This is a genomic window from Shinella sp. CPCC 101442 (genome assembly GCF_024704725.1).
In the GTDB taxonomy this organism is placed as follows: Bacteria; Pseudomonadota; Alphaproteobacteria; order Rhizobiales; family Rhizobiaceae; genus Shinella.
In genome coordinates this window covers 56,512-114,182 of sequence record NZ_JALIQS010000010.1, presented here as the reverse complement: position 1 = coordinate 114,182, position 57,671 = coordinate 56,512, and the positions used below count along the sequence as shown (strand labels likewise).

General features: G+C 60.3%; 50 protein-coding genes and 1 pseudogene (2 of these 51 only partly in view). 30 read left to right on the top strand and 21 right to left on the bottom strand.

Features of this window, described 5'->3' with window-relative positions:
• The 6 genes and pseudogenes from MUO32_RS25805 to purU form a co-directional block, all read left to right on the top strand.
• Positions 1 to 279 carry the 3' end of a DUF3726 domain-containing protein gene (locus MUO32_RS25805; RefSeq protein WP_257951241.1) on the top strand. Its footprint begins 303 nt before the window's first position, so the window shows 279 of its 582 coding nt (coding positions 304–582); its start codon lies off the left edge, out of view; its stop codon occupies positions 277 to 279.
• Between the two features lie 10 nt (positions 280 to 289).
• The gene (locus MUO32_RS25800; protein WP_257951240.1) at positions 290 to 1,294 is read left to right on the top strand and encodes an Ldh family oxidoreductase; all 1,005 of its coding nucleotides are present in this window, start codon (positions 290 to 292) and stop codon (positions 1,292 to 1,294) included.
• 102 nt (positions 1,295 to 1,396) lie between these two features.
• Positions 1,397 to 2,401: a glycine betaine ABC transporter substrate-binding protein gene (locus MUO32_RS25795; protein ID WP_257951239.1), complete on the top strand. Its 1,005-nt coding sequence runs from the start codon at positions 1,397 to 1,399 to the stop codon at positions 2,399 to 2,401.
• 118 nt (positions 2,402 to 2,519) lie between these two features.
• On the top strand, positions 2,520 to 3,392 hold the full coding sequence (locus MUO32_RS25790) for an ABC transporter permease (protein ID WP_374708724.1): 873 nt from the start codon (positions 2,520 to 2,522) through the stop codon (positions 3,390 to 3,392).
• Positions 3,393 to 3,396: 4 nt separating this feature from the next.
• On the top strand, positions 3,397 to 4,542 hold the full coding sequence (locus MUO32_RS25785) for a glycine betaine/L-proline ABC transporter ATP-binding protein (RefSeq protein WP_257951238.1): 1,146 nt from the start codon (positions 3,397 to 3,399) through the stop codon (positions 4,540 to 4,542).
• Between the two features lie 29 nt (positions 4,543 to 4,571).
• Positions 4,572 to 5,455: pseudogene (gene purU, locus MUO32_RS25780) on the top strand (formyltetrahydrofolate deformylase).
• Positions 5,456 to 5,673: 218 nt separating this feature from the next.
• Here purU and MUO32_RS25775 read toward each other — a convergent pair.
• The 5 genes from MUO32_RS25775 to MUO32_RS25755 all read right to left on the bottom strand — a co-directional run bounded on the left by MUO32_RS25775 (position 5,674) and on the right by MUO32_RS25755 (position 10,477).
• Positions 5,674 to 6,117, bottom strand: coding sequence for an Lrp/AsnC family transcriptional regulator (locus MUO32_RS25775; RefSeq protein ID WP_257951237.1), 444 nt, complete (start codon positions 6,115 to 6,117; stop codon positions 5,674 to 5,676).
• Between the two features lie 20 nt (positions 6,118 to 6,137).
• Positions 6,138 to 6,923 carry a homoserine kinase gene (locus tag MUO32_RS25770; RefSeq protein WP_257951236.1) on the bottom strand — a complete coding sequence of 262 codons (786 nt, stop codon included), beginning with the start codon at positions 6,921 to 6,923 and terminating at the stop codon, positions 6,138 to 6,140.
• Positions 6,924 to 7,101: 178 nt separating this feature from the next.
• Positions 7,102 to 7,980 (bottom strand): 4-hydroxy-tetrahydrodipicolinate synthase, encoded by an 879-nt coding sequence (dapA, locus tag MUO32_RS25765; RefSeq protein WP_257951235.1) that lies wholly within the window; start codon positions 7,978 to 7,980, stop codon positions 7,102 to 7,104.
• A gap of 26 nt (positions 7,981 to 8,006) precedes the next feature.
• Entirely contained in the window at positions 8,007 to 9,416 is a 1,410-nt protein-coding gene (locus tag MUO32_RS25760; protein ID WP_257951234.1) for an aldehyde dehydrogenase family protein, read from the bottom strand.
• The gene (locus MUO32_RS25755) at positions 9,416 to 10,477 is read right to left on the bottom strand and encodes a homoserine dehydrogenase (protein WP_257951233.1); all 1,062 of its coding nucleotides are present in this window, start codon (positions 10,475 to 10,477) and stop codon (positions 9,416 to 9,418) included. Before MUO32_RS25755 ends, MUO32_RS25760 begins: the two co-directional genes overlap by 1 nt.
• A 397-nt stretch (positions 10,478 to 10,874) precedes the next feature.
• Here MUO32_RS25755 and MUO32_RS25750 point away from each other — a divergent pair, with 397 nt between their 5' ends.
• A complete protein-coding gene (locus MUO32_RS25750; protein ID WP_257951232.1) occupies positions 10,875 to 12,515 on the top strand; it encodes an ABC transporter ATP-binding protein in 1,641 nt (546 codons plus the stop codon).
• 860 nt (positions 12,516 to 13,375) lie between these two features.
• The gene (locus MUO32_RS25745) at positions 13,376 to 15,937 is read left to right on the top strand and encodes a calcium-binding protein (RefSeq protein WP_257951231.1); all 2,562 of its coding nucleotides are present in this window, start codon (positions 13,376 to 13,378) and stop codon (positions 15,935 to 15,937) included.
• 127 nt (positions 15,938 to 16,064) lie between these two features.
• On the opposite strand, the gene MUO32_RS25740 is transcribed toward MUO32_RS25745, so the two are convergent.
• A complete protein-coding gene (locus MUO32_RS25740; RefSeq protein ID WP_257951230.1) occupies positions 16,065 to 16,790 on the bottom strand; it encodes a response regulator transcription factor in 726 nt (241 codons plus the stop codon).
• A 344-nt stretch (positions 16,791 to 17,134) separates the two neighbouring features.
• Here MUO32_RS25740 and MUO32_RS25735 point away from each other — a divergent pair, with 344 nt between their 5' ends.
• The gene (locus tag MUO32_RS25735; RefSeq protein ID WP_257951229.1) at positions 17,135 to 18,442 is read left to right on the top strand and encodes a polysaccharide biosynthesis/export family protein; all 1,308 of its coding nucleotides are present in this window, start codon (positions 17,135 to 17,137) and stop codon (positions 18,440 to 18,442) included.
• Positions 18,439 to 19,953 carry an O-antigen translocase gene (locus MUO32_RS25730; protein ID WP_257951228.1) on the top strand — a complete coding sequence of 505 codons (1,515 nt, stop codon included), beginning with the start codon at positions 18,439 to 18,441 and terminating at the stop codon, positions 19,951 to 19,953. The genes MUO32_RS25735 and MUO32_RS25730 overlap by 4 nt, the downstream gene beginning before the upstream one ends.
• Positions 19,954 to 19,984: 31 nt before the next feature.
• Here the strand turns inward: MUO32_RS25730 and MUO32_RS25725 are convergent, their stop codons facing one another.
• The 6 genes from MUO32_RS25725 to MUO32_RS25700 are packed head-to-tail and all read right to left on the bottom strand — an operon-like array spanning position 19,985 to position 25,494.
• Complete coding sequence (locus tag MUO32_RS25725; protein WP_257951227.1) at positions 19,985 to 21,181, bottom strand: DegT/DnrJ/EryC1/StrS aminotransferase family protein; 1,197 nt, start codon at positions 21,179 to 21,181, stop codon at positions 19,985 to 19,987.
• The gene (locus MUO32_RS25720) at positions 21,178 to 22,149 is read right to left on the bottom strand and encodes an NAD-dependent epimerase/dehydratase family protein (RefSeq protein WP_257951226.1); all 972 of its coding nucleotides are present in this window, start codon (positions 22,147 to 22,149) and stop codon (positions 21,178 to 21,180) included. Before MUO32_RS25720 ends, MUO32_RS25725 begins: the two co-directional genes overlap by 4 nt.
• Position 22,150: 1 nt before the next feature.
• On the bottom strand, positions 22,151 to 22,861 hold the full coding sequence (locus tag MUO32_RS25715) for a DapH/DapD/GlmU-related protein (protein ID WP_257951225.1): 711 nt from the start codon (positions 22,859 to 22,861) through the stop codon (positions 22,151 to 22,153).
• Positions 22,851 to 23,957: a DegT/DnrJ/EryC1/StrS aminotransferase family protein gene (locus MUO32_RS25710; RefSeq protein WP_257951224.1), complete on the bottom strand. Its 1,107-nt coding sequence runs from the start codon at positions 23,955 to 23,957 to the stop codon at positions 22,851 to 22,853. Before MUO32_RS25710 ends, MUO32_RS25715 begins: the two co-directional genes overlap by 11 nt.
• Positions 23,954 to 24,991 (bottom strand): Gfo/Idh/MocA family protein, encoded by a 1,038-nt coding sequence (locus tag MUO32_RS25705; RefSeq protein WP_257951223.1) that lies wholly within the window; start codon positions 24,989 to 24,991, stop codon positions 23,954 to 23,956. Before MUO32_RS25705 ends, MUO32_RS25710 begins: the two co-directional genes overlap by 4 nt.
• Positions 24,988 to 25,494 carry an acyltransferase gene (locus MUO32_RS25700; protein WP_257951222.1) on the bottom strand — a complete coding sequence of 169 codons (507 nt, stop codon included), beginning with the start codon at positions 25,492 to 25,494 and terminating at the stop codon, positions 24,988 to 24,990. The genes MUO32_RS25705 and MUO32_RS25700 overlap by 4 nt, the downstream gene beginning before the upstream one ends.
• A gap of 288 nt (positions 25,495 to 25,782) precedes the next feature.
• Here MUO32_RS25700 and MUO32_RS25695 point away from each other — a divergent pair, with 288 nt between their 5' ends.
• Positions 25,783 to 27,036, top strand: coding sequence for a glycosyltransferase (locus MUO32_RS25695; RefSeq protein WP_257951221.1), 1,254 nt, complete (start codon positions 25,783 to 25,785; stop codon positions 27,034 to 27,036).
• Here the strand turns inward: MUO32_RS25695 and MUO32_RS25690 are convergent.
• The 3 genes from MUO32_RS25690 to MUO32_RS25680 all read right to left on the bottom strand — a co-directional run bounded on the left by MUO32_RS25690 (position 26,974) and on the right by MUO32_RS25680 (position 30,635).
• The gene (locus MUO32_RS25690) at positions 26,974 to 28,437 is read right to left on the bottom strand and encodes an O-antigen ligase (RefSeq protein ID WP_257951220.1); all 1,464 of its coding nucleotides are present in this window, start codon (positions 28,435 to 28,437) and stop codon (positions 26,974 to 26,976) included. The genes MUO32_RS25695 and MUO32_RS25690 overlap by 63 nt on opposite strands.
• 130 nt (positions 28,438 to 28,567) lie before the next feature.
• Positions 28,568 to 29,341, bottom strand: a complete 774-nt coding sequence (locus tag MUO32_RS25685; RefSeq protein WP_257951219.1) for a right-handed parallel beta-helix repeat-containing protein — start codon at positions 29,339 to 29,341, stop codon at positions 28,568 to 28,570.
• Position 29,342: 1 nt separating this feature from the next.
• A complete protein-coding gene (locus tag MUO32_RS25680; RefSeq protein ID WP_257951218.1) occupies positions 29,343 to 30,635 on the bottom strand; it encodes a glycosyltransferase family 2 protein in 1,293 nt (430 codons plus the stop codon).
• A 9-nt stretch (positions 30,636 to 30,644) separates the two neighbouring features.
• Between MUO32_RS25680 and MUO32_RS25675 the strand changes: the two genes are divergently transcribed.
• Complete coding sequence (locus tag MUO32_RS25675; RefSeq protein WP_257951217.1) at positions 30,645 to 31,742, top strand: glycosyltransferase family 4 protein; 1,098 nt, start codon at positions 30,645 to 30,647, stop codon at positions 31,740 to 31,742.
• Here MUO32_RS25675 and MUO32_RS25670 read toward each other — a convergent pair.
• Positions 31,733 to 32,686: a glycosyltransferase family 2 protein gene (locus tag MUO32_RS25670; protein ID WP_308311338.1), complete on the bottom strand. Its 954-nt coding sequence runs from the start codon at positions 32,684 to 32,686 to the stop codon at positions 31,733 to 31,735. The two genes, MUO32_RS25675 and MUO32_RS25670, sit on opposite strands and share 10 nt — an antisense overlap.
• Before the next feature lie 341 nt (positions 32,687 to 33,027).
• Here MUO32_RS25670 and MUO32_RS25665 point away from each other — a divergent pair, with 341 nt between their 5' ends.
• The 3 genes from MUO32_RS25665 to wecC are packed head-to-tail and all read left to right on the top strand — an operon-like array spanning position 33,028 to position 36,386.
• Complete coding sequence (locus MUO32_RS25665) at positions 33,028 to 34,293, top strand: hypothetical protein (RefSeq protein ID WP_257951216.1); 1,266 nt, start codon at positions 33,028 to 33,030, stop codon at positions 34,291 to 34,293.
• Positions 34,294 to 34,311: 18 nt separating this feature from the next.
• A complete protein-coding gene (locus tag MUO32_RS25660) occupies positions 34,312 to 35,133 on the top strand; it encodes a WecB/TagA/CpsF family glycosyltransferase (RefSeq protein ID WP_257951215.1) in 822 nt (273 codons plus the stop codon).
• The gene (wecC, locus tag MUO32_RS25655; RefSeq protein ID WP_257951214.1) at positions 35,130 to 36,386 is read left to right on the top strand and encodes a UDP-N-acetyl-D-mannosamine dehydrogenase; all 1,257 of its coding nucleotides are present in this window, start codon (positions 35,130 to 35,132) and stop codon (positions 36,384 to 36,386) included. Before MUO32_RS25660 ends, wecC begins: the two co-directional genes overlap by 4 nt.
• A gap of 190 nt (positions 36,387 to 36,576) precedes the next feature.
• On the opposite strand, the gene wecB is transcribed toward wecC, so the two are convergent.
• Genes wecB through MUO32_RS25640 form a run of 3 tightly spaced genes read right to left on the bottom strand, consistent with a single transcriptional unit; the run spans position 36,577 to position 40,209 of the window.
• The gene (gene wecB / locus MUO32_RS25650) at positions 36,577 to 37,827 is read right to left on the bottom strand and encodes a non-hydrolyzing UDP-N-acetylglucosamine 2-epimerase (RefSeq protein ID WP_257951213.1); all 1,251 of its coding nucleotides are present in this window, start codon (positions 37,825 to 37,827) and stop codon (positions 36,577 to 36,579) included.
• A 58-nt stretch (positions 37,828 to 37,885) separates the two neighbouring features.
• A complete protein-coding gene (locus MUO32_RS25645) occupies positions 37,886 to 38,671 on the bottom strand; it encodes a CpsD/CapB family tyrosine-protein kinase (protein WP_257951212.1) in 786 nt (261 codons plus the stop codon).
• Between the two features lie 14 nt (positions 38,672 to 38,685).
• Entirely contained in the window at positions 38,686 to 40,209 is a 1,524-nt protein-coding gene (locus tag MUO32_RS25640; protein WP_257951211.1) for a Wzz/FepE/Etk N-terminal domain-containing protein, read from the bottom strand.
• A 455-nt stretch (positions 40,210 to 40,664) separates the two neighbouring features.
• Between MUO32_RS25640 and MUO32_RS25635 the strand changes: the two genes are divergently transcribed.
• Positions 40,665 to 41,585 carry a glycosyltransferase family 2 protein gene (locus tag MUO32_RS25635; RefSeq protein WP_257951210.1) on the top strand — a complete coding sequence of 307 codons (921 nt, stop codon included), beginning with the start codon at positions 40,665 to 40,667 and terminating at the stop codon, positions 41,583 to 41,585.
• Between the two features lie 188 nt (positions 41,586 to 41,773).
• Positions 41,774 to 42,442, top strand: a complete 669-nt coding sequence (locus MUO32_RS25630; RefSeq protein WP_257951209.1) for a sugar transferase — start codon at positions 41,774 to 41,776, stop codon at positions 42,440 to 42,442.
• Between the two features lie 437 nt (positions 42,443 to 42,879).
• On the opposite strand, the gene MUO32_RS25625 is transcribed toward MUO32_RS25630, so the two are convergent.
• Positions 42,880 to 43,638, bottom strand: coding sequence for a response regulator transcription factor (locus tag MUO32_RS25625; RefSeq protein WP_257951208.1), 759 nt, complete (start codon positions 43,636 to 43,638; stop codon positions 42,880 to 42,882).
• A gap of 884 nt (positions 43,639 to 44,522) precedes the next feature.
• Between MUO32_RS25625 and rfbC the strand changes: the two genes are divergently transcribed.
• Genes rfbC through rfbA form a run of 4 tightly spaced genes read left to right on the top strand, consistent with a single transcriptional unit; the run spans position 44,523 to position 48,014 of the window.
• Complete coding sequence (rfbC, locus tag MUO32_RS25620; RefSeq protein WP_257951207.1) at positions 44,523 to 45,104, top strand: dTDP-4-dehydrorhamnose 3,5-epimerase; 582 nt, start codon at positions 44,523 to 44,525, stop codon at positions 45,102 to 45,104.
• 2 nt (positions 45,105 to 45,106) lie between these two features.
• Complete coding sequence (gene rfbB / locus MUO32_RS25615; protein WP_257951206.1) at positions 45,107 to 46,165, top strand: dTDP-glucose 4,6-dehydratase; 1,059 nt, start codon at positions 45,107 to 45,109, stop codon at positions 46,163 to 46,165.
• A 5-nt stretch (positions 46,166 to 46,170) separates the two neighbouring features.
• A complete protein-coding gene (gene rfbD / locus MUO32_RS25610) occupies positions 46,171 to 47,094 on the top strand; it encodes a dTDP-4-dehydrorhamnose reductase (RefSeq protein ID WP_257951267.1) in 924 nt (307 codons plus the stop codon).
• A complete protein-coding gene (gene rfbA / locus MUO32_RS25605) occupies positions 47,091 to 48,014 on the top strand; it encodes a glucose-1-phosphate thymidylyltransferase RfbA (RefSeq protein ID WP_257951205.1) in 924 nt (307 codons plus the stop codon). The genes rfbD and rfbA overlap by 4 nt, the downstream gene beginning before the upstream one ends.
• A 63-nt stretch (positions 48,015 to 48,077) precedes the next feature.
• Here rfbA and MUO32_RS25600 read toward each other — a convergent pair whose 3' ends face one another.
• The gene (locus MUO32_RS25600; RefSeq protein WP_257951204.1) at positions 48,078 to 48,494 is read right to left on the bottom strand and encodes a MarR family winged helix-turn-helix transcriptional regulator; all 417 of its coding nucleotides are present in this window, start codon (positions 48,492 to 48,494) and stop codon (positions 48,078 to 48,080) included.
• A 154-nt stretch (positions 48,495 to 48,648) separates the two neighbouring features.
• On the opposite strand from MUO32_RS25600, the gene MUO32_RS25595 reads away from it, so the two are divergent.
• The 9 genes from MUO32_RS25595 to MUO32_RS25555 all read left to right on the top strand — a co-directional run.
• Positions 48,649 to 49,845: a substrate-binding domain-containing protein gene (locus MUO32_RS25595; protein ID WP_257951203.1), complete on the top strand. Its 1,197-nt coding sequence runs from the start codon at positions 48,649 to 48,651 to the stop codon at positions 49,843 to 49,845.
• Positions 49,846 to 50,154: 309 nt separating this feature from the next.
• Complete coding sequence (locus tag MUO32_RS25590; RefSeq protein ID WP_257951202.1) at positions 50,155 to 51,372, top strand: ABC transporter substrate-binding protein; 1,218 nt, start codon at positions 50,155 to 50,157, stop codon at positions 51,370 to 51,372.
• A gap of 66 nt (positions 51,373 to 51,438) precedes the next feature.
• Entirely contained in the window at positions 51,439 to 52,305 is an 867-nt protein-coding gene (locus MUO32_RS25585) for a branched-chain amino acid ABC transporter permease (RefSeq protein ID WP_257951201.1), read from the top strand.
• Positions 52,302 to 53,333, top strand: a complete 1,032-nt coding sequence (locus tag MUO32_RS25580; protein ID WP_257951200.1) for a branched-chain amino acid ABC transporter permease — start codon at positions 52,302 to 52,304, stop codon at positions 53,331 to 53,333. Before MUO32_RS25585 ends, MUO32_RS25580 begins: the two co-directional genes overlap by 4 nt.
• The gene (locus tag MUO32_RS25575) at positions 53,330 to 54,052 is read left to right on the top strand and encodes an ABC transporter ATP-binding protein (RefSeq protein ID WP_257951199.1); all 723 of its coding nucleotides are present in this window, start codon (positions 53,330 to 53,332) and stop codon (positions 54,050 to 54,052) included. The genes MUO32_RS25580 and MUO32_RS25575 overlap by 4 nt, the downstream gene beginning before the upstream one ends.
• Entirely contained in the window at positions 54,042 to 54,755 is a 714-nt protein-coding gene (locus MUO32_RS25570; RefSeq protein WP_257951198.1) for an ABC transporter ATP-binding protein, read from the top strand. Before MUO32_RS25575 ends, MUO32_RS25570 begins: the two co-directional genes overlap by 11 nt.
• Before the next feature lie 30 nt (positions 54,756 to 54,785).
• On the top strand, positions 54,786 to 55,085 hold the full coding sequence (locus MUO32_RS25565) for a putative quinol monooxygenase (protein WP_257951197.1): 300 nt from the start codon (positions 54,786 to 54,788) through the stop codon (positions 55,083 to 55,085).
• A 25-nt stretch (positions 55,086 to 55,110) separates the two neighbouring features.
• On the top strand, positions 55,111 to 56,610 hold the full coding sequence (locus tag MUO32_RS25560; RefSeq protein ID WP_257951196.1) for an aldehyde dehydrogenase family protein: 1,500 nt from the start codon (positions 55,111 to 55,113) through the stop codon (positions 56,608 to 56,610).
• 68 nt (positions 56,611 to 56,678) lie between these two features.
• Positions 56,679 to 57,671: the 5' portion of a M20 family metallo-hydrolase gene (locus MUO32_RS25555; protein ID WP_257951195.1), read on the top strand. 261 nt of this gene lie beyond the right edge of the window; the window shows 993 of its 1,254 coding nt (coding positions 1–993); its start codon is at positions 56,679 to 56,681; its stop codon lies beyond the right edge, outside the window.

Below are 57,671 nucleotides of genomic sequence, written 5' to 3'. Positions count from 1 at the left end.
CTGGATATGGGGCTCGGTATTGCCCTGGATCGGGGAGACGGTGATGTCGTTCCGCTTGCGCGGCTGAGCGATGCCACTGGCCCGATACCCTCGGTGGCGGTCCTGCGTCGCCTGCCGGGCGAGGACGCTGCGACTGAGTTTCTTGGCGCACCACGCCCGGCGGCGACCGACGCCAAGGCCTATGCGGCAGCGCTGGCGCTGGCGGCAAGGACCTATGTGCCGGCCTCCGAACTGTCGCGCACCCAAGGCGCCGGCGCCGGTACCACCGATAACGATTGAGGATATTCCCATGACGGAACGGATGATGACGCTCGCCGCGGTCGAGCACCTGTGCCTGCGTGCCCTGATGGCTGCAGGAGCCAGCGAGGCCAACGCTGCCGCCGTCGCGCGCTCGACGATGCTGGCGGAGCGCGACGGCATTCGCAGTCATGGCCTGCTCTACGTGCCGATCTATGCGGAGCATGTGCGCTGCGGCAAGGTCGATGGCGTGGCGCGGCCGTTGGTATCTGAGCCGCGCCCCGGCGCCGTCACCGTCGATGCGGCGACAGGCTTTGCGCATCCGGCAATCGATGCCGGCTGGGATCGTTTCATCGCCGCCGCGCGAAAAAACGGTGTCGCCGCGATGACGGTGTTCAACTCCTATAATTGCGGCGTGCTCGGCCATCACGCCGGGCGCATCGCCGAGGCCGGTCTGCTCGGCCTTTGCACCACCCATGCGCCGGCCTCCATCGCTCCGCCCGGAGGCCGCGTGCCGGTCATCGGCACCAATCCGTTCGCTTTGGGCGTTCCGGACGGGGAGGGCGAGGCAGCGCTCGTGCTCGATCAGTCGGCAAGCGTGGTGGCAAAATCGGAAATCCTGTTGCGTTCGCGCGAGGGGCGCGCCATCGAACCCGGCTGGGCGCTCGACGCGGCGGGCAAGCCGACGCTCGATCCCGCCGAGGCGCTGAAAGGATCCATGCTGCCGGCTGGCGGCCACAAGGGGTTCGGCGCCGGCCTCCTCGTCGAAATCCTCGCGTCCTGCCTGTCCGGGGCGGTTCTCAGCAAGGATGCGAGCCCGTTCTCCGGCTCGGCCGGCGGGCCGCCGAAGACCGGCCAATGCTTCATCGCCCTCGACCCATCGGCCTTTTCGGGAGGCTTCCCGCATCAGGTCGCGGCCCTCATCGATGCCATTGCGGCGCAGGACGGCGCCCGCCTTCCCGGTGGCCGCCGGCAGGCTGCGCGGCAGCGTACGGAGCGGGAGGGCGTGACCGTCGATGCCGCGTTGATCGAACGGATCGAAGCCTTCTTGCACTAAAGTTTTTCTGAAATCCGGATCAGTTATTTCGGTTTGATAAAAGTGACCGCTTTCGACATCGTAATCGTCAAGACTGTCACAACCACAACAAAGGGAACGGACATGAAGATCAAGACATCCATTCTTGCGGGGGCTTGCCTTTCCTGCATGGTTCTCGGCGGCACCGCGGCCCAGGCAGCGGAATGCGGCACGACCGACCCGATCACCGTCGCCGAAATGACCTGGCTTTCCGCCGGCACACTCGCCTATGTCACCAAGGCGATCCTCGTCGAAGGCTATGGCTGCACTGTCCAGATCGTGCCCGGCGACACGGTGCCGACTGCATCCTCCATGCTGGCCAAGGGCGAGCCGGACATCGCGCCGGAACTGTGGGTTTCCACCGTCAAATCGACCTGGGACCAGATGCTGGCGAAAGGCACCGTCTACAAGGCGGGCGATATTTTCGCGAGCGGCGGGCAGGAAGGCTGGTGGATTCCGGACTATGTCGCCGAAGCGCACCCCGAAATTCGCTCCGTCAGCGACCTCAAGGACAACTGGAAGGTGTTCGAGGACGAGTCGAACGCCGGCAAGGGCCGCTTCTATGCCTGCCCACCCGGCTGGGGCTGCGAGATCATCACCAACAACCTCGTCAAGGCGCTCGGCCTCGAAGAGACCTACGAGATCTACCCGACCGGTTCCGGCGCCAACCTGAAGGCCACCATTGCCCGTCAGGTATCGCGCAAGAAACCCTTCATCGGCTGGTACTGGGGGCCGACAGAAGTGATCGGCAAGTACAAGCTGAAGGTGCTCGAGATGCCGGCCTATGACGCGGCCAAGTTCACCTGCCTCACCGATGCCAAATGCGAGAAGCCGGAACTGACCGGCTGGGCAGTCGGTGAAGTCGCCGTCGCAGCGACGACAAGCCTCAAGGAAAAGGCCCCCGCCGTTGCCGAGTTCCTGTCGAAGATGCAGGTGCCGAATGCCGAGATCAGCGACGTGCTGGCCTGGGGCGACGACAACAAGGCCTCGCCGGAAGAGGTCGCGACGCATTTCTTCAAGAACTACGAGGCGATCTGGACCAAGTGGGTCCCGGCCGATGTCGCCGAGAAGGTCAAGGCTTCGCTCTGAGGCCCACCTTGTGGGGACGGCGCAATCCCCCCGGTTGCGCCGTCCTTGCAAACTTCCTTTGCCGATGGTTCGCGCCGCGTCGTGGCCGGCAAGAGATGTATCCTGAAAGGCGTGTGCCGTGGCAGACAATTTCCCAGAATTCTTCGATACCCGCGGTCTCCGCTTCGCCATCGACGACGGTTTCAGCTGGGTCGTGGCGAACTACGGCGATATGTTCGAACGGCTGCTGATGCCGCTGCTCAAGCTGCTCAGCGGCATGGAAACCTTCCTGCAATGGCTGCCCTGGTACGTCACCATTGCCGCCATTGCCGCCTTGACCTATTCCGCGTCCCGCAGCCTGAAGGCGACTGCAGGCGCTGCGATCATGCTCGTCTTCATCGGTGCGCTGGGCCTGTGGAACGACGCCATGGCGACCGTCGCGCTCATGCTGGCCGCGACCGTGGTGGCCGTCGTGGTGGGCATTCCGCTCGGCATCGCAATGGCGCGCTGGGACGGGCTGCGCTCGATGGCGCTGCCGCTGCTCGACATCATGCAGACACTGCCGATCTTCGTCTATCTCATCCCCTTCGTCATGCTGTTCGGCCCTGGAAAGATCCCGGCTATCCTCGCCACCGTGTTCTTCGCCATTCCGCCGGTCATCCGGCTCACCGATCTCGGTATCCGCCAGGTCGATAGCGAAGTGGTCGAGGCGATCACCGCCTTTGGCGCGACGCCCCGGCAAAAGCTCTTCAAGGTGCAGATCCCGCTCGCCTTGCCGACCATCATGGCCGGCATCAACCAGACGACGATGATGGCGCTCTCCATGGTGGTCATCGCCTCGATGATCGGCGCTGGCGGCCTCGGCTATCAGGTGTTGCAGGGCATCCAGCGGCTGGAAGTCAGCCGTGGCCTCATCGCCGGCATCGCCATCGTCTTCCTCGCCGTGATCTTCGACCGCATCGCCCAATCCTATGGACGGCGCGCCCAGAAACATCTTGCCAGCGGAGAGTGAGGCCGTGACCGCTTCCGACGTGAAAATCCAGGTCGACAAGGTCTACAAGATTTTTGGCGACCGCCCGGACGATGCGATCGCCGAGCTGCGCGCCGGGGCGCAGAAGACCGAGGTGCTGCAGAAGACCGGTTGTGTCGTCGGTCTCAAGGACATCGACTTCTCGATCCACAATGGCGAGACCTTCGTCATCATGGGGCTGTCGGGGTCGGGGAAATCGACCCTGATCCGCCACTTCAACCGGCTGATCGAGCCCACCGCCGGCCGCATCCTGATCGATGGCCGCAACATCATGGAGATGAATGCCGGAGAGCTTCTGGCTTTCCGGCGCAACGGTATTTCCATGGTGTTCCAGCGTTTCGGCCTGCTGCCGCACCAGACGGTGCTGGAAAACACCATCTGCGGGCCGATCCTGCAGGGCATGAACCGCCGCGAAGCGGTAGCACTCGGCATGGAACAGCTGGAACTCGTCGGGCTCAAGGGCTTCGAGAACCGCTTCCCGCGACAGCTTTCAGGCGGCATGCAGCAGCGCGTCGGCCTCGCCCGGGCGCTTGCCACCAAGGCGGACGTGCTCTTGATGGACGAGGCCTTCAGCGCGCTCGACCCGCTGATCAAGAGCGACATGCAGGAACAGCTGAAGGACATCCAGGCACGCCTGAAGAAGACGATCATCTTCATCACCCACGACCTCGATGAGGCGCTGCATCTCGGCGACCGCATCGCAATCCTGAAGGACGGCGAGTTGCGCCAGGTCGGTACGGGCGAGGAGATCCTGTTCCGTCCGGCCGACGATTATGTCGAGCGCTTCGTGCGCAAGGTCGATCTGTCGCGGGCGATGTATGCCCATGAGGCCTTCACGAAGGTTCCGGTCCTGACGAGTACTGAGGCGACCCCGGAACGGTCGGCTGCGCTGTTGCGGGAGCATCCGGGCGTCGTCGTCACCAATGGTGTCGGACCACGCCTTCTCGCGCGCGGAGCGACGGGCGAGGCGATCTCGGTGGCCTCCGTCGATGCCGGTGCCGCCATCGGCCAGTGTTTCCCGCTGCTCGCCGCGCATGACGCAATCGTGGTGACGGAGGGCGGCGCGGCGACGGGCATGCTGACGCGTGAAATGGCCTTCAAGGCGCTGGCGCGCTCGGTACGCAAGGCCTGAGGATAAGACATCCAAGAGATAAAGAACCGATGAAAAGCCACGTCCTGACCGTATCCTGCCAATCAACCCGCGGCATCGTCGCCGCGATCACCGGCTACCTCGCCGAAAAGGGGTGTTACATCTCGGATTCGTCGCAGTTCGACGATCTCGAAACCGGCCTGTTCTTCATGCGTCTCACCTTTCTCAGCCAGGAAGGCGTATCGGAGGAGGACATCAAGGTCGGCTTCGCCCCGGTCGCGAAAAGTTTGCCATGACCCACCGCTTCAACGACAGCGATGAGCGCATGAAGGTGCTGCTGATGGTGTCGCGCTTCGGTCATTGCCTGAACGACCTGCTCTACCGCTGGAAGATCGGCGCGCTGCCGATCGACATCGTCGGCGTCGTGTCGAACCACTTCGACTACCAGAAGGTCATCGTCAACCACGACATCCCCTTCCACCACATCAAGGTGACGAAGGAGAACAAGCCGCAGGCCGAAGCGCGCCTGATGGAGGTGGTGGAACAGTCCGGCGCCGAACTGATCGTGCTCGCCCGCTACATGCAGGTTCTGTCGGATGCGGTGTGCAAGAAGATGTCGGGGCGGATCATCAACATCCACCACTCGTTCCTGCCGTCGTTCAAGGGGGCCAACCCGTACAAGCAGGCGTTCGAGCGCGGCGTGAAGCTGATCGGGGCGACGGCGCACTATGTGACGGAGGACCTCGACGAGGGTCCGATCATCGAGCAGGACGTTGCGCGCATCACGCATGCGCAATCGGCGGAGGACTATGTATCGATCGGCCGGGACGTGGAGAGCCAGGTTCTGGCGCGCGCCGTGCATGCCCACATCCACCACCGCACCTTCATGAACGGCAACAAGACGATCGTCTTCCCGCCGAGCCCGGGCTCGTATGCTTCCGAGCGCATGGGGTGAGTTATGATGGCGACTGCGGTTTTAGAAAAGGCGCCGGTTTCAAGCCCCGACTTGTAGTCCTCATCGCCGGCACGGACCCGGCGGGCAATACCAATGTCTCAGCGAAAAGCCGCATGGCCAGGAATGCGGTTTCAACTCCACACAGCACAGGCTGAACGCACAAGGCGCCCCGCAGGGCGCCTTTTCAGTTTCCATCATGGCCGAGCCGCCAAGCTCGTCTATTTCCGGATGACCGATGAGAGCGCAAAGGCCGTGAGCGTATCGCGCACGCCGGGCATTTCGGCGATCTGCTGCCATATCTGGCGAATACGGTCGGCTTCGGAGGATTCGACGCGCACCAGAAGGTCGAAATCTCCCGTCATCACGTCGCACGCAACCACTTCCGGGATTTTTCGCAGCGCCTGAATGACGTCGCTGCCGCGCATACGGTCATGCCGATAGACGAACATCAAAGCCACGGTGACGTGCTGCTTGCTGCCGCCTTCGCCGGTAACGATCGTATAGCCCTTGATAAAGCCTTCTCGCTCCAAGCGCTCGATGCGAACGCGGACTGCATTTCTCGACAGGTTGACCTTCGCGGAAAGCTCGGCATGCGAAATGCGCGCATTGGATTTCAGTTCGCTGAGTATCTGTTCGTCGGTTCGGTCAAGAAGATATTTCATGGATGGGGTTTAGCTGCCAATCAGTCGAGAATGTCGGGGGTCACTGACGAAAACGTAAGCATGGCGATTGTCGGCAGGCAAGCCTTCTCCGCCCTGTTTGCATAGCGCCGGGCGGCGGACGCCATCACAAAACCGGGAAGCGCTGCCCTTTCGGCACCCGTCAACGCCCTGACGCTCTGATATCCTTTCAGCATCGATCGCGCTTTGGTCCGATCCAGTTCGCCATTGGCGCGGATCGTCCAGTCGACGAGAGCCTCGGCAATTTCCGAAACCAGCGCATCGTCGTGGCGGAGGCGAAAATTGATAACGCCGCTCACCATGTCACCAACGAAGAAAACGTTCGACGGGACGAGTGCGCCGTGAACCGCGCCGGTGGGCAAGATGTCTGGTCGTCCGTGAAGGCCTCTCCGGAGCACCGTGTGGATCTGGGCCATGACACGCCCCAGGCTCTCGCACTTTGCCGCAGTGGGATCGCCGGTCGACGAGCCGCTTACGAAACTGACAACCGCTACAAGGCGTCCCGCAGCCTTGAAGGTAGCCTGCCCCTCTATTGTTCGTACAGGCCTCGGGCAGGGAACACCCCTGTCCTGGAGCAACTCCATGGTCTTGAACGCACGTTCGAGATCCAATGGCTCGGCGCCGTTTTCAAACAGGGTGACGATGAACTCGCCTTGTCCGGTGCGGAAAAGATAGGTCGTTTCCGTATCGCCGTCGGCAATACCGATGACGGACGACAACGAATGCATCTCGTAGGCGGCCGCGATGGCATCACGATCTTCATCGTGCAGTTCGGTGAAAACAGCCACGCCGTTTCCCTTTCTTGCGGAAGGTTGCGAGATGCCCTTGAACAGCTACCGTCGCGGATCTCGGCCGCCGGCCGGTAAACTCATCGCGCCGTGGGAGAGGAATGGAAGACACCCACGGCGCGCAGCGGACTTTGCAGGCCCGACACGATGACGATCCAAGCGCACCCGATCTCCCCGCTCAGGCGAGAATGCCGGCATGCTGCATGGCACGGTCGATTTCGCCCTGAACCTCAGGGCTTACCGAAACGAGCGGCAATCGCAGGTCACCTTGAATACGGCCGAGCCGCTGCAAGGCATATTTCGGCCCCGCCGGATTGGTTTCCAGAAACAGGGCGCGGTGCAGCGGCATGAGCCTGTCCTGCAGCTCGAGCGCAGTGCCGAAATCGCGCTCAAGGCACGCACGCTGGAAATCGGCGCAAAGCTTCGGAGCCACGTTGGCGGTAACCGAAATACAGCCGTGGCCGCCATGCGCCATGTAGCCCAGTGCCGTGCCGTCCTCGCCGGTCAACAGATTGAAAGCCTTGCCGCAGGCCATGCGTTCCAGCGATGGGCGGAGCAGATTGCCGGTTGCATCCTTGACGCCGACGACATGCTTGCAGTCCCGGTAGATACGCGCGAGCGTTTCGACCTGGATGTCGATGACGCTTCGGCCGGGAATATTGTAGACGATGATCGGAAGGGAGGCCGCGGCGTCGATCGCCTTGAAGTGCTGATAGATGCCCTCTTGCGTCGGCTTGTTGTAATAAGGTGCGACGATCAGCAGGCCGTCGGCACCAGCACTTTGCGCATGGCGCACGAAGTCAATGGCCTCGTCCGTGCTGTTGGAGCCTGCACCCGCAATCACCGGAATACGCCCCTTTGCCGCCTCTACAGTGATTTCGATAACCTGCTTGTGCTCGGCATGGGTGAGGGTAGGGCTTTCACCCGTGGTTCCGCAGGCGACGAGACCTGTGGAACCCTCTTCTATCTGCCAGTCGATGATCGCGCGTAATGCCGCTTCGTCAACGCCGCCATTTGCGAATGGTGTCACCAGAGCGGTGATCGAACCCTTGAACATTCATTTCTCCTGACGACGCGGGACCGTTATCGCGTGCGGTTGATGCAGACGACCTTCGGCTGGGTCATGTCTTCATAGGCAAAGCGAATGCCTTCGCGGCCCATGCTGCCGTATTTGAAACCGCCGAAGGGCATCGCGTCGAACCGGTAATCCGAGGAATCGTTGATCATGACGCCGCCCGCATCGATCCTGCCGGCCGCTTGGAGCGCATCGCTGAGATCGTTCGTAAATATTCCGGCATGCAGACTGTAGTCCGGGCTGTTCGCCAGCGTAATGGCATCATCCAGCGTATCGAAAGGCTGCAGCATCACGATGGGCGCGAACACTTCGTCGTTCCATGCGTCGCAGGAGGTCGGGACACCTTCGAGTACGGTCGGCGGGTAGAGGCTCCGGTCAGGTGTATGGCCGTAGAGGAGCGTAGCGCCCGCGGCAATCGCCCTTTCCACCATGGCTACGGCGCGCAGAACGGCGCGGTCCGATATCATCGGGCCGACATCGGTATCCCCATCAAGGGGATTGCCAGTCTTCAGTGCTTTCGTTGCGGTAACGAACGCCGTCTTGAAGCGTTGGTAGACCGAACGCTGGACGAGAATGCGCTGGGTGCCGATGCAGTTCTGGCCCGCCGCCCAGTAGGCGCCCGAGACGCAGCCTTCGACAGCCGCATCGAAGTCGCAATTCGCCATCACGATCACCGGGGCATTGCCGCCGAGATCCATGGCCAGCTTCTTCAGCCCGGCGCCTTTTGCGATGGCTTCGCCGGTGGCAAAGCCGCCCGTGAAGGAAACCATCCGAATGTCGCGCGCCGCGACGATCGCCTTGCCAAGATCGGCGCCGCCGATCGCAACGGTCACGACCTCTTCGGGCAGGCCGCTTTCGACCAGTGTTTCGACGAGCTTGATCGCCGAAAGCGGCGTCAGTTCGGAGGGCTTCAGAAGGACGGCATTGCCGCCGGCAATTGCCGGGCCGAGCTTGTGCGCGACGAGGTTGAGAGGATCGTTGTAAGGCGTGATGGCGGCGATGATGCCGAGCGGTTCGCGCGTATACCACCCCTGGCGAGCTTCCGAGCCGGCATAGGCGTCGAAAGGAATGATCTCGCCCGCATTGCGCTTGGCCTCCTCGGCGGAAAGCTTGAGCGTGTTGACACAACGGGTCGCTTCCTTGCGAGCCTGCACGATGGTCTTGCCCGCTTCCTTGACGATGAGGAGCGCGAAATCTTCGAGTGCTGCGGCGATTTTGGCCGCGGCGACTTCAAGGATCGCGGATCGCTGGTGGCGCGGCAGCGCGCGAGCGATCTGTGCGCCACGCCGTGCGCGCTCCAGCAGCGGGCCTATTTCCGCCGCGCTCGTTTCAGGAACCGTTCCGATCGTCGAGCCGTCGAAGGGGTTGCTGACGATGATCGCCGCGCCAGCCGTTGTCGTGTTCAGCGCGACGAGCATCAAGCAGCATCCTTCACAGTGCCGGCCGGCCGGGAGGCGTGGATGGCGATGATATCGGAGAGAAGCGCATAGGCGGTTTCGATGCGGCCTGCACCGGGACCGACAACGGTCACGGGACCGAGCAGTTCCGTCTTGAACGACACCGCATTGGTTGCGCCGTTGACGCCAGCAAGCGGATGCTGAAGGCTCAGCCGGACCGGTGCGACGCTGCCCGAGACGCTGCCGTCCGCGTTGCGAACGGCGGAACCGATGAGCTTCCAACGAGCGTTGGCGCCCGAGGCTTCCTGGATATCAGCCGGCGAAAGATTGGAAATGCCCTGGCAGGTTACGTCATCCGGCGTGAGGTTTGCCCCCAGCAGTTCGTTTGCGAGGATCACGACCTTCAGGCACACGTCATGACCTTCGACGTCGGCGGTCGGATCGGCTTCGGCATAACCGAGCGCCTGTGCTTCCTTGACGGCCGACCCGAAGTCCAGGCCAGCCTCCATCTTGCCGAGCACAAAGTTGGACGTGCCGTTCAGGATGCCCTCGAAGCCGTTGACCTCGGAGCCGGCAAGGGTCCGTTCCGCCATGCGGATGACCGGCGTTCCGCTCATGACGGAGCCTTCGTATTCGAAGCGAACGCCGTTCGCCTCGGCAAGCTCCTTCAGCTCCCGGGCAGCAATTGCAACAGGGCCCTTGTTGGTCGTGACGACATGCTTGCCAGACGCGAGAGCCCACCGGCAATGAGATACAGCCGGCTCTCCGTCCCGCGGATTGGTGAAGGTCGCCTCGACCACGATGTCTGCCGGCGCGGACTTGATGACAGCTTCGTTGTCCGCTTCCGCGCTTCCGCCAGAAAGCTGGCCGAAGCCGCCCTTCTCGAAATTGGCTTCGACGAGCGTGCGCGCATCGAGACCGTTCGGGGACACGACCGAGCCGAGATGGAGATCGCTGACCGCCACGATGTTGAGGCCGAAGCCCAGCTCACGCTGCCAGAGCTGGTTCTTGGTGGCAATGAGTTCAGCCAGCGCGCGATTGACGCCGCCGAATCCGACAAGGGCGATATTGTAGACGGTCATGAGGGTTCTCCGAGGAAGTCTGTGGCCTATACTGGAACGCAGACTGCTCATTCGGAACGGCGCAATCAGACCAAGGAGGGGAGCATTTCGCTCAATCTACCGTCGACCTGACCACGCGGCCGTCATCAAAAGCGGGCGGCAGGAACGGGTCCCTATGTGTCCCGCCTCGTTTTTTCCGCAATCTCGCGAAACGGTGTTTTCCGCAGAAAAAATCACGCTGCAAAACTGCCTCGTCCAGCGGGGATGACACTACGTGTCAACGCGGCAAGGGGCTGAAGCGGCGCACCCGAACCCTGCCCGAACCATGCTGGACGAGCCCTCCATAATCGTCTAACTGCAAGGAAGTAGCCGCCGCGAAATCGCGTGCGACCTGTCTATTTTAGCAGAAGAAAGTCCCATGAACGCCATCCCTGCTGAAGCACAACCTTTGCTGCGTGTAGAAAATCTCACGATACGCCTGCCGGCCGGATTTGACCGGCCGTACGCCGTTCAGAATATAAATTTTGAGCTCAATTCCGGCGACGTATTGTGCATGATCGGGGAGTCGGGCTCAGGCAAATCTGTCACGTCCAACGCAATCATGGGCTTGCTGGCGCCCTCTATTCGTATCGAGGCGGGAAGCATCAAGCTCAAGGGCACCGAGCTTATCGGCCAGTCCGAAAGCAACTTCCGCGATATGCGCGGCCGTATCGTCTCGATGGTCTTCCAGGACCCGCTGTCTTCGCTGAACCCGTTGATGACGATTGGCGACCAGATCCGCGAAGTCTTTGACAGCCATAACGTTCTTGCTCCGAGCGAGCGTCAGGCGCGGGTCGTTCAGCTGCTCGAGGAAGTCGGCATTCCCGATCCCGAAAGGACCCAGCACCAGTATCCTTTCCGCCTATCGGGCGGGCAGCGCCAGCGCGTCATGATTGCAATGGCGCTCGCGCTGGATCCGGACGTTCTGATTGCCGACGAGCCGACCACGGCACTTGACGTCACGACCCAGGCTCAAATCCTGCGCCTCATCCGCGAGGTGCAGCAGCGCAAGAATATCGGCGTCATCTTCGTCACGCACGACGTCGGTGTGGTGGCGGAAACCGCAACGCACGTGATCGTGCTCGAGAAGGGGCAACAGGTGGAGCAGGGGACGCCGGACGACGTTCTCAATCGGCCTGCCCATCCCTATACGCAACGTCTGATTGCTTCAGTTCCTCAGCTTCGGACGGACCAGGCACCGTTGAGCGAAACGCAAGCGCCCATCATCGTTGCCCGTAACGTTTCGAAGACCTACACGGTTGCAGCGACCAGCCTTTTTGCGAAAAAGCGGGTTCAACAAGCCGTGAACGCGGTCTCCTTCGAACTCGGGCGGGGAGAGACGCTCGGTGTGGTCGGCGAAAGCGGCTCCGGGAAATCCACCCTCGGTCGCCTGGTCATGAAGTTGATCGAAGCCGATAGCGGCGAGATCATTTTCGACGGGCAGGATGTACGCGCTTTGTCGGAGAAGGAATTCCGCCCGATGCGCTCGCGCATTCAGATGGTGTTCCAGGATCCGCATTCCTCTCTCAACCCGCGCCACACGATCGGAACCTCGCTGACCGTCGGCCCGATGGCCCACGGCATGCCGGAAGCCACGGCGAACGAAAAGGCCCGTGCCCTGCTTGACCGCGTCGGATTGCAGCCGTCGTCATTCGATCGCTACCCGCATGAATTCTCGGGCGGCCAGCGGCAACGCGTCGGCATCGCGCGCGCCCTGATGTTCGACCCCCAGGTCATCATCGCCGACGAGGCGGTCTCCGCACTGGACGTGTCGATCCAGGCGCAGGTTCTGGAGCTGCTTGGCAGTATCAAGAGGGAAAAGAACCTCTCGCTGATCTTCATCACGCACGACCTGCTCGTCGCCAGCCAGATCTGCGACAGAATCCTCGTGATGCGCCGTGGTTCGGTCGTCGAAGTCGGCGCCCCGAAGCAGATATTCTTCGAGCCGCAACACGACTACACACGCCAACTCGTAAGCGCGATTCCCGGCATCTCACGCCATCTCGGTGCAGCGGCGTGAATTGTGGAGAGGGCCTGCCGCATTCGCGCGATGTGGCAGGGAAGGCAAGGTCTCACGGCTGAAGACTTTGTCCCGTGGCTGTCGCACCATATCTTCCGCTGAAGGGCTGTCTGCAAGGCGCCGCCCAGTTTGGTGCGCCATCACGTCGACCGGCGCCGCGGGCGGTCGTCCGGTTGAGTTCTTGGCATGCCGCACTTGAAGAGTGCTATGCAGTCATAGTCACATAAGCTCTATTATGGAACTCATCTCTGCAGTCGTTTGTTCCGATCAGCATTCTATCGATTGATCACGCTCGACGTGAACTAAGCGGCATATCTAACATCCCGACGGCGAAGGCCACCGCGCCATTAACGCGGATATTGCCAATTTTTCCGGCATACGTGATCTGGCGGCACATTCTCGGCGTAGCGCCGCTCCAAATCTGACCGAAATGAGAGAAGTCTGAACCGCTGCGCGAATCAATACGCGCCTTTGCGGCAGGCTTTTTGCGGCTCCATGTCCGCATTCTCGTCTGCATGAAATACGGTCAAGAATTTGCAAACGAATTCAACCTCCGGACTTTAACTCAAAGTTGATTAAATAGTATTTTTCAATTGTGCCAGACGACACGCCGCTACCAAATAAGGCGGAAACAAAATTTCACACGTCGAATAGAATTTCATGGAAAACGGGGCCAAATAGGGCCACATTAAGGCATAGTTATAATGCCTTCTAGTACTATTTCGCTACATTGCCTTTCAAAACAAGCCAGACTACCTTCCCGGCCTCAGCGCTGACCTACCTATAAAGTAGTATCCAACCCGCCAGATCACTAAGCCATTCGCGTGAATGACGGTCGTTGGGAGAAAGGTGACAAGACCATGAAAAGCACAATTCGCGAGGTATCGACCTCCAAGCTTCTGGAGGACACATCGCTCGTTCATAGCGAGCTCGACTCCTTCCTCGATTTCAGCGCTTATGTTGGGAACACCCGAGCACAAGACAGCTTCCAATTCCGTGACCGTGGAAATCTCATCGACGATGAGATCAGCGGCACATTCAGCCAAAAGCTGAAAGCGCATCTCTCAGATACGCACGCTGAAAAGCAGAACCATCGTGTCGACGGTGTTTCATCGTCCGATGACGCAACATCTCTCAAGGTTGCCTCGGCAATGTCGTCGACCGACGTCGAGACGAAACAGGAGGCCGCCACTCCCTCCGCCATCAATAAGACCACCACCAGCGTATCCCTTGCGGCAACGAGCAGCCAAGCTGCAGCCGCGGCTTCGGGCTACCCGGACGCCAGCAACACTGGTGTTGCCAGCGGCACGACGATGACCAAGTACACGGGGTCCTATCACGTAACCCAGGACAATGCCGTCATCAGCAACCTCGAAGTCCATGGCGATATCGTCATCGAGGCCAAGAACGTCACTCTGAAAAACGTCAAGCTGGTCTCCAATACCGAGTGGCACGCGCTGCGCGTGATGGACGATGCGACCGGCTTCACCCTGCAGGACAGCGAAATCGATGGCAGCGGCATTACCGTCAACGCCATCTATGGCTTCGGCACGTTCCTGCGTAACAACCTTCATGATGTCGACAACGGCATCAATGTCATCGCGCCCACGCTGATCAAGGACAACTACATCCACAATCTGCGCGGTGGTAGCGATGCCCACTACGATGGCATCGAGATCAATGGTGGCCACGACATCGATATCATTCACAACACAATCATCAATGACCACGACCAGACGTCGGCAATCATGATGAACAATGATTTCGGAGGCCTCTCCAACATCACTATCGAAGGCAACCGTCTGGTCGGTGGTGGATACACTGTTTATCTCGATGACCGTTTCAACGGCGGCACTGTCGTCGACAGTTCGATCAAGATCACCAACAACCAGATCGGCGGTGGTCATTGGGGCGATTTCGCACTTTATGACAACAAGCCCGTCCTCTCGGGCAACACCGATCTCGACACGCCGGTGAACCCAGGCGGAACTGTCCATACGGGAACGCAGGGCAACGATACGCTCCCCGTCAGCGGCGCGAGCAATGCTGGAAACGAGACCTACAAGGGCCTCGGCGGCAACGATCTGCTGAAGGGCGGCGCGGGCGCAGACGCACTGGACGGTGGCGCTGGTACGGACACGGTCACCTATACGGGCTCGACGGCCGTGAAGATCAATCTCCAGACGGGAGCTGCCTCCGGTGGTCATGCGACCGGTGACAAATTCACCAGCATTGAAAACCTGACCGGCTCCAGCTACGCCGACACTCTGACCGGCAACTCCGCCAACAATGTTCTGAACGGCGGCGCCGGAGCGGACAAGTTGGCCGGCGGTGCTGGCAACGACACCTATATCGTCGACAACACCGGCGATGTCGTTACGGAAGGCAGTTCGGCGGGAACCGATACCGTCAAGGCATCCGTCAGTTACACGCTGGCGAGCAATGTCGAGAACCTGATCCTGACCGGAACCGCTGCCATCAACGGCACCGGCAACTCCGCCGCCAACAGCCTGACCGGCAATGCCGGCAACAATGTTCTGAACGGCGGCGCCGGGGCGGACAAGATGGCCGGCGGCGCGGGCAACGACACTTACATCGTCGGCAATGCCGGGGATGTCGTCACCGAAGGCAGCAATGCCGGAACGGACACCGTCAAGGCATCTGTCAGCTACACGCTCGCAACCAATGTCGAAAGACTGATCCTGACCGGAACCGCTGCCATCAACGGCACCGGCAATTCTGCCGCCAACAGCCTGACCGGCAACGCCGCCAACAACACCCTCAACGGCGGCGCCGGGGCGGACAAGATGGCCGGCGGCGCGGGCAACGACACCTACATCGTCGGCAATGCCGGGGATGTCGTCACCGAAGGCAGCAATGCCGGAACGGACACCGTCAAGGCATCGGTCAGCTACACGCTCGCAACCAATGTCGAAAGACTGATCCTGACCGGAACCAGTGCCATCAATGGGACGGGCAACTCCGGCAACAATACCCTGACAGGCAATGCCGGCAACAACAGCCTGAAGGGTGGCAGCGGCAACGACATCCTTATCGGGGGTGCTGGCAACGACACGTTGGAAGGCCACGCCGGTTCCGACACGCTGACCGGCGGAGCGGGCGTCGACAAATTCGTCTTCCGTCAGAGCCAGGTCAAGACCGCCGGCGCAGACCACATCTCTGACTTCACGTCTTCCGACGTTCTTGTCTTCGATGTGAGTTCAGGGCCGACGGGCAGCCTCGCAACCAGCGCTTTCCGCCTTGGCACTGCCGCTCTCGATAGCAACGACCGCTTCATCTATGACACGAAGGCCGATGCCCTCTATTACGACAGCGATGGCAACGGCGCCGCGACGAAGGTCCTGGTTGCCACTTTCGATAATGGATACAATCTTTCAGCGAGCGACTTCCTGCTCATCTGACGGTATCATGACCATGGGCGGCTATGCCGCCCATGATTTTCCATCATCGCGGTTTGGAATTGTCACGGCATTTAGCGCGGCATGGAAAGCGCACAGATTGAGACTTCGCGCATAAATCGACCCAGCGTCATTTCTCCTGGATCGCACTCAACAGCTGATGATATTTGGCCGCCGCTTCCGTACGGTTGTGCACGCCGAGCTTGCTGATGATATTGTGCAGGTGAACCTTCACGGTATTTTCAGACAGGTTGAACTCTACTGCGATCAGCTTGTTTTGCATTCCCTGGGCTGCTTTCTCCAGGATTTCCATCTCGCGAGGCGTAAGCTTGATGGGGGTATCGGCCTCCGTGTAGAAGGCCTGCCCTCCCCCCGCAGCGTGATGACGCCCCATCTTGGGGCCTGATGGCGAAACCGGAAAATACTCGCCGCCCGAAAGCAGAAGCCGCACGACCGCAAGCCAGATATTGAGCGCGAGGTCCATCGGGAGAAGGCTGAGATAGACGCTTTGCCCGCGGCCGGCCTTCGACAGCTTTCCGGTCTCCGACATTGTCGGATGCGTAAGCGCGATCTGCGCGTCAGGATGCAGGCGACGCAATAGGAACGCCGCCGCCTCTGTGGCAGGGCGAAGAGCGGAATCGATAAGGATCAATCCGACAGGATTGGCGAAGGTCTTGCAGGCCGCCTCGACGCTCGGCAAATGCAAGATGACTGTTTGAGGAAACTCTGCCGGAAAGGCCGCCAGCCGCTCGTAGGTATGCTCGGAAGGCCCCACTATCAGGATCGTGCGCACCACATCCGTTCGAAAGGGCGTCGCCGAAAACGCATCGCTGTTGCTCCGTCGCTCCGGCGCCATGCCGACCTCCTCGCTCCCCACACGAAAACGGCTGCCATCAAAGGCGCCCGCACTGTATCTCCCACGCATTGTCTCCGCGATAACTTCCTATGGGTTATCCCGCAGCAGCTGGCGCTTCCTCCTGATCGAACAAGCCTGCTACTCCCGCTCCGAAAGGATTACGCGGCGTACAATTGGAAGGCCGGCCTTGCCATCGGTCAGCATAAGCGGCGTGGCTTACTTCCAATTGATGATGCCGCTCAACGACTGATCGACTACAGAAAACCCCTTCCCATCAGCAGAATGAAAAGGAGACCAATCACGACGGGCGCCACACGCCCATCGATCTTCGACAGGCGAGTTCCATGGTCATGTTTCGGATTTTACACGATCAGCAGCGACCACTGAAGACCATTTTCACCGCAACCATGCTGACTGCTCTGTGCTGGTCGCCCGCTTTCGCGGGCGCGCCGCGCATCTGGCCCAATACGAGCATTCGCTTGAGCATCGTCCAGTGGATGCCGACGAAGGGACTTTATGAAAAATGGGACGCCCTGAGCGGAGAGTTCGTGGTGGCGCAGGACGGGACATTGTCGCTGCCCGTGATCGGGCGAATTCCGGTCGGGAGCCTGGACGAAGCCGATCTCGCCGCCAGGATTGCCGAGGAACTCAAGGATAAGATCGGGCTGGTGCGTGTCCCCGAGGCGACGGTCGCCGTCGTCAAATACCCGCCGATCTACGTCGTTGGAGACGTGAAGTTACCGGGCACCTATGAGTTCCGGCCGGGCCTGATGGCTTTGCAAGCCTTGGCCGTGGGAGGCGGCGAGAACAGTTCGGACGCGGACGGCTCGACCCTGCCCGACAGGGCGGAACTGGTCGCAAACCTCCTCGGGCTGGATAACTCGATCATGCGGACCCGGATCAAGATTGCACGCTTCCATGCCGAGCTGTCGGACGGGAAGGAACCCAAATTCGATCTGCCGGCCGGCATGGAGAGCCCGGAAGCCCGGGCAGTCTATGAACAGGAGAAGGCAGTCATGACGGCGCGGTCCAATCTCTTGGAGAGGCAGGCGAATTCCTTCATGGAACTGCGGGATCTGCTTCGCGTCGAACTCGAGACGCTCGACAAGAAGGCCGACAGTGCCGATGCCGACATCAAATCCGTCGCGAAGGAGTTGAACCTTTTCAAAACGATGGTGGACAAGGGCATCGCACTTCCCGCCAGACAGGGCGACCTCGAGCGGATGCTTCGAAGCTACTCGGCCGCACGCCTCGACGTCTCCGCGGATGCGATGCGGGCAAAGCAGAACATCTCCGAAGCCTCGCGCAACCTCGAAGGGCTGTACGATCGACAACGCACCGAGGTGAATATCGAATTGCAGACGGAACAGGCGAACCTGGACCAGATGCTTCTCAAACGCGAGGTCGCTCAGAAACAGATGCTGAAAATCCTGTCGAAACAGGACAGAACGTTGGATACGGGCGATCCCACGATGCTCGTCTTTTCGATCGATCGTCTGGTCGATGGCCGGGCACAGGAAATAGCAGCCAGCAGCGATACCGTCCTGCAGCCCGGCGACGTACTTCGCGTTACCCGTCGCGCAAAGGCCACGACGCCGGAAACGCTTGCGCAGAACTCAAAGGCGGATGCGGTCGTCGGAACCAGCCAATGAGTGATCCCTGCGACGCCTCATCCAGCGAGCAGAGCACGCACGAGGAAATCCTGAAATCCACCCTTCTGGTCGGCGCGTCGTCCATCGTTGGTGTCGCCTTTTCGATCATCCGCAACAAGGCGGTCGCGCTGATGCTCGGGCCGGAGGGCATCGGCCTGATGGGGCTCTACAGCGCGCTTGCCGACATGGCCCAGAACCTCGCGGGCATGGGCGTGCAATCGAGCGGCGTGCGACAAATCGCCGAAGCTGCAGGCACGAACGACGACGAGACGATCGCGCGCACCGCTCTGGTGCTTTCGCGCACGGCGCTTGTGCTCGGAGCGGTCGGTGCCCTGCTTCTCCTCCTGCTGGCTGTTCCGCTCTCCGGCCTGACATTCGGCAAGCATCAGCAGGCGGGCGGGGTTGCCCTGCTGTCGCTTGCCGTTGCCCTGCGCATCGTGTCTGGAGGACAAATGGCACTGCTTCAGGGGCTGCGCCGGATTTCGGACCTCGCGATCGTCAATGTCGCAGCCGCCTTCGCCGGCACGGTGATCACCATTCCCCTGATCTATCTCTTCGGCTTGCGCGGCATCGTTCCGTCCCTGATCGCCGTTGCTGTTGTGACCGGCCTCGCGTCATGGCATTTTCGCAGGCGGGTCCAGCTGCCTTCGATCGGGATTCCGCCGCCGCTGTTCGGACAGGAGAGCAGGCGCCTCCTCAAGCTCGGGCTGGTGTTCATGGCAAGCGGGCTGCTGACATTCGGCGCGGCCTATGCAAATCGCCTCATCGTCCTGCACGCCGAGGGGATCGCGTCAGCCGGTTTCTACCAGGCGGCCTGGGCGATCGGGGGCCTCTATGCCGGCATCGTGTTGCAGGCCATGGGCACCGATTTCTATCCGCGCCTGACGGCCGTGAGCGGAAACAATGCCGAATGCAACCGCCTGGTAAATGAGCAGGTGCAAATGAGCCTGCTTCTTGCAGGCCCCGGCGTCGTCGCAACGCTGACCTTCGCCCCCTTCGTGCTGCATATCCTCTATTCCCATGCCTTCGATGGGGCGACGGACCTGCTTCGCTGGATATGCCTCGGCATGATGCTGCGCATCGTCGCCTGGCCGATGGGTTATATCGTGATCGCAAAGGAAGCGCAGGCGACGTTTTTCTGGACCGAGGTCGCCGCGACGGTAATCCATGTCGGCCTTGCCTTCATCCTCGTCCCGTATTTCGGCGCCGCTGGTGCGGGAATGGCCTTCCTCGGCCTCTATGTCTGGCACGGCGTCCTGATCTACGCCATCGTCCGGCGGATGAGCGGATTTCGCTGGTCGAGGGAGAATGCGGGAATCGCCCCGATCTTCATCCTTGCTTGCGCTCTGGTCTTTCTGGCGACACAGGCACTGTCGCTTTGGCAATCGACGGCCACGGGCTCAGCGGTGCTTCTGCTGACCGGCCTGTATTCCCTACGCAAGCTGGTACGGCTGGTTCCGCATTCGTCATTGCCCTCGCCGCTGAAAGTCTTGATCGCCCGGTTCGCGTGACGACACAGGCAGTTTACCGGGCAAAAGGGCTTTACAGGGCCGTTTCCAAAGCGCGTTCCATGCTCGTGGAAACCTTCGCCAGCGCATCGACGACGCGATGCACGTCCTCTTCGGAAAGCTGCGCGAAGAGCGGCAGGATGATGGAGTTTTCCTGGGCTGCCGCGCTGCGCTCCAGGCCGCCGGCCACGCGGTGCGTGTCGCCTCCGGCATAGCTTTGTTCAGCCGTAATGTTCATGACGCCGCGCCGCGTCGAGATGCCGTCGTCGAGCAGCGCCTGCATGATCGCGCGCTGATCGCCTCCGTCAGGGATGCGCGCACAGTAGCTCTGCCAGTTCGTACGTGCCCATGCGGGCTCCCGGGGTGCCGTGAATGCCGGCGCGCTCCGCGCGATCAACCCACTGTAGAGATCGGCGAGTTTTCGCCGGCGCGCGACGAGGCCCGGCAGCCGACGCAATTGCACCCGCCCGAGTGCTGCTTGCAAATCGGTCATCCGGTAATTGTATCCGAGTTCGGGATAGGTCTCGTAAATGACGGACTTCGATCCATGGCGCACGGTATCGGCAACACTCATGCTGTGCTGGCGCCAGAGTCGGAATTTGCGGTCGTACTCCGCATTGGCGGTGGTCAGCATGCCGCCATCACCGGTGGTGATGACCTTGCGGGGGTGGAAGGAGAAACAGGCTATGTCGCCATAGGGACGCCCGATCTTTTCCCATCGGCCCTGTCGCAAAATCTCGCTTCCCGATGCACAGGCCGCATCCTCGATGACCGGGATCGACCGCGGGCCGGCAATCGCCATCACCGCCGCAAGATCGCACGGCATGCCCAGTTGATGCACGACCAGCACGGCTTTCGTGCGCGGCGTCACCGCCGCCTCGATGCGGGAGGGATCGATGTTGAAACCATCCGCTTCGATGTCGACGAAGACGGGAGTCGCATCGCAATAGCGAATGGCGTTGGCCGTGGCGATGAAGGAATGGCTGACGGTAATCACTTCGTCGCCGCGCCCGACGCCGACCACCTTGAGCGCGAGATGCAGCGCCGTCGTGCAGTTGGAAACCGCAGTGGCGAAGGGCGCGCCGACATAGGCGGCGAACTCGCTTTCGAAAGCCGCCACTTCCGGGCCTTGCGTTATCCAGCCCGACAGGATGACCCGTCGGACGGCGTCCGCCTCCTCTTCATCGAGTTCGGGTTTGGCGACGGGAATCTGGGAGAGGGAGCCGCTCACGCCGCCTGCCCTCCCTGTACTCTCTCCTGGCGCCACCAGGAAACGAGATCGCGAAGGCCCGACTCCATATCCACCGCGGCCGAAAAACCGATGAGATCGCGCGCCTTGTCGGTCGATGCAAGACGGCGGGCAACGGCGTTGACCTTGCGGGCCGGCCCATATTCCGGCTTCAGTGTCGATCCCATGACCGACAGGAGCATTTCCGCCAGTTCGTTCAGGCTGGTTTCCGTGCCGCTGGCGACATTGAGGACTTCGTCCGTCACGGAAGACTTGGCGGCCAGGATATTGGCGCGGGCGATATCGTGGACGTGAACAAAATCCATCGTCTGCAGCCCGTCGCCGAGGATGATCGGCGGGAGGCCGGACTCGATGCGCTCCATCCACCGGATAAGCACCTCTGTATAGACGCCGTGCACGTCCATACGCGGGCCGTAGACGTTGAAGTAGCGCAGTGCGACGTAATTCAGGTCGTACATGTCCGCGAAGCTGCGAAGCAGCCCTTCGTTAAAGGCCTTGGCGGCACCGTAGATTGTGCGGTTGTTGTAGGGATGATGGTCTTCGGTCGTCGGAAAGCTTTCCGCCTGTCCCAGTACCGAGGCGGAGGACGCGGCCACGACCTTCGCAACGCCAAACTTCACCGCTGCTTCGAGGACGTCGAACGTCCCGCCCGCGAGAACGTCGAAGGCGAGCCGCGGCTCTTCGGCGCACTGGGTGATGCGGATCGCCGCCTGGTGAAAGACAACGTCGATCCCCTTGAATGTCCGCTCCAGCAAGGCACGGTCGCGAATATCGCCTTCGATGATCGTGACCGGTACGGAGCTTGCGGTCTGCATGAGGTTTTCGCGCCGCCCGCGTACAAAATTGTCGATAATTACGATCTCGCGCGGCCGTTCCGCGGCAAGCTGGTCGGCGATATGCGAGCCGATGAGGCCGGCGCCGCCGGTGATCAGTATCCTCTTGTCCTTCATGTCACACCTCGACGTTTTTTGCCCGAACCGGTGGATTCTCCCGCCATCGCAGGAACTGTGCCGGCACGCCTGCGACGATCGAATAGGGCTCAACATCGGAGACCACGACCGCGCCGGCGCCGACGATGGCGCCTCTGCCGACGGTCACGCCCGGCAGGATCGTGGCGTTCGTGCCGATGTCGGCCTCCGCCTCGATCCGCACCGGCCTGATCTCCAGATCCGTCCGGATGATCGGCACATCGACCGGCATGCCGCTATGGGTCGATCCGAGTATTTTTGCGCCAGGACCCCAGCCGACATCGTCGCCGATGACCACGTCGCGCGCGTCGATGAAGGCCTGCGGTCCGATCCAGACATTGTTGCCGATCCGGCAGGTTCCGTCGTAGCGGCCCTGGATGTTCGCCTGCGCCCCGATGAACACGCCGTCGCCGATCTCGAATGTTTCCGGATGCTTGAAGACCGCGTTTGCACCCACCTGCAGCCCAGTCCCACACCGACGCGACAGGGCCTGCACAATGGCCCGGCGCATCAGGGCGTCCACGAAACCGTCACCACTCGAAAACCGCCCGTAGAGCTCGATCAGGCCCGCCTGCCCATATGTGCTTTTCAGGTCTTCGGCGAGGCCTTGCTGATAGGCGGGATCGACGGGCTTGCCGCGCAGGCCGTGCACCGCCTTGACGATCCGCGGGGTATGGCGAGCCTCAAGCGACATAGGCGTCTTTCTCCACGGCGCGGACGACCTGCTCCACCTGATGGGCGGCCATTTCCGGGTAGATCGGCAGGGAGAGAACCTCCCGCGCAGCAGCTTCGGACACGGGAAAATCGCCCGGCGCGTAGCCGAGATCGGCGTGCGCCGGCTGAAGATGGACGGGGATGGGATAATGCAGGCCGGTCTGGACGCCTTCGGCGAGCAAGGCCCGTTGCAATCCGTCGCGGTCCCCGGTGCGGATCGCATAGATATGATAGACGTGGCGGCGCTGCGCATCGGCATAGGGCAGCCGGATATGACGCATGCCGCCGAGCAGCGCGGTGTAGCGCGCGGCATGGGCGCGCCGTGCTTCGGTCCAGGCTTCCAGATGGCGCAGCTTGACGCGCAGGATCGCGCCCTGAATGCCGTCCATGCGGTAATTGTAGCCCTTCAGGACATGGTGATAGCGCTGTTCCTGTCCCCAGTCGCGCAGCATGCGCAGGGTTTTCGCGTGCCGGTCGTCATCGGTGACGGCGATGCCGCCCTCGCCGCAGGCACCGAGATTCTTGCCCGGATAGAAGCTGAAGCATCCCGCCACGCCAAAACTGCCGGCCCTGCGCCCCCTGAATTCGGCGCCGTGCGCCTGGCAGGCATCTTCCACGACCGGCAGGCCATGGCGTGCGGCGACCGCCTGGATGGCATCCATGTTCGCCATCTGGCCATAGATGTGCACGGGCACGATCGCCTTCGTGCGCGGCGTGATGGCGGCCTCCAGCCTTTCGGGATCCATCGTCAGGGTGGACTGCTCGACATCGACGAAGACCGGCCTTGCGCCGGTATAGCAGATCGCCGACACGGTCGCGACGAAGGTGAACGGCACGGTGACGACCTCGTCCCCGGGGCCGCATCCGAGAGAGAGCAGGGTCAGATGGAGAGCGCTCGTTCCCGAATTGACGGCGATCGCATGCCGGACGCCGCAATATTCCGCGAATTCGCGTTCGAACTGCTCCACTTCGTCGCCGAGCACATATTGGGCCGATGCCAGCACCTTGAGCACCGCGGCATCGATCTCGGGCTTCAGGGATGCATATTGGGCTTTCAGGTCGAGGAGCGGGATCATGCGATCAGCCTCGCCTTCTCCAGTTCTATGACGCGGCCGCGCTGGGCGAGCGACTGGGTGGCGGCTTCGAGGATCCTCACCACGCGCAGGCCCGCATTGCCGTCAGCGATGGGCCTCGCACCCGTTTCGACACAGTGGAGGAATTCCCTGAGTTCCCGGCCGAGCGCCTCGGAAATGTCCAGCTGGGGGGCATGCATGTCGCCGGTGCGGTAGCCGACCAGCATCTGGTAGACCTTCTCGCCGTTCTTTTGCGGGTTGCCGTTCAGCGTTATCCCCTTGTCGTAGACCTTCACCTTTTCGCTGGGTTCAAGGTCGTCGTAAACGATCATCTTGTTGCTGCCGCCGATCAGGGTCCGTCGCACCTTCACCGGCGCCAGCCAGTTCACATGGACATGCGCGATCAGCTTGCTCTCGTAAAACATCGTCAGGTAGGCGATGTTTTCGGGTTCGCCCGGCACATGGCTCATGCCGGTCGCCGAAACGGCAACGGGCTTTTCGTCGAGCACGTAATCCATGATCGAGAGGTCATGTACGGCAAGATCCCAGACAACGCTGACATCGTGTTGGAAGAGGCCGAGGTTCACGCGCACAGAGTCGTAATAGTAGATTTCGCCGAGATCCCGTTCCGCAATCTCCCGCATCTTTCGCACCGCCCCCGTATGGACGAAGGTGTGGTCGACGGCGAGCACCAGGCCACGCCGGGCGGCCTCCTCCACCATGCGCCGGGCCTCCTCCGTGGTCGCCGCCATCGGCTTTTCCACGAAGACGTGCTTGCCGGCCATCAGGGCCATCATGGCGAGCCGGAAATGCGTGGAGACCGGCGTTGCGATCGCGATCGCGTCGATCCGCGGGTCCTGCAGCATCTCGTCGAAATCGGCGGTGATATCGACGGTCGGATAGCGGGCCTTCACCGGCGCGAGCCGCTCGGTCATCAGGTCGCAGACCGATACAAGCCTCGCATCCGTAATATCCGCCAGGTTCCGCACCAGATTCGGTCCCCAGTAGCCATAGCCGACAACCCCTACCCCGATCACGATACAGCCTCCATGATTGCAGCCTTGGAATGCTCATCCTTGACCCGGCCGATGATCCGCGCCGGCACGCCGGCAACGATTGTAAAGTCGGGAACGTCCTTGACCACGACGGCGCCCGCACCGATCTGCGCGCCTTCCCCGATCGTGACGCCAGGAAGGATTGTGGCATTGCTGCCTATGGAGGCCCGACGCCCTACGCGGGTCGTCAGCAATTGCCAGTCGCTGTCACATTGGAGGCTGCCGTCGGTGTTGACGGCGCGGGGATACATGTCGTTGGTGAACATGACCCCGTGTCCGACGAAGACGCCGTCCTCTATCGTCACGCCTTCACAGATGAAGCTGTGGCTGGAAATCTTGCAATGCCGCCCGATATGCGCGTTCTTCTGGATTTCGACGAATGTACCGATCCGGGAGCCCGCTCCGATGGTGCATCCGTAGAGGTTGACCAGATCGGGATGATGGATCACCACCCCCTCCTCCCTGATAACGTCGAGCGATATCATTCGAATACTCCGTAGCGTATTCCTGTTTAAAAACAGGTGTCGGGTCGTGCTTCAAACTGCTTTGAGGACATTTCCTTTTGCCGTTCGAGTAAAGGGAACAATAGGGTTTACGAGTTACACCTTAGGGTGTACGCCGAGGCCACCGATTGAGCCTTCATGATGTTCCTCGCGTAGTGGCGTTGTTCACCATTTTGCCCGCCCCGCCGAAAGGTGCGATTGCACGGCGCAATCCTTCCCCGCAGTTTGAACACAAGAACCAAAAGCGGCCTCAAACCGGGAAAGCGGCAATTGCGCATCCTCGTCTATCCCCATGATCTCGCCGTCGGCGGAAGCCAGATCAACGCGATCGATCTGGCCGCCGGCGCGCAGGCTGCGGGGCACCACGTCATCGTCTATGGCGTTCCAGGGCCGCTTACCGGCTATATCGCCGAACGGGGCCTGCGCTTCCTGCCTGCAAGCGCAACCAAGTATCGGCCTGCGCCGTCACGTATCGCCGAGCTGGCGCGCATAGCACGACGGGAGCGGATAGATATCATCCATGCCTATGAATGGCCTCCGTGCCTTGATGCCTATTACGGTGCATCCTTGCTTTTCGACGTTCCCATTCTCTGTACCGTCCTGAGCATGTCCGTCAGCGGGCAAGTGCCGTCCTCGATGCCACTCATCATGGGCACCGAAGATCTCGGCCGACAGGCCCGCGCGCGGCAGACCGGTCCCGTCTGGGTGATCGAACCGCCGATCGACGTAGACCGCGACAACCCATCGCTGGACGGGAGGCCGTTTCGGGTGGCGCATGGCATTGCTGACAAGGAGTTTCTCGTCGTCAGCGTGTCTCGCCACGCTCTCGATCTGAAGCTGGATTCGCTCGTTCGGGCCATCGATGCGGTGGAAATGCTCGGGCAACAGCACCGGATCGTGCTGGCGCTTGTCGGCGACGGCCCCGCTCGGGCGGCACTCGACAAGCGAGCGGAAGCCGTCAATCAGCGTCTCGGGCGGCGTGCGGTCGTCCTTTGCGGCCAGCAACTCGATCCAAGAAGCGCCTATGCCGCCGCCGACCTTGTCGTAGCGATGGGCAGCTCCGCCTTGAGGACACTTGCCATCGGCCGGCCGTTGATCGTGCAGGGAGAGCGGGCATTTTCGGAAGTCTTCGAGCCCGCGACACTGGACGTGTTCCTCGACCAGGGTTTCTACGGAATAGCCGACGACGAGCCCGGCGCGGCTCGGCTTGCAGCACAAATCGAACGGTTGCTGCTCGACATCGATCTCCGGCTGCATCTCGCAGACTACGGTCGCCGCATCGTCGTCGAACGCTTCAGCCTTGAACGGGCGCTGAAGCTTCAGCTTGAAATCTACCGGGAGGTCCTTGCCAACAGTGCCAGAAAACGTGTGTCAGAAGCCGTCCTGTCCGGCCTGCAGGCCTTGGCAGTCGAGCTTGACAACCACAACCCTCTGGCAAAGCGCCGCAAGAAGCGTCAGGCTCTAGTCCTGCTTTCGGCCGCTGGGTCGGGCCGATGGCCGCCCAGCCTTGAGACCGGCGCGTAAAGATCGCCCCATGGCGCCATGGGCCGGACGCTGTTGCGTCGTCTTCCCTTCGGCATTCTCCTCACCCTTCACATCCAGCAACCAAACCCCGGCGCCAAGGGAAAAGATGAATATAACGTAGGTGGCATTCCAGAAGTGGACGGTCCAGCCGACGAGGAAGAAACCCGTCAGGGATGCGAGGAAACCCATTCGATAGGCGGCCAGTTTTACATCGTCAATCTTCCTGATGGCGACCGCTACAAAGATTGCCAGGAAGGTGAGGAGCATCAACGCTGCCGCTGGAATACCGTAGATTATGGCTTGGTACAGCCAGAACATGTCGATGCTGGGAGGCATCCAGTCCGGCCGGTCCCAGCCCATCATCGTCGTTCCGAAGAGGGGATGGTTCATAACGGAGCCGGTTCCGAAATTCCAGATCAGCACACGATAGTAGGCGTTTTCGGGACTGAACGAAAAATGGGTGATGAAGAACTCGAAGACGCTCTGGTTCGACATCGTCGCGACGACGACATAGCCCGCACCGAGGCCTGCCCAAAGCAGCTTCCACCGTGCCTTGATACGCACGAGTATCTTGTCCCAGGCGATCAGAACGATCTGCGCGAAAAGGCCGCTTATCGGACCTGACGACATGGAGAGGAACGTCGTCGTCGCGATGACCGCCGCCTTCGCGTAGCGTTTCGGAGCCGTTTTTGCGTAACCGAGAACACAATAGACCGGCCCCAGCATGGCACCGCAAATCACACCGAAAAGGATCGGATGCTCCACAACGCTTTGTACACGCCGAAGGCCCCACCGGGTATCATGCAGGTTTGGATGTGTCGTTAACATATGGCGCATCAGGTCGAGCAGTATGTTCTCGCCGGTCAGCGCCTCGAAAAATGCAAACGGCATCAGAAACAAAATGACGCGGTAGAAGAGGCGCGTCACGCGATAGTAGTCTTCCGCCGATCGAATATAGCACCGTGCGAGAAGATACGGTCCCATTGTTTCAATGAACTGGATACCGCCGGACTGCAGTCCCTGGCTGACGCCATGAACGGCGCACAGGCTCACGAAACACCAGAAGCAGTAGAGGAGAAGCGTGAAGTCGGCAAATCGCAGCCGCCCTGCCCCACCTGATGCCCATTTGTACAGGCACGGCAAAACGCTGGCGAGCAGCACCAGACGAAAAGGGCTTAGCTCCAGGCTGCCGACACTGAAAAGAAAGGGCAGGAAAAGCGACAAAATGAACAGCGTGACGGGCAGGGATCGCGTCCCTTGTGCCGAATGGCTATCGGCAGGCGTGCGCGCCGCGCGGGTCCGCGAGCCGCCGCTCGAGCTGACCGGTCGGCTTTGGCCGCCCGCGATATTCGCCCCTCCCAATGTGTGAAGCCGGTCGTCGCTGGAAGGGATGGCTCGCATGGCCGACAGCTGCCTCGTGGAACAGATATGACGCGACGTTCCAGCAACCTATCCCCGCCTATCGCGATTTATAACCTAGCAATCGGATCGATAGACACCGACCGGATACACCTAACGAATTAGCCGCGGGTCATTTTCGGGTAGTGTTGTCCTTCAATGTCGGGCGGCTGTCATAGAAGGCAAAGTCGCCCCACCGCCCTCCGCCGATCTGGTTGCCTGTGATCCGGATCGAGGTGTCGTCGACGTCGCCGCCGCCCTTGCGGCCGTCGAGATAGATCGTATAGCCGCCGCCGAACAGAACGTTGTTCTCTATCGTGATGCGCGAGAGCCCGCTGAACTCGTTGTTCATCATGACTGCCGACGTCTGGTCGTGTTCGTTCACGATGCGGTTGCCAACGATCTGGATATCGTGTCCGCCATTGATCTCGATGCCATCGTAGTGGCCATCGGGCCCGGCACCGAGATCGTGGATGTAGTTGCCGCGGACTATCGATGGCGCAACGACATTGATGCCGTTCTCAACGCCATGGATATCGTTGCGAAGGAAAGTGCCGAAGCCATAGATGGCGTTGACCGTTCGTCCGAGCCCGTTGATTTCGCTATCTTCCAGCCTGAAACCTGTCGTGCCTTCCATCACCCGCAGCGCATGCCAGGGCACATCAGAGACCAGCCGGACGTTCCTCATGGTCACGTTGCTGGCTTCGATGACGATATTCCCACGGATTTCCATGTTGCTGACCGTGGCATTCTCGACAGTTGCATAATAGGTGCCACGAAACACGATGAGCTTTGACGGATCGGACAATCCGGTTTTCTCCAGCGTTACCTGCGCTGACGCGATCAATGATGCTGCCATGGAAAGCAGGATCAGGCCGAAAACCGCCAGTATCCGGAGGATGTGCATTTTATCGTTCGGAATGAGGTTGAAGCGAAGCGAGAGTGGCGGTGTTCAATAGCGCGCGGCCCAGTCGACGAACGAGCGAGCGGGCCACTGACACGACATTGGCTGGGCGGTCCTTAAGCCCCGCAAGCAGGAAGCGCATTGCCGAGCGTTTCTTTCCGGAATGATAGAGACCGATCGCAATCCCGATGCGCAGGCGCGAACGATCCAGCCGCCGCGAGGCGAGAACCCGGCTGTTCTTCCGCAGGATCCTGAACTCGCCCTTCAATTGCCGCCGCCGATTGGACGAGATGCTGTCAGCCGAAATGAACCCCAGCACGACCGGCTCGATATCTTCGAAAACCGTCGTGTGCTGGACCAGGCGTACGGCGAATTCCCAATCCTCGTTCGCCCGCAGACTTTCGTCGAACCAGTCGAGATTCGGCATGCAATCACGCCGGAAGAGGCAATTCTGTACGCTTATTCTGTTTTCGGCGAGAATGTGACCGAGCTGATCCTCGTCGATACGCAATCTGCTTTCGGGCGCCGGCGCATGCGCGACCTTGCCGGCCCCGTAGCGAAAATCCGGATCGCGGCCATAGACGATCTTGCCACCGATGACGACGCGCACGTGATCGGAAAGCGTATCAAAGAACGCAAGCTGCCTTTCAAGCTTTCCGGGCAGCCAGAGGTCGTCGCTGTCCTGAAAGGCAATGAGCCGGCCCCGTGCTGCAGAGAGCCCCGTGTTGCGTGCCGCGGCCGCCCCCCCGTTTTTGTCGCGCCGGATGTAGCGTATTCGCGCATCGGAAAACCCGGTGACCACCGCTTCGACGTCGTCACTGGAGGCGTCATCGACGACGATGAGTTCCAGATCGCCATAGGACTGGCCGAGCACGCTGGTCATCGCCGCGGCAAGCGTTGTTATTCTGTTATAGGTCGGTAGGATGACCGAAATATCGGGTTTCATCGAGGCCTCCGCGAGGCATGCCGCGTGTTGCAAATCATCTACGCAGATCGCCGCAACGGTGGAAAGACCGGCAAAACGGGGTATGGCGCCATCCTTTGGTGTAGGTTCGATAGGGTCGCAACAGGCACAGTATTGCGTATCCTCTGAATGCCTGCCGCCGATCCCCTCCCAAAGGCGACATTGCCGCCGTTTCCGCATTCCCGATAATTCCGTTGCGGAAACGGACCGCGACGGTTTGTGGAGCGTGGGGATTTGGCCAAAGTCTTGCTGATCGCGCCGACCTGCAACGGAGACGATGTCGGAGAGGCATGGGTAGCGTTCCAATGGGCCCGCCGGCTGGCGGAACGACATGACGTCACCTTGCTGACCTATCACAAGCGCGGCGCGAGACCGGCCGCCGAGCAGCTTCCGGCGGTGCGCGTGGTCGAGTGGCAAGAACCTCCCTTGCTTGGCAAGGCCGAGCGTCTAAACAGCCTCATGAAGCCTGCATATCTGCCATTCTACATGCGCGCGCGCCGTTGGATCGCGCAAGCGTTGGCAAGCGGGGAGCGGTTCGACCTGGTGCATCAGCCTGTGCCCGTCGCGATGCGATACCCCTCCCCGGCAGCCGGTTTCGCCTTGCCTTTGCTGATCGGCCCGGTAGGCGGCAGCCTTTCATCCCCTCAAGGTTTTGCCGCCGACGACACGTCGAGCCCTTGGTTCACCAAGTTGCGGGCGCTGGATCGCCACCGCCTGAACTGGGATCCATGGCTGCGCGCGTCCTTCGAGAGGGCTGACTGTGTGCTCGGCATTGCAGATTATGTGAAGGATATCCTTGCGGGAGTTCCCTTGAAGCGGTTCCAGGTCATGAGCGAGACCGGTCTTGACGGCCTTCCTGAGAGGATCGGCAGGGTTGGCCGGCAGGGGCCGGTCAAGCTGCTGTTCGTCGGGCGCCTCGTGCGGACCAAGGGGGTGCGCGACCTGGTCCGTGCCCTGTCGCTCATCCCGGACCTGCCGGTCGAACTCGACATTGTCGGCGAAGGTCCGGAGCGGGCGCCATGCGAAGCACTGATCGCCTCCCTGGGACTGGAGGGCCGCGTGCACCTGCACGGGTGGCAATCCAGGGAGAACGTGGCAACGTTCTATCGCGCGGCTGATATCTTCACCTTCCCGAGCTATCAGGAGCCCGGCGGCAACGTGGCGCTCGAGGCGATGGGATTTTCGCTTCCCCTGATCGTCGTCAACCGCGGCGGGCCGGGCAGCGCGACATCGGATCTCTGCGCCATGAAGCTTTCCGTATCGACACCCGAAAAGCTCGCAAGCGATCTCGCGGCTGCCATTGCGAGGCTGGTGGCGGACGCGGGCCTGCGCGACCGGATGGGACGGGCCGCCTATGAACATGTCGGTAAGACCGCCCTTTGGTCATCCAAGCTCGACAGGGTGGACGCGATCTATGCGGATCTGGCCGGTCAGCGCTGAAGCGCCGCCCGATATTCGAGGTGGGGCCGAAGCGCGGCGGACAGCGCGGCGCGGTGGCCCGGCCCCAGTCCGTACCGCATCACTTCCCCGGTGATGATACCCAGGCGAAACAGGAACGTCGCCGCCGCGCCATGATGCCGTCCATAGTAGTGGATGCGATTGGAGGTCATCAGCGCTGAAAGACCGGTATTGCCATGATATTCACCACCGATGTGAATGGCGCGCGCAGCCGGTTGAAAAGCGACTTTCAGGCCGCAGCGGCGGACCCTCTCCATATAGTCGACCTCCTCGCTGTAGAGGAAGAAGGTTTCATCCCATTTGCCGACGGCTTTGCGCGCACGCGCGGAAATCGCCAGGGCTGCGCCGCTTGCCCAGTCAACCGGACCGCCTGAGCGATACATCCCCTCGTCCTTCACAATCTCGCCGAGACCCAGCCGCCCCGCCAGGCTGGTTCCCAGAAGCGAGTCCGACCATGAGGTGATCAGCGACGGCTCCCTGCGCAACGAATGCGCGGTGCTTCCGTCCTCATGAAGCAGCTGCGGCACCGCCAATCCGATGGCCGGGTCCCGCAACTGTTCCATGAGGGTCAGGGCGCAGCCGGGCTCAAGGCGAATATCCGGATTGAGAATGAGGAGATTTTTCTCCGCGTCGATCGAGGCGTCGGCTGCGTTGATCGCTGCCGCATAGCCCGCGTTCCGACCTGTCTGGATGATGCGCACGCCCACGGGATGGGACGCGGCAATTTCGACCGAGGTATCCCTGGAATTGTTGTCGACGATGACGACTTCCGTGTCGCCAAGCCCGGTCAGCCCTGATGGCAGGGAATTGAGCAGGCCGCCGATCACCTCGGCGCTGTTGTAGGTGACCACCACGATGGCAAGGCGCGTCCCCTCGTGCAATCCCGCCAGCGTGTTCTCATTCATGGCTTTCGACGACGTATCCATTGCGCTGCGCCCGCTCGTTTCAACGAGCCCAGAATTGTCTGAATACAACCGCGCCGAAAGACTGCCGAGAGACGTAAGACACACGCGATGAAGTCGGGCACCTAATCGAATTGTATTACGCCGCCCCCTACCCGCCCTAAGCCCTTCGGACGATCCGGCATGCGTTTCCAGCCCTCCAACGATCTTTCGTCAACCTTTGAGAGCGGTAGATTAAACGCCGGGACTTCGTAGCTTAGGTGACGAATGGACAGGGGTCGGCATCGCTTTTCAGTCGTGCCGATTAATGCCGTCAACCAGGAAACCAAGGCAATCCGATGCCGTCACCGTTGGTGAAAGCCTCCATGTCGAACGAAATTGCCAAATCGCAATCGCAGATTCGCGCCGCGTTCGAAGCCGCCACAGCCTCCCGGTCGGATGAGGGGCGGCAACTGCCACGAGACCGGCTGGCCGTGCTCGCTACCGTTTCTCCTTCATCGCGCGCCCTGGTCGACAGGCTGCTTGCGATTGCAGAGCGCGGCCTGCCAAGAATGTATGATGGCGCCCTCTTCGCACATACGCTGCGAGCGATCGAGACAAGGGACGGATGGACGGAGAGGCTTGAGGGCGTCAACCTTCGCTACACCGCCATGACCGCGCTCGGTCTCGCGAATACCGAGACAGAAACGCAGAGGCAGGCTCTTGATGGCGGCACGATTGGCGAGCTCCTCAAACGGGCGGCCGCACGCTCCGAGCAATCTTCCGACATCGGAGCGATCGCCCTGACGGCCTGGGCAATCGCCGAAGTGACGGGTGTCTACGCTGCCCCGCTTTACACGGCGCTTTCCAAGCATCTGGCATCGGGCTCGACGGTCTCGACGGTGGAATGCGCCTGGTGCCTTAGTGCCGCACTGGCGGCTCGCGAGCTTGCCGATACCTCCGTGCTGATTGACGCCGCAAGGGCCGGCCTCTTCTCCGCACGCTTGGGATCGCCGCTGTTCGGACACATGATACCTGCTTCCGCGAGCGGTCGACTGCGCTCGCATATCGGCTGCTTTGCCGATCAGGTCTACCCGATCCAGGCCCTCTCCCGCCTGCATGCCAGTCTCGGAGATGTCGAAGCGCTGACGGCCGCCGAAGTCTGCGCCGAACGCATCTGTGCGCTACAGGGCAAAAACGGCCAATGGTGGTGGCACTACGACGTGCGCCACGGGACAGTCGCCGAAGGGTATCCGGTCTATAGCGTCCACCAGCATGCGATGGCGCCCATGGCGCTTCTGGAACTGCGGGAAGCAGGGGGACGGGACTTTTCAAGCTGCATCGTCGAGGGCCTTTGCTGGCTGGAGAACCATCCGGAAATGCCGGACACGTTGATCGTCCCCGACAAAGGCGTTGTCTGGCGAAAGATTGCCCGGCGGGAGCCGAACAAGTTTGTGCGCAAAGCAGTGGCAGCGGGAACGGCGATATGGGCGGGGTTCCGGATGCCCGCCATCGACGCGCTGTTTCCGCCCCTCCGCATCGACCGCGAATGCAGGCCCTATGAATTCGGCCTGATGCTCTACGCGTGGCTCAGCGGCGGAACGGTCGCAAAGCTCGCGAACAAAAGGAAAGCAAATTCCACACGCCCTTGATTGATTGGGGAGGTTCTAATGTCAGGCGAACGTCGGCTGCTGTTCGGGATGTATATGGATCCCTTGCGCATGGAAGAAGCCATCGAGCGGTGCAGGACGGCCATCCGAACACGCCAGCGAATGCTTGTCGGCGTGCTGAATGCGGCGAAGATCGTCAATCTTCGCCGCAACGCCATGCTGAGAAATTCCCTGATCGAATGCGACATGATCGTCGCCGACGGCCAGGCCGTCGTCTGGGCGAGTAAACTGCTCGGCCGGCCGCTTCCCGAGCGCATCGCCGGCATCGATCTCTTCGTACGGTTGCTTGCGCTTGCAGATGCTGAGCGCCGCTCCGTGGCTCTCCTCGGCGCTAGGCCCGAGGTCCTGACGGCGATGGAAACGGCAATCCGCGCTCGCTATCCCAATCTCACTATCTCCTACAGCCATCACGGCTACTTTCAGCCGGAAGAGTCGGAAGGCATTGCGTCCGACATTCGCGAATGTGGCGCGGACATGCTGTTTCTCGGCATGGTATCCCCGAAGAAGGAAGTTTTCCTGGCGACCTATGGTCCATCGCTCGGCGTCCCCGTTCTGCACGGCGTGGGAGGTTCCTTCGACGTGCTCGCGGGATTGACCCGGCGCGCGCCGCCGCTCTGGCAGAAACTTGGCATGGAATGGGCCTACCGCGTCCTGCAGGAGCCCCGCCGCCTGTGGTGGCGGTACTTGTCAACCAACAGTAGTTTTCTTCGCCTGCTCGCTCGGGAAATGGTCAACCCGACGCGCCCGTTCGAACACGAAGACGAGCAGGTCGTCGTGAAGTTCGAGCGGCGTGCAACGATGTCCGGGGAGCGCCGTGCATGAGTGAGCTTTTCAAGGGCAAGCTGGCGATTCTTGGCTTGGGATACATTGGCCTTCCGACGGCCGTTGCGATCGCGACCAGAGGGATCGATGTCATTGGCGTGGATATCAATCCCAATATCGTCGCCGCGATCTGCCGCGGCGAAGTGCCGTTCGTAGAGCCCGACCTCGCGGTTGGCGTGAGCGGTGCGGTGGCGATGGGTCGGCTCGTTGCCACGAGCGAAGTGCCGGAAGCCGATGCTTTCATCATCGCAGTGCCTACACCGTTCAACGAGGACCACACGGCGGACCTGTCCTATGTCAAGGCGGCGGCGGAGCAGATCGCGCCTCGCCTGAAACCGGGTAATATCGTGGTGCTCGAATCGACCTCGCCTCCCGGAACGACGGAGATGGTCAGTGCCTGGATCGCGGCCGTGCGGCCCGATCTCAAAATGCCGCGAGACGGTGAGAATGGTGCCGAGATCTTTATAGCGCACTGCCCGGAACGCGTCCTACCCGGCCGGATCATGATCGAGATCATAACCAACGACCGTGTCGTCGGCGGCTTGACGCCGCACTGCGCCGAGAAGGCGGCGTCGATCTACCGTCTCTTCGCCCAGGGCGAAATCCTGCTGACCGACGCGGCGAGTGCGGAATTGGCCAAGCTGGTCGAGAATGCCTATCGCGACGTCAACATCGCCTTTGCCAACGAACTCTCGCTGATCAGCGAGGCGCTGCATATTGACGTCTGGGAAGTTCTGCGGCTTGCCAACCGGCATCCCCGCGTCAACATTCTAAGCCCCGGGCCGGGTGTGGGAGGACATTGCATTCCCGTCGACCCATGGTTCATCGTCTCCGCCGCGCCCGGCCTTGCCAAACTGATCAGGACGGCGCGCGAGGTCAACGACCAGCGACCCCATCATGTGGCCGAGCAGGTCGTGATGAAGGCGAAGCGCTTCCACTCCCCGACGATCGCCTGCCTCGGTCTGACGTTCAAGGCAAATGTAGACGACGTGCGTGAAAGCCCGGCGATCGACGTCGTCGGTCTTATCGCCAAAGCATTGCCGGACGTGGAGGTTCTGGCGGTCGATCCCTACGTGGAGAAGATGCCGAAGCAGCTTGCCGGATACACCAACATCCGGCTCGAAACCGCCTACGACGCCGTCGAGCGTGCCGACATCGTCGTACTGCTCGTTGAACATGATCCCTTCCGCGCAATCCGCCATACGAGACTGGGCGGCAAGATCGTCTACGACACGCGCGGCGTCTGGCGATAATCCCGCAGCACTGACTCAAAGGGGCGGATCATATACTGCCTCGGCTGCGCCAGTTCCGCGAGGGGCGGATTCAATTTGCAACATTCTCAGCATTGATGATGGGCAAATCATCCCAGCCGCCCGCGGACACGATACTCGCGGGCGAAGGAGCTGGCTGTTTCATCCACTTGCCCCCTGGGGCTGCCAGCAATCAACCCGCCAATGCCTCGTTGAGAGCACTGCCATTGCGGGCAAGAGCATCCTGATGGCCGCTCGGCGATGCGGGCAAGCCGTCCAGAACAATCGGCAGTGGAGCCACCGGTGCGAGGCCGGTGAACTCGGCCGGACGATCACAAAGGCCAAAGAAATGCTCAATCGCCTCGGTTGAACGCTGAGCGGCCAGCCCGTCCCCATAGGGATTCACGGCACGGGCCATCCGGCGATAAGCGTCGCTATCGCGGAGCAATTCCGTGACTGCACCCACGATGGCATCCTCGTTCGTGCCGATCAATCGCGCCGTCCCTGCGGTCACCGCTTCAGGCCGCTCGGTGGTCTCGCGCAACACCAGCACAGGCTTGCCGAATGTGGGTGCCTCCTCCTGCACGCCGCCACTGTCCGTCAGGACCAGTATGCAGTCCCGCATCGCACTCACAAAATCCCGATAGTCGAGCGGCCTCGTAATCCTGACATTTTCCAGCCCGGCGAGCGGCGGCAACAAGACGTCCCTTACGGCCGGGTTGAGATGAGCCGGCAGAAGGAAGTTCATATTCGGGAAGGTCTGCGCCAGCCGGGCGATGGCACGCGCAGTTTGCGCCATAGGCTCGCCCCATGATTCCCGGCGGTGGGCCGTGATCAGCACGGTCGGCCTATCGAAAATGCCGTCCAATTCCGGGTTGTCCGAGACGCTGTTTCGCCCCGACACGTGAAGCAGGGCATCGATGACCGTATTGCCGGTGACGACGATATCACTCTCGGCAATGCCGTCCTTCAGCAGATTGGCCTTGGCGGTTGATGTTGGCGCCAGATGCAGCATCGCGAGCTGGCCCGTCAGGCGCCGATTGAGCTCCTCCGGAAACGGATTGTCACGATTGCCGGTTCGCAGGCCGGCTTCCAGATGGACGAGGGGTATCTTGCGATAGAAGGCGGCCAACCCTGCGGCAAAGCACGTGGTGGTGTCACCCTGCACCACCAGGGCATCGGGATTCTCCCGCTCGATCACCGCCGAGACGCCCGCCAGAACGCGGGACGTGATGGTCTCGAGCGTCTGCGACTGCGTAATGATGTTGAGGTCGAAATCCGGGACGATTCCGAACAGATGGTTGACCTGATCGAGCATTTCACGATGCTGGCCGGTCACAGCCACCACCGGTCGACAATAACGCGAGTGTCTCAGCGCATCGATGAGCGGAGCCATTTTCACCGCTTCGGGGCGAGTACCATACACAACCAGGATCTTGAGCATGCCATTTCCTCGTCACCGATGTTGATCACAATTCACGAGCGTGAGGCCTATGTCATCGTCAGCAGACCGCGCCGTGGCGGCATCTGTTGAGCACGACGCCGAGGACGTTGGTTCTTTCGGCCAGCATCCTTTCGCAAGCGTCGATCTCTGCAAATGTGCTCTGCTCGGCGGCCGCGACGAGGATGGCGCAATCCACATTGGGCAAGAAGGCCAGCACGTCATCGTGGGTGAGCATCGACGTCATGTCATAGAGCACCACATCGGCACGCAGGTCCTGAACCATCGCCTTGAGCGCCGTTGCCGCGGCCTCCCCCTGCAGGATTTCCGATGCGAGCCGCGCCGACCAAAGATTTGCGCCCACTGCGAGGTTCCTGCCACACAGGCGCAGGACATCGGCAACGTCGCATTCGCCTCTCAAGAAAAACTCCATGGATGGCGACGCGTCCATCTCCAGCAGCCTTGCTAGGCCGGGATTTCTGAGATCCATGTCCAGAAGAACCGTTCGTGTACCCTCCAGTTCGGCAAGGCTAAGCGCCAGGTTCACAGCGACGAGGGATTTGCCGCAGCGAGGCATCGGGGAGGTAATCGCCACGGATCGCCATCCGTTCTGCTTCAATGTCTGCATGACTTTCGTCCGGAGCAGGTCAAACGCCACACAGGCCGGGTCGGATTTGTTTCCTGCGACGATTCCCCGGTTGGCGCGCGTCTGTGACGAAAGCCGGAATTCTCTGAGGGAAAGCCAGGAACTGTCCTTCGAAAGACTCGAAAGTGCGTCAGGCGCTTGCGCCACAACCCGATCAGCATTGTGGATTTTGAAGGCCTCACGATGGAAGGCGGATCGCATATCTATGCTCATTGCTAAGCCCTCCGTATCGCGAGGTAGGTCCTGCGCCAGTTCTCCCCCCATGCGCTGGTGCTTTGCGCGGGAGAGGAAAACAACCGCTTCCATCGTTTCCGAGGATTGGACATGCCGATCACCGGAATGGTGGCCAGCGGCTCGACCTCGAGAAGATTGGTGATGTCCCGCGGCCTGCGAACAGTTCTGTTGAGCAGTTCGAGGAGCACGACGAGCCCAAGCCCGAGCCCAAGTCCGGCAAGAGCGCCACCGGCGACGATCAGGCGTCGCCCCGGCCCGGCGGCTTTCGTGGGTATGACCGCGGCCTCGAGGAGGGAGAAACGTTCGCCGTCCGAGCGTATCTCGAGCTGTTCGCCAGTCGAAGCCTCGGCCCTCTGCACGACTGCGGCATTATATTGTTTCTGGACGTTGTCGCGATTTCGCTGAAGCGCAGTCAGACCCGCCTCGCTGATCGGCGCCCGCGCGATCGATTGGCGAAGCGCGGCAATGCGCTTGTCGCTGGTCGCTTTTTCGCTGGCTATCGCCTCCAGCCTCTGGTCGATTTCCGAAAGTTGCAGGTCTAGCCCGAATGGCGCGCTTCGAACGTTCTGAGCCTTTCCGTCGGTCACGACCGGGCTACGTACGGCCAGGATGCGCTTTTCGAGTTCGGCTATACGGGTGCGTATGGCGGCGATGTTGGGACTGTCGTCACTGAAGACGGTGAGTTGCTCGGAAAGCGCTTTGTTCAAGTCGACAAGGAGTTGTTGATCAGGCGTCAGTCGCTGCTCGATACCCGGCAGTTGGTCGGTATTGGTGTAAGCGGCAACGAGGGCTCCTCGCTTGCTTCGTAGTTCCGATGCCTCTCGCTCCAGCGACGCCAGCCGGTCGTGCTGGCTAAGCAGTTCGCTTCGATAGAAATCGATGCTCTCGGGAAGAGATTCCCTGTTGTCTTTTTTAAACTGAAGGATATCGGCTTCGAGCTGCTTGAGCGTATCGTTGAGCGCCACTGCCTTCTGGTCAAAAAATTCCAGCGTGTTGCTCGCGCGACTTGTTCTTTCCCGTTGGTTTTTCGAGAGAACCAGTGCCACGAGTTCGTTGGTGACTTTCGCTGCGAGAGCGGGAGTTCCAGCGTCGAAAGAGACGGCATAGATCGCTACGCGCTGAGCCGGATCCTGAGCGTCCAGCTGCAATTGTCTGAAGCCGATACGCGAGCGCATGTCAGCCACGATGTCTTCGTCAGGCGGCGTTTCCGGGCTTGCGGCATAGATGTCGAGGCTGGAGGCAAGAGCGACGAGCGCATCGTGGGTTGTTATCTCCTGCTGCAGGATGAGGAGCTGGGCGGTTGCGCCCATCGGCACCGTGGATCTCGCAAGTTCTGCCGGGATCTGCGGTGCTTCGACAAGCAGCTTGGCCGATGCCGTATAAACCGGCTTTCTGAATTTCGTGACCAGAACCGCCGCGAGGAGAGCGACAAGGGTGACCAGCAGCACCAGAGGCAGTCTGCGCCTGGCGATCGATAAATAGAAGCCGAAATCCAGGTTATGCATTGAAGACAACCTATCCTGACGCGACCGGGGTTTAAGGCATCTTCGAGTGGCCGCTGTTTGCGGGATAGATGACCGTTCGGCGTTGCATCCTTGCCGCTCGTTACCCCCCGTTATGATTTCGGCGGGCGATGCAGCGAAGGGAAAGCTCACGCCCTCCCTCCGAAGAGGGTGGACAGCGCCGGTGGCATGCACTTTCGGATGCGCGAAGGCGGCACAGCGTTAAACCCGCAAAATGAAAATCGACACCGCATGCGCGGGTGGCGTCAAATCGGGGGGCGCCGAACATATGCCCATGCCGCGCCTTACCCCCTTTCCGCTAAGCATCGTCTATCCGCCCGTCCGGAACTCAGACCCTTGCATGTCTTTTCCTCACCGGTACGCGGCGGCATGCTGCAACGCATGGAAGAGTAGTGCGAAGGGCCGGCATGCCCGTCGCCTGAGGAATTGGGACCGAGATGCAGCCGCAACTCACAGTGATAATTCCGCACCTCAACGAGCCGGAGGGCAACCTTCGACGCTGCCTCCTTGCGCTCGACTCACAAACTGCCCCGCATCTGAGGCTTCAGATCATCGTCGTGGACAACGGGTCCGTGTTACTTCCGTCTGCGGCATGTGCCGACATTCCCGATGTGCTTCTGGAGCGGGAGGCGACGCCTGGGCCAGGGCCCGCCCGCAATCTGGGCGCGATGCTGGCGAAGTCCGATCTTCTGGCTTTCGTCGATGCTGATTGCGTCGTCGAGCCGGGCTGGGCCCAGACGATCGTTGACACGATGAACAGCCGCCCGGACGTCGATGTAGTCGGCGGAGATATCGGGATTTTGATGGCTAATCCCGCCCGGCCGACCGCGATCGAGGCCTATGAGTGCGTCTATAGCTATCGCGCGCAACTTTACGTCGAGCGGCACGGATATGCTGCGACCGGCAACATGGCCGTCCGGGCTTCGGTCTTTCGGCATGTAGGCCCCTTCGGCGGGATTGGCACGATGGAGGACACGGCGTGGGGACAACGAGCCACGGCACTGGGTTTCAAGACCGTTTTTTTGCCCGAAGCGAAGGTTCTTACGCCGTCTTGTAAATCGTTCGTCGAGCTCGCGCGCCGGTGGGACCGCCATGTGGCGCACCAGTTTGATGACTGGAAACGCGGCCAGTCTGCCGGGTTGGCGTGGTTCGCTGCTTGCTGCGCTATGGCGGGCTCCCCCGTATTCGAAGCCTTTCGTGTTTTGACGAGTAACAGGATTTCGGGCGCGCGGAATCGCCTGTTTACCCTCGCCTGTCTCACGCGGGTCCGGCTTTACCGTGCCAAGCGCATGCTCGACGTCGCTCGCCGACACCGCGCGGCCTCCCTTGTCGAAAACTGGAACAGGGAAGGCGTCTGAGCCTATTCAGCACCACCTCATCTATAAATATAGATGAAAAAACATAGTTAAAATTATCTATATAAAACTAAATTAAGCAGTATATAAAGATTAACAACCAAATAACTAAAATAAAAATCAACAATATTATAAATTACAAATGCAAACGCGACTGTAAAAAGCCGCGCGATAAAACGCGGGAGGCGCAATTGGCAGACATACTTATCTATAACCCGGGCAGAGAACCTGGGTTATCCAGAGGGCGGAATAAATACCGCATATACCACGTCATAAAGAGGGCATTTGATCTGTCGGTCGTCCTGATGGTCGCACCAGCCGCATTGCTGGCAATAGCCATTATGGCCCTGCTTGTCCGTCTAGATGGAAGCAGTGCATTCTATCGCCAGCCGCGTATTGGCTTGGGCGGCAGGACATTCATGTTGTGGAAGTTGCGGACCATGGTGCCGCAGGCGGAAAGCAAGCTTGAAACCTACCTGGCCGCACATCCGCAGGCCCGGCTCGCATGGAACCAAAGCCAGAAATTGAGGGATGATCCTAGGGTCACGGCTATAGGGCGCTACCTGCGTAAATATTCGCTGGACGAGCTGCCCCAATTGCTGAATGTCCTGCTTGGGGATATGAGCCTTGTCGGCCCGCGGCCGATATTGCCTGAGCAGCGCCAGCTCTATGACGGAACGACTTATTATCAGCTACGTCCAGGCCTCACCGGCCTCTGGCAAATCGGCAAGCGAAACGAAGCGACTTTTGCGGAACGGGCGGTCATCGATACGGAGTATTTTCACAGAATGTCTCTTTTCACTGACATCTGGATTCTCTCGAAAACCCCCATCGTCGTCATGAGAGGCACGGGCGTTTAAATTGCTTGCCGCAAAGGCATCGCTGCATAGGGCTCTGTCAGTCTGAGCGGCATCTCTAATCTCGCCCTGCAGAAAAGCCAGCGGTTGCGTGATACGCCGGCCAGACCGGCGGTCATGATGAATGCGCATGGCGGGCCTATCGCATCGCCCCGGCATGCTGATCTCGCCGCTTTTCCAGAAGCCTTGGCAGATGGCCGCGAACGCGCACGCAGCAATCATTACACACGCGTTGTCGCGATCGGCCTCGAAGGCTCTCATGGCCTGCCGGGCTTGGCTTGCAGGGCAGGATCGCGCGGACGCGGCAGACGCCACCCAAGCCGATCTGCGGCTGGGTGTTTGGGTGTGAGCGCCGCCAGCACCAAGCATCAAGATAGAATTTCCCCCAATTAGGCGGACTGCGGTGAACCGGAACGACCCATTTCCGGTTCATCAGCATTTCAAGCCTCAAGCGGGAACAGCTCGTTGAGCTTGTAAGCGACCTCGGTGCGATTGGTCGCGTTCATCTTCTTCATAATGTTTCTTATATGCACCTTGACGGTGCTCTCACGAAGATCGAGTTCATAGGCAATGATCTTATTGGCCTTGCCGCGACGCAAGGCGTTCACCACTTCGATTTGCCTGGCAGTGAACATGCTGTCGAGCAGCCGCACCGGTGGTGCTTCTGCCGCCAGCATTTGACGCGCGGCGAGAACGCTGCTTGCGGGCAGGTAAACGCCGCCGGCCAACGACAAAGCGATGGCCTCCAGACAAACATCGATTGTCACGGAAGATGGAATGTAACTCTTTGCACCGTATTCGAGCGCCTTCATGATCTGCAGAAGGTCGGCGGAATCCGCGAGAAGGATCACTTGCACCCGGAATTCCTCGGCGAGGCTTCTCACACTTTCAGCCACAACCGGGTTATCAGCGTTGTCTCCACCAATGTTTAGAAGTATTGCAGCGAGTGGTGGAAAATCGTCGCTTACGGACTTCCAATGTTCCGCTGATGTAACTGCAACAAACTCCAACCCACTCTTAGGTGTTCTCAGGCACTTTGCCAGGCACTGCCCGTCCAAAGACCTGCGATCCAGCACCATTATCGACTTTTCCCGATCCGGCAGTGCAATCTGTATTTCCCGGCCATTCGTTTCCAGGAAATCTGCAGAGCCGGAACCCGGAAAATCTCTCCCACTCATATAAACGTGCGTCGCTGTCATGATTACAATACTCCATGTCAAGACCCATAGCCTTCGATTTTGTTTTTCTGAATTCAGCGAAAATTCCACCTCACCGGTGCATGAGCCAAGCTTCCCCAAACGAGCTCGGCATCTAGATAATTCATTTTTCTTAAAGCCTATGACCAATAATACATGGCTAATATATCGTAAACATCACAACCTGTATAGCTCTTTTGTACGACTTTCGCGCTATGCTGATTTGCAACGGATAATAGCCAATCACCTTAGATAATTTTGATTAATTACCCGAGTGAATGCGCATGAAATACCCACTGCTCCTTCATAAAAATACCTGTCATTTATTTCATTGTTTCTCAAAAAGAAGAGAATTTCAAAAATACACGAGAGAATTTCTTTTGAAATTCTTACGGAACGAAAGAATAATTCAAATTTATCCGCACATCTTGGAATTTTAGGAAATTAAAATTTACCGCCAAACAAGCGCTATATTGGTAAAAAGTATTACGAATATTTTTTCGTTCCAAACAGACCCAAAACAATAGGAATTTGCGCTTTGTTTTGACGAATGCGCGAGTTTTCCTACGGGCGCGCTACGATCCGGCCCAGAGCGGACAAATTCCGGAACGAAAGTGACAGATTGCGATCTCACCGGCAGATGATCGATCAGCCAACTCGTAGACTCCGCGCGGATTTGCCACTCGTTCCATCTACAGCCTCCAACGGCCTAGAACCGGAAGTACACTTTCTGCGGTTCAGCGTGTACGAACGCAGCAAAAACGCTTGGAGCTACGCCTTTTGGACTTGGTCCAGTGCGTTGCATTGAACAATTTCCGTAAAACCATGAACATTAGTCGCGAATGAGTTGCAGCCCCTTCCGGTGATAGAAACAACGCGGAGGGCCTATGACACAACTCGAGCGGCTTGCCATAGCAGACATCGTGAAGATCGTGCCGACCCGGCACGGTGACGACAGGGGTTATTTCTCGGAGATATTCAGGGACGCCTGGTTCCGGGAACATGTCGCGGACGTTGCCTTCGTGCAGGACAACCAGTCGCTCTCCGTCGAAAAAGGAACCCTCCGCGGTTTGCACTTCCAAACCGCCCCCTTCACTCAGGGCAAACTCGTCCATTGCATCAGAGGCGCCATTTTTGACGTCGCGGTCGATATCCGCAAGGGGTCGCCGACCTTCGGCCAATGGGCGGGCGCCGAACTCACGGGTGGGAACGGCGTGCAGCTCTGGATCCCCGCCGGATTTGCGCACGGCTTCTTGACGCTCGATCCGGCTACGATCGTGCAATACAAAGTCACGGCCCCCTATAGCGCACAACACGACCGTGGCCTGCTCTGGAACGACCCCGAGATCAACATCGCGTGGCCGGTTGAGGAAGGAAACGTCGTCCTTTCCCAGAAAGACAGGACGCAGCCGCCGTTGGCGAAACTCCTGACATCCTTTGTATTTTCCCCGCATATGGAGAGGACTTGACGATGCGTGTTCTTGTCACCGGAGGTGCCGGGTTCATCGGTTCAGCCCTCATCCGTCACCTCGTGCGAGAGGCAGGTGTCGAGGTCCTCAACGTCGATAAAATCACCTATGCTGGTAATCTCGCCTCCCTAAAAGATGTCGAAAACCAACCAAATTACCGTTTCCTCAAGGCGGATATCTGCGCAAAACGGATCATTGCCGAGGCATTCGATAGCTTCCGCCCCGATCGCGTGATGCATCTTGCCGCCGAAAGCCATGTCGATCGCTCGATCAACGCGGCCGGCAATTTCATCGAATCCAATATCGTGGGCACCTTCACGCTGCTCGAGGCCGCGCGCGCCTACTGGAACAGCCTACCCGCTTTTGCGAGGACGGCTTTCCGCTTCGTGCATGTCTCGACTGACGAGGTCTATGGATCCCTTGGCGACCAAGGCCTTTTCCATGAAGATACGCCTTACGATCCTTCCTCGCCCTACTCCGCGTCGAAAGCGGCAAGCGACCATCTGGCCATCGCCTGGCAGCGGACCTACGGGCTTCCGGTCATTGTATCGAACTGCTCGAACAACTACGGTCCTTATCATTTTCCGGAAAAACTCATCCCCCTCACAATCCTCAACGCGCTCGAACAAAGGCCGCTGCCGGTTTATGGCAAGGGCGCGAATATCAGGGACTGGCTCTATGTCGAGGACCATGCTCGCGCGCTCCACCTCATTGCCGAACGGGGTCGGCCGGGCGAGAAATACAATGTCGGCGGCCGCAACGAGCGCCGCAATATCGATGTGGTCAGGCGCATCTGCCAGGTCATGGACGCGATGCGGCCGAAAGGTAGCCCGCATGAACGGCTGATCACCTATGTCGATGACCGGCCCGGCCACGACGCCCGCTATGCCATCGACGCGACGCGGCTCGAAAACGAGCTTGGCTGGAAAGCCCGGGAGAAATTCGACAGCGGCATCGAAAAGACCGTCGCCTGGTTTCTCGACAATGAGTGGTGGTGGCGCCCGTTGCGTGAAACCGTCTATGCCGGCGAACGTCTCGGCATGCTGGAAAGGCGGGCGTGATCGCCATGAGGATCGTCGTTACCGGCAGGGAAGGTCAGATTGCGCGGTCCCTCGCGGCCCTCGGCCCGCAGATGAATGTCGAGATCATCCCTATCGGCCGGCCGGAACTTGATCTCGTAACACCAGGCAGCATCATGCCCGCGCTCGCAACCGCTCGTCCGGATGCCATCATCTCGGCCGCCGCCTACACGATGGTCGACAAGGCCGAAACGGAACGGGACCTCGCCTTCGCCGTTAATGGAATCGGCGCTGGCGCCGTGGCCGAGGCGGCCGCACGGCTGGGCGTCCCCCTGCTCCATCTCTCCACGGACTACGTGTTCGACGGCCGGAAGCCGACACCCTATGTCGAGACCGATCGGGTAGGGCCGATTTGTGTCTATGGCGCATCAAAGATAGAGGGGGAACGCCGCGCGGAGGCAACCGTCAGCGACCTTGCAATCCTCCGCACCGCCTGGGTCTATTCGCCCTACGCCAACAATTTTCTGAAGACGATGCTCAAGCTGGGAGAAACGCACGACAAGCTTGTCGTCGTCGCCGACCAGCTGGGCTGTCCGACATCGGCTGAGGATATTGCGCGTACATTAATCACGGTCGCACGACGGATGGTTGGGGATCGCGACCGCAGGTATCGCGGCATTTTTCATCTGGCAGGCGCCGGCGAAGCCAGTTGGGCGGAGTTCGCTCGAGAGATTTTCAGCACAGCGGAGTCCTTTGGGCGCAGTCCTGTGGAGGTCGTGCCCATCACCTCCGACCAATATCCCTCGCCCGTCAAGCGGCCCGCGAATTCCAGACTTTCAGGTGAGAAGCTCGCGCGTATCTACGGTATCGCGCTTCCAGACTGGCGGACTTCGACCCGTAAGGTGATCGAAACACTACTCGGATGCAATCACGCGCAAGCTCGAAGCGCTCACTCGGGGGGACGGCAATGAGGGGTATCATTCTGGCCGGAGGCAACGGCACCCGACTGCATCCGATGACCATGGCGATCAGCAAGCAGATCCTGCCGATCTATGACAAGCCAATGATCTATTACCCGCTGACGACCTTGATGCTGGCGGGCATTCGCGAAATCCTGATCATTTCGACACCGCATGACATGCCGCACTTCCAGAAACTGCTGGGTGACGGTTCGCAATGGGGCCTGGAGCTTTCCTACGCCATCCAGGTCAGACCGGACGGCCTTGCGCAGGCCTTCGTGATCGGTGCGGATTTCATCGACAATGCAAATTGCTGCCTTATCCTCGGCGACAACATCTTCTTCGGGCACGGGCTTCCCAAGCTCCTGGCGGATGCTCGTGCCAATATCTCGGGCGGCACCGTTTTTGCGTATCATGTCGTCGATCCGGAGCGCTATGGCGTTGTCGATTTCGACAAGGACATGAATGCGGTCTCCATAGAAGAAAAACCAAAGGCACCAAAATCCAACTGGGCCGTCGCCGGTCTCTATTTTTACGATCCCAGCGTGGTCGAGATCGCGGCCAACCTGAAGCCTTCAGGCCGCGGCGAATACGAGATCACTGATATCAACCGACACTATCTCAAGCGTGGCAAGCTTCGAGTATCGATCATGGGGCGTGGCTATGCCTGGCTCGACACCGGCACGCCGGAGAGTCTCCTCGAAGCCGGGGACTTCGTGCGCACGCTGGAAAAGCGCCAGGGCTTCAAGATCGCGTGCCCTGAGGAAGTCGCGCTCGGCCAAGGCTTCATTTCATGTGCAGAATTCGAGAAACAGGCCGAGCGATACGGCAAGAGCGACTATGGCAACTATCTGAGACGGCTGCTTAGACAGGAGGCATCGCCCCGATCTCAGATGGACGTCGTCAGTGGTGCTGATATGGTTTTATATTGAAGAAATGAGCTTGCGGCGAATATATCTTACATGAACATGGCTGCTGATTTAGACGCCGGCAGCTCACACGATCTGCTTGATAAAGCTTTCGAGCATCGTCTTCAGTCGCTGGGCATCCTCGTTGCCGTAGCTGCCTTCCACCTTTGCCTCATGCTCCTCGACCCGTTTGTTTTGACTTGCAAGCATCGCGGCTCCCTTGTCGGATAGGAACATCCGCACCTTGCGGCGATCGGCGGGATCCGGAACTCTGTAAACCAGTGCATCCTGCACCATGCGATCAACCAGCTTCGTCAGTGTCGGCAGGTTGAGCGCCAGTTCCTCCGCAAGTTTTCCCATCGGCAGCCCACCCGCCTCCGAGAGAACCTTCATCAGCCGCCATTGGTCCAACGACACCCCCTCAGCGGTCAGCTGACGGCTAAGATGCCGGTTTGCCTGGGCGAGCAGGTGTGAAAGGTGGTCGTTAAGCGAGCGTTCGGCCATGATTCTTCAATGAGCAATTGTTTAATCGGAAACTATATATATAGTGCTTCTGTCTCGCCGCATAGGCTGGGACCAACGAAAACAGAAAATTCACAATCCGCCGTTGCGGAGCGTGTCGTCCAGGGTGGAGCGTAGAACGAAAAGGGAGAATGCCGTGACGCTCGATTTTGCTCTGGCCGGCGATGGTGGCAGCATCTGGATGCGCAATCCATCCTCTTCGCGCAGGACTAAGGCGTGCTTGCGCCAGTCGCTGTTTTTGCAGCGCACCGGCCACTCCAATCTATCCGCGCCACGTAAACGCGAGCCTCTTCGCATCGGACTGCTCGTCCCCTTTCAGGGCGCCGATGCAATCTGGGGGCCGTCGTGCCAATACAGCGCCGTCCTTGCTGCTGCCGAATTGAACGAAAAAGGCGGCATCCTTGGCCGGCAGATCGAGCTTCTGGCGGCCGATGCCGGGGGCAGTCCGCAGGCCGTCGTCGAGCGAGCCCGCGATCTTGTCGAGCGCCAAGGTGCAAATGCTCTGGTCGGCGTCCATCTCTCCTCCGTCCGGGTCGAGCTCGCCCGTGCCTTGGCTGATCGCGTGCCCTATGTCTTTGCTCCGCTCTTCGAAGGCGGCACGCAAGGCGAGAAGACTTTCAGCATCGGCGAAGTACCGGAACGGCAATTTTCCGGCCCTGTCAGCCATTTCATGGACAACAAGGGAGCAGGGCGTTGGTTTCTCGTTGGAAATGACTACGTCTGGCCGCGCGCTTCGCACCACTGGGTGCGCGACTTCGTCATAAGGCGCGGCGGCAACATCGTCGGTGAGGAATATGTCGGCCTCGGTCATGATACAACTCATCTTGTCGATATGATCGAGGCGGCCAATCCCGATATTGTTTTCCTCTCGCTCGTCGGCTCGGAATGCGTGCCGTTCAACCGCATGTTCGCCGAACGCGGCCTCTCCCGCCATATCTTGCGTCTATCGGGCGCCATTGAGGAAAATACACTGATGGCGATCGGTGCAGACAACACCGAAAACCTGTTTTGCGCCGCCGGCTATTTCAGCGCCCTGCAGACGCCCGAGAACCGCACGTTTCTCAAGCGCTACCGGGATGCCTTCGGCGTCACGGCGCCCGTGCAGGGCGTGTTGAGCGAAGCCTGCTATGAAGGCCTGCGCTTCTTCGGCGCGCTGGCGACGCGCGCACAGTCGCTTGAAATCGATGCCCTGTCCCGAGCGTTCGAAGGTCTCAGCTTTGAAAGCCCCCGAGGTGTGACGACAGTTCGAAACGGCCTTGCCTCCGGACCGACCTATCTCGCGCGCGCCGAAGGCACGGAGTTCGAAGTTCTACGCAGCTTCGATAACGCCTGATCGGCATTTCACAACGCTGAGCGGCGGCGGAGAAAACCGGTGCCTCCCGGCCGCTTCCCGCAAAGAGCTCCCCCTGAAAGTCAAACATCTATTTGTTTTATAATAATTTTTGTGGCTCCGATTGAAAAATCGGAGGCCGAAAACAAACGCCCCACAAAATACTTGAAAAAGAAAATATTGAATATATAAATATATCCAGCCGCACGAACTCCTCAGCCCGCTTCCAGCGACTTGGGCCGAGCCTGCAGACGACAGTTTGCCGGAGCGGAGTCGTGCGTCCATTTGGATCTATAAAAAGAGGGTGAACTCATGAAAATCAGCAGACGCCTGTTTCTCGGCGGTACGGCCGTGGCCTTGACTGCGCCTTGGGTCAATCGCGGCTTCGCAGCTGACGACATCACGATCGCAAGCATCTATGATCTCTCCGGCGGCCTCGAAATCTACGGCCAGCCGATTGATGCCTGCCTCGATCTTGCCGTTTCCGAGCTCAATGAAGCTGGTGGCCTGCTTGGTCGCCAGATCAAGGTTCAGAAATACGATCCGCAGTCCAATATCCAGCTCTACACACAGTTTGCCACTGAAGCAGCGACAAGCCTTCAGGCTGCAACCGTGTTTGGCGGCATTACCAGCGCATCCCGCGAAGCCATCCGCCCGATCCTCAGCCGCTACCAGACGCTCTATTTTTACTCGCCGCTCTACGAAGGTGGCGTTTGCGATCGCAACACCTTCCTGACGGGCTCGACGCCTTCGCAGACCATCGGCCAGCTGATGCCCTTTGCTGTCAAGAATTTCGGCAAGAAGGTCTATGTTTTGGCCGCCGACTACAATTACGGCCAGATTTCCACCAAGTGGGTTCGCGACTACACCGCCCAGGCCGGCGGCGAAGTGATTGCGGCCGAATTCTTCCCACTCGATGTTACCGATTTCAGCGCGGCGATCCAGAAGATCCAGCGCGAGAAGCCCGATGTCATCTACACGCTGCTGGTGGGCGGCAACCACATGTCCTTCTTCCGCCAGTGGGCAGCCGCGGGCATGGCTGGCCAGATACCGATCGTCTCCACCTCCTTCGGCGGCGGCAACGAGCATATCGTCCTTACGCCCGCTGAATCCGACGGCGTCATGGCCGCCTTCGGCTACTTCCAGGAAATCAAGTCACCGGCAAACGAGGCCTTCGTAAAGCGTTATCACGAGAAGTTTGGCGACAAGGCGCCTTACGTAACGGAGCACGCCTCGGCGACCTACAACGCCGTCCACCATTGGGCAAACGGCGTCAAGAAGGCCAACTCGCTCGACCGAATGGCCGTCATCGAAGCCATAGAGAGTGGCTCGACGGTCAATGGACCCGGCGGCCCTTCGACGATCGACCCCAAGACGCACCATTGCGCCACCGACGTGCATATCGGCCGGGCAAAGGACCATAGCTTCGAAATCCTCGAAAGCTTCGCGAACCAGCCGCCCGCCGATACCGCAGCCGTCTGCGATCTGGTCGCCAACCCGAACGACAACCAGCAATACGTCATCCAGTAAGCGCTGACGCATCGCCTCCCGGCGCGTGGCAGGCCGCGCACCGGGAGCCCGCATGGGATAAATCCAGTGGACTATTTTCTTGTTGTGCTGCTCCAGATTGTTGGAGCGGTGGGCAATCTCGCGCTTATCAGCGTCGGGCTTGCCGTCATTTTCGGCATGATGCGGGTGATCAACCTCGCCCATGGCGAATTCATCATGCTCGGCGGCTTTGCCGCGATCTTCAGCGTGCAGGCCGGCATCAACATCTGGCTCGCGATGCTTGTCATCGCCCCGCTGAGCATCGCGGTGCTTGGCGTGGTCATAGAGCGACTGGTAATGCGCCGCCTCTATGGCCGCATGGTCGATACGATGCTGGCGAGTTGGGGGCTGAGCCTCCTGCTCATCGGGCTTGCCACCACCTTCTTCGGCAATCGCGTCGTCGGCATTGCCGCTCCGGTCGGAAGTTTTCGCATCGGAGACTACAGCCTCGGTGCCTATGATTTCGTACTGGCCGGCATCGTTCTGGTCGTCTTTGCAGGTGGCTACGCCGTGTTGCGCTTCACCCGCGCGGGGCTCATTGCGCGCGCAACCATGCAGAACCGGGAAATGGCCTCGTCGCTCGGCATCGAGCCCTCCCGTGTCTACGCCATTACCTTTGCGATCGGCTCTGCCCTCAGCGGCCTGGCAGGCGGGCTGCTGGCACCGATTTCCGGGGTGCTGCCGACCATGGGCGTCGCCTATATCGCGAAAGCCTTCATCACCGTTATTACCGGCGGCGCCAGTGTCATCACAGGCACGGCCCTGAGCTCGACGCTGCTTGGCAGCATCAACACGGTCTCGACCTTCGTCACAACCCCGGTTCTCGGCGACGTCGCGCTGCTTCTGGCCGCCACCATCTTCCTGCGCCTCCTGCCGACAGGCATCACCGGTCGCATTTTCAAGGGGGCACCATGACGTTCTCAACTTTCTCCCGCGCTGGCAGCATCCATATTGCGCTTGCAGCCATCGCCATGCTCGCAGCCATCATCATTCTCCCAAGCTTTGCCCCGCTCTACACGCTGATCAACGTCACGCTTTACATGTCGATGGGTGTTTTTGCCCTGAGCCTTGCGCTTCTCTGGGGTTACGGCGGCATTCTCTGCTTCGGCCAATCTGCGTTCTTCGGGCTCGGCGCCTATGCCTACGCCATCGCCGCCATCAACTTTGGTGACACGACGCTGGCGGCGGCTTTTGCCATCGTGATCCCCGCTCTGTTTGCCGCCGGCCTTGGCTATTTCCTGTTCTACGGACGCCTCAGCGATGTCTATCTCGGCGTCATCACGCTCACGGTAACGCTCATCCTGTTCAAGCTCATCAACAGCACCGGCGGGGATGCCTGGCGGATCGGCGAGGCACGGCTGGGCGGTTTCAACGGCATTCCCAACACGCCGCTTTTGACAGTGCCGTTCTCCGGCGTCCCGCTATCGCCTGCGCAGATGTTCATGCTCGCTGCGATCATGCTGTTTGTGACCTATGCGCTCTGCAAGGTGCTGATCGTCACCCGCTTCGGCCGCGCCGTGATCGCCGTTCGCGAGAACGAGATGCGAGCGGAACTGCTCGGCTACAACGCCAAACGTCTGAAGCTTGCAGTCTTTGTCATCTCCGCGGGCATTGCCGGGCTCGCCGGCCTGCTGTTTGCCAACTCCGTATTTGTCAGTCCCACCATGTTCAGCCTTTCCATGGCGGCACAGGTTCTGATCTGGGTCGTGGTTGGCGGTCTTGGCACGCTCTTCGGCCCCGTCGCAGCCTGCTTCGCGCTGCAGATCGCAACGGCGGCGCTCGGCAAGCTCGGCATTGTTGATCCCAACATCGTCCTCGGAACGGTTCTCGTCGTGTTCGTGGTCTTCGTGCCAGGCGGCATTCAGCCAGCATTGGCTGCACTCCATGCCTGGATTGCTACCCCGACGCGTCAATCCCGCACGCTTGAAAAGGTGGCACGATGAACGATTATCTTCTCGAGGCGCAGGATGTCGCCATGCATTTCGGGGGCGTGAAGGCGCTCGATGGCGTCGACTTTCGCCTGAAGAAAGGCGAACTCCGCTGCCTTCTCGGCCCGAACGGTGCTGGCAAGAGCACATTCTTCCGCTGCCTCACCGGCACCTACAAACCAACCCGCGGCCATATCCTGTTCAAGGGCAACGATATCGCAGGCAAGGAGCGGCATGACATCGCCCGTGCCGGCATCGGGGTGAAGACCCAGGTGCCCAGCCTGTTCGACGGCCTCACCGCCCATGAGAACCTCTGGCTTGCCCTGCGCACGGTTCAGAGCGCCCCCATCAGGAAGGAGAAGATCGCCGATGTGATGGAGCGCGTGGGCATATCATCCCTCAGCGACCATATCCTCGGACGCATGGCCCACGGGCAACGCCAGCTCGTCGAACTGGCGATGGTCGTCGCCAGCGATCCCGACCTCGTGCTGCTCGACGAACCGGCGGCCGGAATGACCGACGGCGAAGTCGAACGCCTGGCTTCCATCATCCGCGACGTCAACCGCACCCATACCGTCGTTGTCGTGGAGCACGACATGCACTTCATCCGCATGATCGCTGATCAGGTCACGGTCTTCCATCAAGGCCGTATCCTCGCTGAGGGCCATGTTGAAAGCATCCTCGCCAACCAGCTCGTTCGGGATGTCTATCTGGGAAAAAAACATGTCCCCTGAACTCCTTACCGTAGACAACCTTCAATCCGGCTATGGCCGCATTCCGATCCTTTTCGGGATCAGCCTTTCGATAGCAGCAGGTGAGTTCGTCGGCATTCTCGGCCACAACGGCATGGGGAAATCCACGCTGCTGCGCACGCTGATGGGTCACATCACGCCGACCGGCGGCAGCATCAGCTTCGCCGGCCGCGACATGACGAGGGCTTCGCCCGCCGCCCGTTCCCGCGCCGGTATCGGCTATGTCCCGCAGGGGCGCCAGATTTTTCCGGCGCTCTCCGTGATGGACAATCTGCGCGTCGGTGCCGCCCAACAAAGTTCGAAACAGGCAAAGGCGATCATCGATCAGGTCATCGAGGACCTTCCCCGGCTGAAGCCGATCCTGTCGCGGGCCGGCGGGGTTCTATCAGGCGGCGAGCAGCAAATCCTCGCTCTTGCGCGCTGCCTGTGCGCCGACCCGAAGCTGGTCCTGCTCGATGAGCCAACCGAGGGCATTCAGCCCTCCATTATCGAGGAGATGAAGGACACGCTGAAGGCGCTTGCACGCTCGCGCAACCTTTCAATCCTGCTCGTGGAGCAGAACCTCGAATTCATCAGCGATCTCGCCACCCGCGTCCTGGTCATCAAGCGTGGGCAGCTCTCCGGCGAAGTCGATCCCGCCAAACTGCACGACGCCGATCTGGCGGGCGACATCCTGCCCGCCTGATGCCCTTCAACAGCCAGAAACGAGGTCACTATGATCACCATCACCGCCGTCATCCGCGTCCGCAAGGGCTATGAGCAGACTATGGCGCAAGCCCTGCTTGAAGTTGCGGAGCATGTCCGCGCCAACGAACCCAATACGGTCGGCTTCCATATTTCCCAGGATGCGCAGGATCCTTGTTTATTCGCCACCTACGAGCGCTTCACCGATCGCGCTGCAATGGACCTCCACAACAATTCCGACGTCGTTGCCCGCTTCTTCGGTATCGCAAAGCCGATCCTGGATGGTGACGTCATCCTGATCACCGCCAACGAGATTTCCGCCAAGGCCTGAAGATCAACAAAGGGAACATAGGATCATGAACGCACCCGTAACTCTCAAGCGTCTCGGCGCCGATGCAGCCCATTTCGTGGCAAAGGAAAAGAAGCTCTACATAGATGGCAACTGGGTTCCTGCCGCAGAAGGCGGGACCATCGAGGTTATCGATCCCGCAACCGGCACGGTGTTCGATCGTGTTCCGGAAGGCAAGGCTGCAGATATCGACCTTGCCGTCGCCGCCGCCCGCCGGGCTTTCGATGGCGGACCATGGGCCGACATGACACCGGCAGGCCGTGGAAAGCTCGTCTGGAGGCTCGGCGATCTCGTGGAAAAGCATGCGGACGAGCTGGCGGAACTGGAGGCGCTGGACAACGGAAAGCCGGTCACGGACGCTCGAAACGGCGATGTCGCATTTTCCTATGAACTGCTGCGGTACATGGCGGGCTGGAGCACCAAAATCTGCGGACAGACCATTCCGTTGTCGGCCGGCGCGCCGTTCCACGCCTATACGCTGCGGGAACCGGTGGGCGTTTGCGGACAGATCGTCCCGTGGAATTTCTCCTTCATGATGGCCATCTGGAAAGTGGCCCCGGCGCTTGCCGCGGGCTGCACCATCGTTCTGAAGCCGGCCGAGCAGACGCCGCTGACAGCTCTCCGGCTTGCCGAACTGGTTGAAGAAGCGGGTTTCCCCGCTGGTGTTTTCAACGTCGTGACGGGTTATGGCGAAACGGCTGGTGCCGCTCTTGCTGCCCATCCCGATGTAGACAAGGTTGCCTTCACCGGCTCCACCGAGGTCGGCAAGAAGATTCTCGACGCAGCCAAGGGTAACTTGAAGAAGGTTTCGCTCGAACTCGGCGGAAAATCGCCGATGATCGTTTTTGCCGATGCCGACCCGGCCGTTGCGATCCCCGCCATTGCCTATGGCATCTTCTACAATATGGGCCAGACCTGCACGGCCGGAACCCGCCTCTACGTTCACAAGGACATCGCCGACACCATCCTGACCGGTCTGAAGACCTTCGCCGAATCCATGTCTATCGGCGTCGGTCTCGACCCGAAAACCCAGATCGGACCGCTGGTTTCGCAGGAGCAGTTTGACCGCGTCAGCGCCTATGTGAAAGCCGGTCTTGAAGAAGGCGCCAAGCTCTACTGCGGCGGCAACCGCGCCGGCTCGGAAGGATACTTCCTCGAACCCACGATCCTGACCGAAACCACCTCCGACATGTCCGTGGTAAAAGAGGAAATCTTCGGGCCGGTTCTCGTCGTTGCCACCTTCGACGATGACGGTATCGACGCCATCGTAAAGGAAGCCAACAACTCGATCTATGGATTGGCAGGCAGCGTCTTCACGCGCGACGTCAGCCGTGCACACAAAGTTGCAAAAAAGCTGAAGGCGGGAACGATCGGGGTCAATACCCACCACGTCATCGACCCCGCCCTCCCCTTCGGCGGCTTCAACCAGTCCGGTTGGGGCCGCGAACAGGGGTATGAGGCCATCCTTCTCTACACCGAAGTCAAATCGGTTGGCATCGCACTCTAACCAGCCTTCGGCGTGCCGGCTTTGCCGCCACGCCGACAACGCGGCAATGCGAGAAGAAACGAAGACGCATGCACAATCTGACGATCGACAGCGACCGCCTCTGGCAGACGATCATGGAAACCGCCGCTTTAGGCGCAACGCCAGACGGCGGCATCCGCCGCCTTACCCTTTCGCAGGAGGACCGGCAGGTTCGCGACTGGTTTCGCAGACAATGCGAGGCCATCGGCTGTAGCATCAAAGTCGACGCGGTCGGCAACATGTTTGCGGCGCGGCCCGGCATCAATGAACATGCGCTGCCGATCGACATGGGCAGTCACCTCGATACCCAGCCGACCGGCGGCAAGTTCGACGGGATTCTCGGCGTTCTCGCCGGGCTCGAAGTCCTTCGAACGCTGCACGACGCCGGTCACAAAACCGAGCATCCCCTGATGCTGGTCAACTGGACAAACGAAGAAGGTTCGCGTTTTGCACCCGCCATGCTCGGCTCCGGCGTGCATTCGGGCGTTTTCGATATGGCTTTCGCGGAGAGCCGGCTCGACGCCGACGGCGTATCCCTCGCCGAAGCGATCGGGAAGATCGGTTATCGTGGAGAAACGCCGTTGGGGGAAACCCGTTTTGCCGCCATGTTCGAACTGCATATCGAGCAGGGACCGGTTCTGGAGCGGGAAAATGTCGAGATCGGCGTGGTGACGGGCGTTCAGGCGATGCGCTGGTACGATCTAGCCATTACCGGCCGGGAAGCGCATGCCGGCTCTACGCCGATGGACATGCGCTGCGATGCGCTCGCTGATGCCGCCGCGATTGTCCTTGGCGCACAGGAGATTGCCCGCGAGCTGGGCGGGATGGCGACGACCGGACAGCTTTCGATCGGCGCACCTTCCCGAAACGTTATTCCCGGGAACGTAACCATCAGCCTTGATTTGCGTCACGTTACGGATGACGGGCTCGACCAACTGGAGACAAGCGTGGCAGACCTCATCCGCAAGCGGTGTGGTGATCGCGCCCAGCTCCAGACGGTTTGGAACAGCCCGGCCGTGCATTTCAACCCCGGCTGCATCGAA

Coding starts and splice junctions, on each gene's coding strand:
- MUO32_RS25800 (WP_257951240.1), top strand. CDS start 290: ATGACGGAACGGATGATGACGCTCGCCGCGGTCGAGCACCTGTGCCTG.
- MUO32_RS25795 (WP_257951239.1), top strand. CDS start 1,397: ATGAAGATCAAGACATCCATTCTTGCGGGGGCTTGCCTTTCCTGCATG.
- MUO32_RS25775 (WP_257951237.1), bottom strand. CDS start 6,117: ATGAAATATCTTCTTGACCGAACCGACGAACAGATACTCAGCGAACTG.
- dapA (WP_257951235.1), bottom strand. CDS start 7,980: ATGTTCAAGGGTTCGATCACCGCTCTGGTGACACCATTCGCAAATGGC.
- MUO32_RS25760 (WP_257951234.1), bottom strand. CDS start 9,416: ATGCTCGTCGCGCTGAACACGACAACGGCTGGCGCGGCGATCATCGTC.
- MUO32_RS25755 (WP_257951233.1), bottom strand. CDS start 10,477: ATGACCGTCTACAATATCGCCCTTGTCGGATTCGGCGGCGTCAATCGC.
- MUO32_RS25750 (WP_257951232.1), top strand. CDS start 10,875: ATGAACGCCATCCCTGCTGAAGCACAACCTTTGCTGCGTGTAGAAAAT.
- MUO32_RS25745 (WP_257951231.1), top strand. CDS start 13,376: ATGAAAAGCACAATTCGCGAGGTATCGACCTCCAAGCTTCTGGAGGAC.
- MUO32_RS25740 (WP_257951230.1), bottom strand. CDS start 16,790: ATGGCGCCGGAGCGACGGAGCAACAGCGATGCGTTTTCGGCGACGCCC.
- MUO32_RS25735 (WP_257951229.1), top strand. CDS start 17,135: ATGGTCATGTTTCGGATTTTACACGATCAGCAGCGACCACTGAAGACC.
- MUO32_RS25730 (WP_257951228.1), top strand. CDS start 18,439: ATGAGTGATCCCTGCGACGCCTCATCCAGCGAGCAGAGCACGCACGAG.
- MUO32_RS25720 (WP_257951226.1), bottom strand. CDS start 22,149: ATGAAGGACAAGAGGATACTGATCACCGGCGGCGCCGGCCTCATCGGC.
- MUO32_RS25715 (WP_257951225.1), bottom strand. CDS start 22,861: ATGTCGCTTGAGGCTCGCCATACCCCGCGGATCGTCAAGGCGGTGCAC.
- MUO32_RS25710 (WP_257951224.1), bottom strand. CDS start 23,957: ATGATCCCGCTCCTCGACCTGAAAGCCCAATATGCATCCCTGAAGCCC.
- MUO32_RS25700 (WP_257951222.1), bottom strand. CDS start 25,494: ATGATATCGCTCGACGTTATCAGGGAGGAGGGGGTGGTGATCCATCAT.
- MUO32_RS25690 (WP_257951220.1), bottom strand. CDS start 28,437: ATGCGAGCCATCCCTTCCAGCGACGACCGGCTTCACACATTGGGAGGG.
- MUO32_RS25685 (WP_257951219.1), bottom strand. CDS start 29,341: ATGCACATCCTCCGGATACTGGCGGTTTTCGGCCTGATCCTGCTTTCC.
- MUO32_RS25680 (WP_257951218.1), bottom strand. CDS start 30,635: ATGTCGTTCCGCCAGCCGGCGGGCCCATTGGAACGCTACCCATGCCTC.
- MUO32_RS25670 (WP_308311338.1), bottom strand. CDS start 32,686: ATGGATACGTCGTCGAAAGCCATGAATGAGAACACGCTGGCGGGATTG.
- MUO32_RS25665 (WP_257951216.1), top strand. CDS start 33,028: ATGTCGAACGAAATTGCCAAATCGCAATCGCAGATTCGCGCCGCGTTC.
- MUO32_RS25660 (WP_257951215.1), top strand. CDS start 34,312: ATGTCAGGCGAACGTCGGCTGCTGTTCGGGATGTATATGGATCCCTTG.
- wecC (WP_257951214.1), top strand. CDS start 35,130: ATGAGTGAGCTTTTCAAGGGCAAGCTGGCGATTCTTGGCTTGGGATAC.
- wecB (WP_257951213.1), bottom strand. CDS start 37,827: ATGCTCAAGATCCTGGTTGTGTATGGTACTCGCCCCGAAGCGGTGAAA.
- MUO32_RS25645 (WP_257951212.1), bottom strand. CDS start 38,671: ATGCGATCCGCCTTCCATCGTGAGGCCTTCAAAATCCACAATGCTGAT.
- MUO32_RS25640 (WP_257951211.1), bottom strand. CDS start 40,209: ATGCATAACCTGGATTTCGGCTTCTATTTATCGATCGCCAGGCGCAGA.
- MUO32_RS25635 (WP_257951210.1), top strand. CDS start 40,665: ATGCAGCCGCAACTCACAGTGATAATTCCGCACCTCAACGAGCCGGAG.
- MUO32_RS25625 (WP_257951208.1), bottom strand. CDS start 43,638: ATGACAGCGACGCACGTTTATATGAGTGGGAGAGATTTTCCGGGTTCC.
- rfbC (WP_257951207.1), top strand. CDS start 44,523: ATGACACAACTCGAGCGGCTTGCCATAGCAGACATCGTGAAGATCGTG.
- rfbB (WP_257951206.1), top strand. CDS start 45,107: ATGCGTGTTCTTGTCACCGGAGGTGCCGGGTTCATCGGTTCAGCCCTC.
- rfbD (WP_257951267.1), top strand. CDS start 46,171: ATGAGGATCGTCGTTACCGGCAGGGAAGGTCAGATTGCGCGGTCCCTC.
- rfbA (WP_257951205.1), top strand. CDS start 47,091: ATGAGGGGTATCATTCTGGCCGGAGGCAACGGCACCCGACTGCATCCG.
- MUO32_RS25600 (WP_257951204.1), bottom strand. CDS start 48,494: ATGGCCGAACGCTCGCTTAACGACCACCTTTCACACCTGCTCGCCCAG.
- MUO32_RS25590 (WP_257951202.1), top strand. CDS start 50,155: ATGAAAATCAGCAGACGCCTGTTTCTCGGCGGTACGGCCGTGGCCTTG.
- MUO32_RS25580 (WP_257951200.1), top strand. CDS start 52,302: ATGACGTTCTCAACTTTCTCCCGCGCTGGCAGCATCCATATTGCGCTT.
- MUO32_RS25575 (WP_257951199.1), top strand. CDS start 53,330: ATGAACGATTATCTTCTCGAGGCGCAGGATGTCGCCATGCATTTCGGG.
- MUO32_RS25570 (WP_257951198.1), top strand. CDS start 54,042: ATGTCCCCTGAACTCCTTACCGTAGACAACCTTCAATCCGGCTATGGC.
- MUO32_RS25565 (WP_257951197.1), top strand. CDS start 54,786: ATGATCACCATCACCGCCGTCATCCGCGTCCGCAAGGGCTATGAGCAG.
- MUO32_RS25560 (WP_257951196.1), top strand. CDS start 55,111: ATGAACGCACCCGTAACTCTCAAGCGTCTCGGCGCCGATGCAGCCCAT.